Source organism: Cupriavidus sp. 01L45 (assembly GCF_056399885.1).
Genome location: NZ_JBFTSG010000049.1, coordinates 1 through 57,671 on the forward strand (window position 1 = coordinate 1; position 57,671 = coordinate 57,671).

A 57,671-nucleotide genomic window follows, 5' to 3' on the forward strand; every position below is an offset into this window, starting at 1 on the left:
AAGGCGATGCGAAAGGCGATGCGAGTTTGGGTCCCGGCCGCTCTTTTCGCCGGATCCCGAGGGGGTGTCGCCCCATCCGGCGCGCCTTCTTTGCCTACTTTCTTGGCAAGACAAGAAAGTAGGTCGCCCCCCGCAGGGGGGTGAAACCGCCTTTGACTTTAGGCCTTTGAAGTTGAAGTTGAAGTTGAAGTTGAAGTTGAAGTTGAAGTTATGCACGAGCACTCACCCCCCCGCCGATTCCCCCATCAAATCCACCCACTACCGCTCCAACACATAACCCCCAGGCGCATCCGCAAGCGCACCAGACCCCACATCCCGCGCACCAACCCGCCCGGTCGAACGCGCCGCCAGCCACGCTTGCCAGCATGGCCACCACGACCCTTCATGCCGCTCAGCCCTGGCAAGAAACCGCTCCGGACTCCCATAAGGCGCATTGGCGTCACGGGTTTCCACCCGATATCGCCGGCCAGGGTGCGAAGGTTCGGAAACAATGCCGGCATTGTGCCCCCCAGATGTAAGCAGGAAGGTCAGCGGGGCAGGGGTGAGCAGATGCAGCTTGTAGACCGAGCGCCACGGCGACACGTGGTCATGCTCGGTGCCCACCGCAAACACCGGAAACCGCAGGTCGGACAAGGCAACGGGCCGCCCGTCCACGCAGTAGCGCCCGGTGGCGAGTTCGTTGGAGAGGAACAGTTTGTGCAGGCATTCCGAATGCATGCGGTACGGCAATCGGGTGAGATCGCGGTTCCACGACACCAGGTCGCTCGGGCGCAGCCGCTTGCCGAGCAGGTACTCGCTCATCATGCGGGACCAGACCAGGTCGCGTGAGTGCAGCATCTGGAAGGCGGCGGCCATCTGCGGGCCATCCAGGTAGCCCTGCTGGTGCATCATCGCGTCCAGCGTGGACAAGGCGCTGCTGTCGATGAACAGGCCGAGTTCTCCCGGCTCGGTGAAGTCCGTCTCGCTGGCGAGCAAGGTCAGGGTTTGCAGCGGCGCGCCATTGTCGTCGCGGCTCAGCGCCGCGGCGCAGACGGCCAGCAGGGTGCCGCCCAGGCAATAGCCGGCGGCGTGGATGCGCGCGTCGGGGCAGCGTTCGCCGACCACGCGCAAGGCGGCCCGTATCCCCAGTTGCAGGTAGTCGTCGAGGCCCATGCCGGCCGCTTCGGCATCCGGGTTCTTCCACGAGATCATGAAGACCGTGTGGCCTTGCCCGACCAGGTAGCGCACCAGCGAATCCCGCGGCTGGAGATCCAGGATGTAGTACTTCATGATCCAGGACGGTACGATCAGCACCGGCTCCCGCCATACCTCGGCACCGGCCGGCGAGTACTGGATCAGTTCCATCAGCGCATTGCGGTACACCACCTTGCCGGGTGTGACCGCGACGTCCCGCCCGACCTTGAAGGTGGGCGGGCGGCGCAGGCTGGGATCGCGCGACAGGTCGGCCACCACGTCCTGCATATCGTGCAGCCAGTGCCGGGCGCCGTGCAGGAGGTTGGTGCCGCCGCTGGCGGCCGTGGCCTGCAGCACCACGGGGTTGAGCCACCAGGCATTGCCGGGTGAGCAGATATCGATCATCTGCCGCGCGCAGAACGATACGATCCGCTCATGGTGGGGAGACACGCCACGCAGCCCGTGCGTCAGCGACTCCCATAGCGCTTCGTTGTTGTGAAAGACGTCGCGCCAGAAATGGTAGGGCCACTGCGACCAGGCAGGGTCGGCGAAGCGCAGGTCGGACGGCCGCGCCGGCATGCCGGGCGTTGGCTGCGCGCTCGACGGCCCCGGCCACATGCCGGCGGCAGTGGCAATCGTTGCGCTCATCCACTCTCCCACGGCGGCGTCGACCTTGCCGGGGGAGATCGCCAGGTGCAATGCCCAGTCCAGCCCGGCCAGCCAGAACGAGGCCAGCGACATGCCTTGCGTGGCGCTGGCCAGGGTGGAGCGTACCTGCTCGTCGAGCTGGTGCCGTTCGGCTTCCATGGGGCCGCAGCCGCATTCCGCCTCGGGCGCTGCGGCGATTTCACTGGTCGGAGCGGGTGCGTTCATTGCATGTGCTGTCCGCCATTGATGGCGATATTGGCGCCGGTGACAAACGCCGCGTCATCGGAGCACAGGTAGGTAATCAGCGCGGCGACTTCTTCCGGCCGCCCGAGTCTGCCAACCGGGATCTGCGGCAGGATCCTGGCCTGGAGGATGTCGGCAGGCATGTCGGTGACCATGTGCGTGGCCAGGTAGCCGGGCGAGACTGTGTTGACGGTCACGCCGCCGGCTGCCACTTCCAGCGCCAGCGCCTTGGTGAACCCGTGTATCCCGGCCTTGGCGGCGCAATAGTTGGTCTGGCCGAAGGCGCCCTTGGAGCCATTCACCGAGGCGATGTTGATGATGCGGCCCCAGCCGCGGCTGACCATGCCGTCGCACAAGGGCTTGGTCATGTTGAAGATGGAGTCCAGGTCCGTCCTGAGTACGATGTCCCAGTCGGCTTTGGTCATGCGCCTGAAGGTCATGTCGCGGGTGACGCCCGCGTTGTTGACCAGAATATCGACCTGGCCCATTTCGGCAAGGACCTGCGCGGCGCAGTACTGGCATGCTTCGAAATCGGCCACGTCGGTGGCAAAGGCGCTGAACTCGCGTCCCGCTGCCCGCTGGCGCGTTAGCCAGGCTTCGACATGGTCATTGCCCATCGAATGGGTGACGGCCACGCGATGGCCGGCGTCGTGCAGGCGCATCGCGATGGCTTCACCCAGTCCGCCCAGGCCGCCCGTCACCAGTGCGATCCGGCCTGAAGGCGGATTGGCGGGCATGCCGGCGGGGCGGTCAGCTGGCATGGATGACCTTCTTGCGCGTCGCGGCCAGGGCGCCGTCTGCCGGCTCCGCGCCTGTGCCGTTCAACGCGGGTTTCAACGCCGCGGCCTGGCTGAATTTCTCGAACAAAGCCTGCACCGGCGCCATCATCGAGGCGGTATTCCCCGCCTGCTGCAAGCCTGTCGCCTGGCAGCGCTGCCAGGATTCGCCGGCTTCGCGCATCTGTTCCACCATGGCGGTCTGGTTGTGGATGGCGAGACGCATCCACGCCTGCATCAGCTGCGCGCAGTGTTCGGCTTCATTACGCAGGATGGTGACGGGCAGCGTGGCGAAGGCGGCGAAGTTGCTGGCATTGGCAAGCTGCTCGCCGACTTCGCGCGTGGTCTCGATGTCCCGGCGGATGGCGTCGAGCTGGATCTCAAGGAAACGCTCGCGGCTCTCTTGCATCAATGTCAGCGCGCGCAGGCCTGCTTCGCAATTGGCGCTGAAGAACGCGAAGGGGGCGTCGGTCTGGTCTGTCATGTGAGTCTCCGTATTGGGATTGGTGGCCACGTCAGTTGGGCTTTCCGCACGCGGACGGACAGGTCCTGACGCCGAGCATGCTGTAGAGCGGGCAGATGCGAACGAGTCCGGTCAGGACGGGAATCACGCCGATCCATCCCCACGCGCCGATCGTGCCGGTGACGGCAAGGCCGATCAAGGCCAGGCCGGCGACAATCCTGAGGGTCCGGTCAACGGTTCCGATATTGGCTTGCACGGTGAACTCCTTTCGATAGCCCGGCAGGGTAGATGTGATTCGCCGAGGCGGCTGCGCGATCCGGCGAGTGCACGATTCCAATATAGCCAGATGGCTGGCGCCGGCTTTGATCTGCGGCAACCGCCGCGCGCAATCGACGCAAGGAGCGCACACCGCGATGCTGCCGGTCTCATCGCAGGCTGGGCCGCGGACACCGCGACTCGCAATAGACCCAGTCATCTTCCATTTCATTGATGCGCAGGCGGAAGGTGTAGCTGACCGCATTCCGTCCGGCCGTGAACCGGCGCGCCTGGCTGTCGGCCTGATATTGGGCACGCACGGTATAGGCACCCGCCGGTACCTGCATATAAAGCAGGGGGCCGCTGGAAACGACCCGCAGGAGCCGCTTGCCGTCGCCATCCACGAGCGATACCGTGACGTCGGACAATGCCTCGCCGCCCTTCGCGTTGTAGAAGCCAAGCCGCACATTGAAGCGGCCGGCCACCGCGCGCATGGCCTTTGCCTCGTCCTCGCCGACACCGCCGGACACATAGGCGATCCCATTGATCTGCAGTACCTGGGGCAGGGCTTCAGGATTCGGCTGCGCCGCATGCACGGGCAGTGCGGTACCGATGAGCCCAGCCAGCGCCGCTGCCGCGAGCGAGCCGGGGATAAGTTTGCCAGCCATGATGGAGTCGGTCCGTGTCTGAGTCTGCCCGCCTATGTCAACCGCGGGCCGGTGTCTCCAGTATTGCCGGTGGCGCGGCTTGCCGCTTGATCCAGCGCAATGACGCGCAAGGCTGGGCGCGCCGGCGGGCAGTCCGTCAGGCGTCGCCCAGCGCGTGATACAACTCGTCCTCCTGCGCGAAATGCAGGCGCAGGATCGCATTCAGCTCATACAACAGGCGCCGGACTTCCTGCGCGCTTTCCAGGTCGATCCCGTCCGCGGGCTGGTCGGCGGCGATGCGTTCCAGCAGGCCCACCAGGCGGAAGATCTCGCGGTGCCCGCCGCTCAGCGCGGCCAGCGGGTCCCTGCCGCCAAGCCGTTGCGCCAGTTCCGGATAGAGGTCGGCGTCGTCATGCCGCTCATGCGCGAGCAATTGCTGGCGCAGTGCCTGGTTGAGATGCGCGAGTTCCAGGGCGGCGACGCCACCGGGGAGGCTGGCAACGCGATCCGCCATCGATCTCACCTGGTCGAGCACCTGCCCCAGTTCGGCGTGCTCGGTCTTCAGTTTCGCGGTTTCGGCCCGGGAGAGCTGCGCGGGCAGCCAGTCCGGTCCCGCCTTGCGGGCCCGCAGTGCGTTCAGAATCACGGCGACGTCGATCGCCTCCTGCAGCAGCGCCCCCGCAAGCGGCGGCAGGTAGCCGAAGGCGGCTGCGATCATGGCCGCCAGGGAAAGCGCCATGCCTGCCACTACGCTCTGCACGGCGATACGGCGCGCGCGCCTGGCGATCTGGATGGCTTCAGCCAGGCGGTCCAGGCGGTCGACCAGCAGGACGATGTCAGCCGCCTGCGCCGACGCGGCGGCGCCCGCGGCGCCCATTGCCACGCCGACGTCGGCGGCAGCCAGCGCGGGGGCGTCGTTGACGCCGTCGCCGATCATGATGACCGTGTCGTGGCGCTGCGCCTCGCGGATCGCCTCGAGCTTTTGCGCCGGCGTTTGCTGGGCGCGCACTTCCGTCACGCCCAGCATCGCGCCGGTCATCTGCGCAACGTCGTCGCGATCGCCGGTCAGCATCACCATGCGCCGGATGCCGGCCTGCCTGAGCAGCCTGAGCGCGCGGGGCGTGTCGAGCCGGATCTGGTCCGCGAGTTGCAGCGCGCCGCGCATGGCGCCATCGACGCCAAGGAAGACGGCCGACGCACCTTCATGGCTCAGGCGCCGCAGCAAGGCCGTGCTCCACGGCTTGGGCACGGTTGCCCTGGCCACATGTGCCAGCGAGCCCAGGGTGACGGCGTGGCCGTCGACGATGCCGCTCAGTCCGGCGCCGGGTTCCTCGCCGACCTTGGCCGGCAGCGCCAGTGCCAGCCCGCGTTCGCGGGCTGCGGCGACCAGTGCGCGCGAACTCACATGCACCGATGCCTGTGCCAGCGAGGCAGCCAGGCGAAGTACTTCATCGGGCGCGTCTCCCGGCGCTGCCTCAATGGCCGAGACGCGGGCCTGGCCGGCGGTCAGCGTGCCCGTCTTGTCGAAGAACAATACGCGGCCCTGCGCCAGCCTTTCGAGCGCGGCGCCGCTCTTGACCAGGATGCCGCGGCTGGCGCTGCGCGACATGCCGCAGACGATGGCCACCGGCACTGCCAGGATCAGCGGGCAGGGCGTCGCCACCACCAGCACCGCGAGGGCCCGGCGCGCATCGCCGGTCAAGAACCAGGCGGCGCCCGCCACGGCCAGCGCCAGCGGCACCAGCAGCAGGGCATAGCGGTCGGCCATGCGCGTCGACGGGCTGCGGCTTTGCCGGGCCTCCATGACAAGGCGGACGATGCCCGAATAGGTGCTTTGCGCCGCCGTGGCGCCCGCGAGCATCTCGAACGGCGCGCCGGCGTTGACCACGCCGCTGCGCAGGGGCTCGCCCGGCGCGCGGCGCTGCGGCATGGCCTCGCCGGTGAGGGTGGATTCGTCCAGGTCGGCGGACTGGATCAGCGTCCCGTCGGCAGGCGCCACTTCGCCGGCGCGTACCAGCAAGCGGTCGCCCGGACGCACGAGGTCCAGCGGCACCGGCCGCCATTCCCCGTTTTCGTAACGGCTGGCCTCGCGCGGGGCGTGGCGCAGCAGCGCGCTCATCTCGCTTGCGGCGCGCGTTTCCGCGTAGCTCTCCAGCGCGCGCCCRCTGGCCAGCATCAGGCTGATCACAGCCGCGGCAAAGTRCTCGCCGAGCCACCATGCGAAGCCGATCGCCAGCAGCGCAAGGATGTCCACGCCGGCCTGGCGGCGCCATGCCGCCAGGATGGTGCTGGCTGCCAGCGAGATCAGCACCGGCACGACGCCTGTCAGCCACACGGCGCGCGCGTGCGCGACCGATTCGAACCAGTACAGCAGCGAACCCGCGCTCAGCGTGACTGCGGAGAGCGAGAGGAGCCCGATATCGAGCCAGCGGTGATGGCGGGGCTCCAAAAGCGCCATGCTGCGATCAGCCCCGGCGATCCGTGCTCAGTTCCGGCGGGCGAGCGCCAGGGCGAACAGCGCCCCGCAGGCGGCGGCAACGGCCGCGGTGGCGCCAAGGGTGCGCCATGGGTGCGCATGCACGTACTCCTCGCCGGCGTCGGCCCAGTCGCGGACCTGGTCGCGGCCTTGCGCCTGCAGATCCCGCAGGCGTAGCTGAAGCGCCTCCAGCTGTGCCTTGAACTGCTCACGGGCCTGGCCGGCTTGCTCGCCGGTCAGGGCGGCGGTGTCGCGTAGCAATGCCTGCACATCGGCCAGCAAGACGTTGATGTCGTGCTGTAGCGTGGCACGGTGCGCGGACAGGGCGGATCTGAGGTCGTTCACGGCATTCTCCTGGCTGGTTCGGTCGAAGTGGATACGGGGGGCATGAAGCGTGACGTATCCGCAATGGCGGATAGCGCAAAGGCACTTCCCACTATAGGCAGCGGGCCCGCGCGCCGGTTGATCCTTATCAATGCCTGGCGCCGTGGCGGGGAGCGATCCCGCCTTCCAGGCGCGGCAAAAGCCGGCAAGCGGGTTGATTTGCATCAATGGCGGCCGCGCGCCCGGCGCTAGACTGAGTTCAGGTCCGGCGCGCCTTGCAAGCCACTGTGCATCGCCGATGTACCGCACGCGAAGCTTGATGGGCGCGTGTAGGCCGGCTACGCCACGCCACGCCAGGAGAATCATGATGAGGATCGAAGAGATTTGCTCGCTGTCCGCCGTTCATATCCCGCATACGTGCACGCTGCGCGACGCCGCCGTGCAGATGCGCGACCGCCACGTCGGCGCGCTGGTGGTCACCGAGCCCTTCGGCGGGGGCCAGCGCGCGATCGGCATCGTGACGGACCGGGACATCGTGCTGGAGAGCACCGCCGCGGGCATCGCGCCCGGGCAGGCGACCGTGGCCGACGTGATGACGCGCGGCGTGGTTGCGATCGGCAAGGATGCCGGCATGGACGACGCGCTGCAAGCGATGCTGGCGCACGGCGTGCGCCGGCTCGCGGTAACGGATGCCGAGACGGTGGTTGGCGTGCTGTCCCTGGATGATCTGGTGGACGCCCTCGGCTCCCAATGGAACATGCTCGCCAGCGTGCTGCACAACGAGCGTGAGCGCGAGCGCTCAGGCAGCGTGCAGTCGCCGCTGCACACCTGAACGGCGGGAACGCGAGGTTTGCTGCGCGGCTCGCCCCCTACCCCAGATGCCCTCCCGGATCCCGCCCGGAGTGGGCGATGGTGGTCGCTGGCGGTAGGTAGCTGTAGGTGGCGCGGCCAATGCGGCCAATGCGGCACGCTGACAAGAAAGAAAAAGTATGGTGCCCGGCATTCTCAAGCTCGCCTACAAGCTGCTGGTCAACGACCGGGCCAAGTTCACCGGCCTGCTGGTCGGGATCACGTTCGCGGTGTTCCTGATGATCGAGATGACGTCGCTGTTCGCCGGCGTGCTCAACCGCTCGTCGTCGACCGTGTACAACATCGGCGCGAGCATCTGGGTCATGGACCCGGCGGTCAATACCGTGGCCAATACCATCGGCATGCCGGACTACATGCTCAATGCCGTGCGCAGCATCGAGGGCGTCAAATTCGCGGTGCCGCTTTACTCGGGCGGCGCGCTGGTGCGTCTGAAGAGCGGCACCTACCAGCCCGTGACGGTGGTCGGCATCGACGATGCCAGCCTGTTCGGGCGGCCGGATGTGCTCCAGGGCAGGGTAGAGGACATCTATGCCGAGAATGCTTTCCTGGTCGTCAAGGATGCCGAATTCCGCAAGCTGGAAAACCCCGTGGTCGGCACGGATTTCGAGATCAACGACCATCGCGGCGTGGTGGTCGGCATTGCGCAGGTCTCCACCAGCGGGCTGTTCGGCGTGCCGACGCTCTATACGACCTACCAGCGCGCCATCCAGTATCTGCCGACCGCGCGCTATACGATCTCCTACATCCTGGTCGAACCGAAGTCCGCGGCCGATGTGACGCGGATTCAGCGAGAGGTGCAGAAGCTGGGCTACCGCGCGCTGACCAAGGACCAGTTCATCCAGCGCATCTCCGACTTCTACAAGTACCAGACCGGGCTCGGCACCAATATCCTGCTGATGACCGTGATCAGCTTTATCGTCGGGCTGTCGATCTCGGGGCAGACTTTCTACACCTTTATCCTGGAAAACCTGGAAAAGTTCGGCGCGCTCAAGGCGATCGGCGCCAAGGGGCACGAACTGGTGGCGATGATCGTGTTCCAGGCAACCTTCACGGCGCTGACGGGATACGGCCTGGGCATTGGCCTGTGCGCCATCCTGATCAGCCTGGCGCGGCTGCGCCTTCCCAACTACGCCGCCATGATCACCTTCCACAACCTGGGCCTGGCGCTGGTCATGGTGATCGTGATCGCCGGGGTGTCGGGTTATATCGGCGTGCGCAAGGTGCTGCGCATCGAGCCCTTCGATATTTTCCGGGGGTGAGCATGCCGCGCGTTGCCATTGCCGCGAAGGCGCTGGACAAATGGTTCGGCGAAGGCGAGGCCCGGACCAATGCGCTGCGGCAGGTCAGCTTCGAGGCGTACTTCGGCGAGATCCTGTTTATCGTGGGCCCGTCTGGCAGCGGCAAGACCACGCTGCTGAGCGTCATCTCCGGCATCCTGCGCCCGGACGGCGGCGAGGTGATGATCGACGGCACCAGCATCTGGACGCTCGATAACGATGCGCTGGCCGCATTCCGGCTCGCCAGGATCGGCTTCGTGTTCCAGGACTTCCACCTGTTTCCGCGCCTGACCACGCTGGAGAACGTGGCGATCCCGCTGATCCTCAATGGCCGCGACTGGAACGATGCGTTGAACGAGGCCAAGCGTTACCTGGAAATCGTAGGCCTGGCCAACCGCGCCCAGCTGCCGCCGATCAAGCTCAGCGGCGGCGAGCAGCAGCGCGTGGCCATCGCGCGGGCCATCGTCAGCCAGCCGGATATCCTGATCCTTGACGAGCCCACGGCCTCGCTGGACGGCGATACCGGCCACGCCATCATGGCCTTCGTCAAGACGCATATCCTCAACGACCGTCGCTGCATCGTCATCGTCACCCACGACGCCCGCATCTTCGACATGGCCACGCGCATCCTCGACATGGAAGATGGCAAGCTCAAATGCATCGAGCGGGGAGTGGCCGGATGAAGATCAGGTGGTTGTTCATCCTCTCCGTGGCAGGAGCCGCCACCGGCGTGGTGGCCGCCATCTTCTACGCCCAGCAAAGACCGCCGCTGCCGCCGGCATTCGAGCCGGCCGCCAATCCCTACAAGACTGGCATCTACGCCAACGGCATCATCGAGAGCTACCAGGAGAACGGCGCCAACATCAACCTCTATCCCGAAGTCGCGGGCACGGTGGTGCGCATCCCCGTGCGCGAGGGACAGGAGGTACGGCGGGGCGAGGAACTGCTGGTGATCGAAGATTCGGTCCAGCGCGCGCTGGCGGCGCAGCAACAGGCGCAGGCGGAGGCCGCCGAGGCCGTACTGGCGCAACTGAAGGCGCTGCCGCGCAAGGAGACGCTGGATGTGGCGCGCGCGCAGGTGGAGGCGAGTGCGGCGGGCCTGAGGACAGTTCAGGATCAGTTTGACAAACTGCAGCGATCGTATGCGCTCAACGCTCGCTCCGTCAGCCAGGACGCCATGGACAACGCAGCCAACGCGGTGCGCGTGGCGCGCGGCAACGTCGACGTTGCGCGCCGCCAGCTGGAACTGACGCGCGCTGGCGCCTGGGTCTACGATATCCGTAACCAGGAACGGCAGGTGGACGCCTTGCGCAAGGCCGCTGCCGCCTCGGCGGCATTGCTCGGCAAGTTCGTGATCCGCGCGCCGGTGGACGGCGTGGTGATGTCGGTCAATACGGCGGTGGGCGCCTTCGTGTCCTCGCTGGGCACTTATGGCACCTACACGCAGGGCTACACGCCCGTGATCGTCATGGGCAGCGTGCCGGGCACGCTGGCGGTGCGCGTGTATGTCGACGAGATCCTGCTGCAGCGCTTGCCCGGCGCCAAGGCGGGCAAGGGCATCCAGGCGAGGATGTTCGTGCGTGGCACCAACACCAGCATCCCGCTCGAGTTCTTGCGCATGCAGCCTTACGTCACGCCCAAGATCCAGCTTTCCGACCAGCGCACCGAGCGCGTGGACGTGCGCGTGCTGCCCTTGCTGTTCAAGTTCAGCCCGCCGCCCGACGTCAATGTCTATCCGGGCCAGCTGGTCGATGTCTACGTGAGCGGCGCATCGTGATGCGCCATGCGCTGCCCTGGATCGCGGCGGTCCTTGCCTTGCTGGGCGGTTGCGCCGTGGGGCCGGATTTCGTGCGCCCCGACCCGGCTGTGCCGGCCAGCTTCACGCGTGGGGGAGACGCGGCGCGGACGCCGGCTGGCGATGGCGTTTCGCAGCGCTTCACCGACGCGTCCGCGCTGCCAGCGGACTGGTGGCGCATGTTCGGCAGCACCGCGCTGGACAGCGCCATGGACGCGGCACTGGCTGGCAACCCCACGCTGCAGGTAGCGCAGGCCAACCTGCGGCAGAGCGAGGCCGCCATGCGCGCCGGTGCCGGCGTGTTCTATCCACAGTTGGACGCCACCGCCGGGGCGACGCGGCAGGCGGCCACGCCGGTCCGCTTTGGCCAGTCCGTTCCGTCCAGCGTCTTCAACCTGTTCTCGCTGACCGCCACCGTCAGCTACACGCTCGACCTGTTCGGCCTGAACCGGCGCGCGGTCGAGGCGCTGTCCGCGCAGGTCGACCTGCAGCGGCAGACGCTGGGCGCCACCTACCTGGCGCTGACCGGCAACCTGGTCAACACCGTGGTCGCGCAGGCCGGCTATGCCGCCCAGATCCAGGCCACCACCGAGCTGGCGGCACTGGTGCGCGAGCAGGTGGAGATCACGCGCGCGCAAGTGCGGGCCGGGACGGCCGCGCACGTCAGCGAGCTAAGCCTGGCGGTGCAGCTTGCCTCGCTGGAGGCGACGCTGCCGCCGCTGCGGCAGCGGCTGGAGCAGGCGGATCACCTGGCGGCGACCCTGTCGGGCCGTTACCCGGCCGAGGGCGAGCCCGTTGCCGTGACGCTGGAGACCTTGCGCTTGCCGGCTGACATTCCGCGGGTGCTGCCGGCGGAACTGGTCCGGCGCCGTCCGGATGTGCTGCTGGCCGAAGCGCAGCTTCACGCTGCCAGTGCCGAAGTGGGGGTGGCCACCGCCGCCATGTTCCCTGCCATTACCCTGAGCGCAGGCTACGGCCGCGACAGCTTGCAGATCGGTTCCCTGTTCGGTGGCAATAGCGCGGTCTGGAGCCTCGGGGCGGGCATCACGGCTCCGCTGTTCCACGGTGGCGGACTGTATTACCGGCGGCAAGCCGCCGTGGCCCAGTGGGATGCCGCGCAGGCCGGTTACCGGCAGGTTGTGCTGGCTGCCTTCGGGCAGGTAGCCGATGCGCTGCGTGCCCTGGAGCACGATGGCGAACTGGTCGCCGCCACGCGCCAGGCACGGGACGTCGCCTACGAGGCCCTGCAGGAGTTGCAGGCCAACTTCCAGGCCGGCACCGCCGGCTACCTGCAGGTGCTGGTGGCAAACGCGCAGTACCACCAGGCCGATATCGGCTACCTGCAGGCCAGGACCCAGCGGTTGCAGGACACCGTGGCATTGTTCCTGGCGCTGGGCGGGGGCTGGGACGCCGGTGCCGCGCAAGCGCAGGCAAGGCGGCCGTGATGATCGTCCGGGCCATCCGGTGGCTTGGCGAGAGGGTGAGCCGGATGCACCGCCGGCATCCCGCATCGTCCGGCGGTCCGGCCGGCCCGGAGCCCGCGTCCTGCGGCATGCCGGAGGCGTTGCTGCGGGCTGCCAACACGCCGCTGGCGGCCTTGCTCAAGCAACTGGACGCCAGCCCGGACGGCCTGACCCATGCCGAGGCCGAACTGCGGCTGCGAAGCCATGGCCCCAACCTGGTGGCGCACGAGCGCCCGCGTCCGGCGGTGATCGACCTGCTGCGCCGCCTGCTCAATCCGCTCAATGTGCTGCTGCTGACGCTGGCGGCGGTATCGGCGGCCATCCGCGATTACGACGCCGCGGCTGTGATCGCGGTGATGGTGATGCTCAGCGTTGGCGTGGCCACGGTGCAGGAGCGCCGCTCCGGACGCGCGGCGGCAGCGCTGCGCGCCATGGTCCATACCACCGCCGCCACGCAGCGCAGGGCCGGGCCGGGGACATCGCCCGCCATCAGCGAACTGCCGATCGGCGCGCTGGTGCCGGGCGACATCGTCCACCTGGCGGCGGGCGATCTTGTCCCCGCGGATGCCAGGCTGCTGGCGTCGAAGGATCTGTTTGTCAACCAGTCGGCCCTCACCGGGGAATCGCTGCCTGTGGAGAAATTCGCGCGCGAGAGCGCCAGCGGCGACGAACCCGGCACGCTGGAGAACATCGTGCTGATGGGCACGGCCGTGGTCAGCGGCAGCGCGACCGTGGTGGTGGTGCTGACCGGGCCGCGCGCCATGTTCGGCGGCATCGCCCGCTCGCTGTCGGAGGAGACGTCCGGCACGGTATTCGAGCAAGGCCTGCAGCGCTTCGCCCGGTTGATGATCGGCCTGATCGTGATCCTTGCGCCGCTGGTGTTCCTGATCAACGGACTGACCAAGGGCGACTGGCTGGAGGCGTTGCTGTTTGCGGTGGCCGTCGCCGTGGGGCTGACCCCCGAGATGTTGCCGATGCTGGTGACCGTGAACCTGGCGAAGGGCGCGCTTGCCATGTCGCGCCGCAAGGTGATCGTGAAACATCTCAGCGCCATCCAGAACCTGGGGGCGATGGATGTGCTGTGCACCGACAAGACCGGCACGCTGACGCAGGACCGCATCATCCTGAAAAAGCATGTGGACCTGGCTGGCCGGGAGACCGCGCGCGTGCTGGAGTTCGCCTACCTGAACAGCTACCACCAGTCGGGTTTGCACAACCTGCTGGACAAGGCGGTGCTCTTCCATGACGAGGTGGGCGAAATGCTGCGGCAACAGGGCGGCTATCGCAAGATCGACGAGGTGCCGTTCGATTTCGAGCGGCGCCGCATGTCGGTGGTGGTGGATGGGCCGCAGGGCAGGCTGCTGGTCTGCAAGGGCGCGGTGGAGGAGGTCTACGCAGTCTGCGCCAGCGCCGAACTTGGGGGGCAGGCCATTGCGCTGGATGATTCGCATCGCCACGCCCTGATGACGGTCTGCAATGCGCTCAACGAAGATGGCTTCCGGGTGATCGCGATCGCCTACAAGCCCTTGCCGCCGGCGCCCGATACGCAGCCCTACTCGGTGGCGGACGAATCCGGGCTGATCCTGCTCGGCTATATCGCTTTCATCGACCCGCCCAAGGATAGCGCGGCGCCGGCGCTGGCGGCACTGCGCGGCAGCGGCATCGAGGTCAAGGTGCTGACCGGCGACAGCCCGGTGATCGCGCGCAAGATCTGCCGGGAAGTCGGCATCGACGTGGACCGCGCGGTTCTCGGCCACGAACTCGACGGGCTCTCGCCGCAAGCCCTGGGGGAACTGGCCGAACGCACGCAGCTCTTCGCCAAGCTGGCGCCGGCGCACAAGGCGGCCATCGTCAAGGCCCTGCGGGCGCGCGGACGGGTGGTGGGCGTGCTGGGCGACGGCATCAACGACGGACCGGCGCTCAAGGCGGCCGACGTGGGCATCTCGGTGGACAGTGGCGCCGATATCGCGAAGGAATCGGCCAGCATCATCCTGCTGGAAAAGAGCCTGCTGGTGCTGCACGACGGCGTGATCGAAGGCCGCAAGGTCTTTGCCAACCTGCTCAAGTACCTGCGCATGGGCGCCAGCTCGAATTTCGGCAATATGTTCAGCGTGCTCGGCGCGAGCGCCTGGCTGCCGTTCCTGCCGATGGCGCCGATCCAGGTGCTGACGAACAACCTGCTCTACGATTTCTCGCAGACCGCGCTGCCGACGGACAACGTCGACGAAGATGCCATCAGCCGTCCGCGCCGCTGGGAGATCGGCAAGATCGGCCGCTACATCCTGTGCATCGGTCCGATCAGTTCGCTGTTCGACTATGTCACCTTTGCCACGCTTTATTGGCTGCTGGGTGCGAGTACGCCTGCGCAGCAGCACCTGTTCCAGACCGGCTGGTTCCTGGAGTCGCTGCTGTCGCAGACCCTGATCGTCCATGTGATTCGCACCCGCAAGATCCCGTTCATACAAAGCCGTGGCAGTACCGCGCTGATCACCACCGGCGTAGCGATCTGCCTGACCGGCATCTGGCTGCCATACTCGCCGCTGGCGGCGCCGTTGGGGCTGGTGGCGCCGCCCGGCGTGTTCTGGGTGCTGCTGTTGCCGATCCTCGTTGGCTATTGCTGCCTGACCTATGTGCTGCGGGGCTGGCTGGTGCGGCGTTTTGCCATCGACTGAACGCGTATCCACGCACAGGCACGGCCGGGCAAACGGGTGCCTTCGTTGCAACCGGGAGGCCTCGCAGGTAGCATCATCAGGTCATCTGCAGTCCACATCGGAGGCCGCTGCACCATGAGGTCCTTATCCCGCCACAGTGAACGTCACCGGGTTGATCGCACAGGCTGGCTGCGCGCCGCGGTGCTCGGTGCCAATGATGGCATTGTCTCCACCGCCAGCCTGGTGCTGGGCGTCGCCGCCGCCAGCGCGAGCCAGGCGAACATCCTGATGACCGGCATCGCGGGCCTGGTGGCCGGAGCCATGTCGATGGCCGCGGGGGAATATATCTCGGTCCATTCGCAGGCGGACACCGAGAAGGCCGACCTGAGGCGGGAGCGTGGAGAGCTGGATGCCGATCCCGCCGCCGAGCAGCACGAACTCGCGACGATTTATGTGGAGCGGGGGCTTGAGCCGGGTCTTGCCAGGGAGGTAGCGGCGCAACTCATGGCACACGACAGCCTGGCGGCCCATGCACGCGATGAGCTCGGCATTTCGCAGGCGCTGAGCGCACAACCCATCCAGGCTGCCATGGCATCGGCCGCCAGCTTTGCCGTCGGCGCGCTCCTTCCGCTGGTGGTGGCCTGGCTGGCGCCTGGCCGCGGGCTGATGCCATGGGTATCGGGAATGTCGCTCATCTTTCTCGCCGCGCTAGGCGCCGTCGCTGCGCAGGTCGGCGGTGCCAGCAGAATCTCGGGCGCGGGACGCGTCACCTTCTGGGGCGCGCTCGCCATGGCGATCACCGCCGGCGTCGGTGTACTGTCTGGCGCCGTCCTTTAGGGCATCGGCTTGCGTCATGGACGCGATGTCCTGATCGGGATGCTCCGCGCAAGACAGGGCCAGCGCTGCTATCGCACGCCACCCGTCCCGCCCGCGCGCGGCTTGATACACGACAACTGCCAGGCTTCATTACCGCATATAGTGACCTGACAAGCAGCGGCTGGAAGTCAAGGAGGACGCGAAATGCTGGGGACTATTCTGTTAATTCTCCTGATACTGGTTCTGATCGGCGCAATGCCAGCCTGGCCGCACAGCCGGAGCTGGGGTTACGCGCCCAGCGGCTTGTTGGGACTGGTATTGCTGATCGTCATCGTATTGCTGGTAATGGGCCGAATCTAGCGTTCCCGGCGCCAGACGCACCACCGGTGAACTGGCAGTGCCTGATATGGAACACGCTCTGGTATCCGGGGGGGCACGTGAGTAGGGTGCGCTTCACGTTGAGACCGGCTGTTGCCAATCCTTGACATAGCGCAAGTGGTATCGCCGCTGGGGGTCTATTCTGGGCGCTAGCCGCGCCGCGCTGCCGTGGCACACAGCAGAGGAGCAGATCGTGAATCCGCTAGTTGCCCGCTTTGAGAGCCGCGAGGACGCCGCGGCGCAGCTAGCCGAAGCGCTGCGCGCCTATCGTGGCCAGCATCCCCTGATCCTTGCCGTTCCGAAGGGCGGAGTAGCTGTCGGGCGCGGACTTGCCGACGCCCTGGAGGGCGATCTCGATGTGATGCTGGTCAGCAAGCTTGCCGGCCCGGACAACGCCGTCGCCGCGATTGGCGCCGTGACGGAGAACGGCTGGACCTACGCCGTCGAGTGCCCGGCGGGGGGACAGCCCGATCCCGTCCATTTTGCGCAGGAGCGGCTGGCAAAGCTCGATCTGCTGCGGCAACAATGCGCGATCTACACGTCGCATCGCGCGCGGCTGGACCCGCGTGGCCGTGTTGTGATCCTGGTGGACGACGGTATCTGCACTGGCGCCACCATGATGGCGGCGATCCATACCGTGCGCAGGCAGCAGCCGGCCAGGCTGGTTTGCGCCGTTCCCATCGGCGCACCAAAAGGCCTGGCGGTGGTCCGCGCCTGCGCCGACGAGGTCGTGTGCCTGCGGGCAGCCGGGACGGATCCCGATATCCACCACGCCTACCAGCGCTTTCCGCTGGTGGACGACGCGGAGGTCCGTGCGCTGTTGTGGCGCGACATCGAATCGCGCAACGCCGGGGCCATCGGAGCAAGAGCCCTGGCCGATGGCTTGCCGGTTGGCATCGCGTGCGACGGCACCAGGCTTCACGGCGTGCTCGACGCCCCCGGCAATCCGGTCGGGCTGGTGCTGATGGTCCATGCCAACGGGGGCGGCGACCACGCTGTGCGAAACCAGTATGTCGCGAGGAAACTGAACGCCAGGGGACTGGCTACGCTGCTGGTGGACCTGATCGGGCCCAGGGAGCCCATGCGGGCGGAAAAGCGCCAGGATATTGCCATGCTGGCCGGACGGCTGCGAGCGGTGATGCAAGCGGTGCCGGGCTACGTTCGCACGCGGCTGCGCTTGCCGGCGCTGCCCGTCGGCTGCTTTGGCACCGGCACCGCCGCCGCCGCCGCGTTGAAGCTGGCGGGAGACGCGGGCGCGGATTTGCGCACGCTCGTGCTCGCCGCGGGGCGAGTGGACCTGGCCGACGCCGATACCCTGGGCAAGGTGGCCGTACCCACGCTTCTTGTGGTGGGTGCCGGCGATCCGGAAGGCATCCGGATCAATGACTTGGCGTTCGCCAGCCTTCGCTGTCCGCGGCAACTGCGGCTGGTGGCGGGCGAGGGCCGGGTATTCGAGGAGCCCGCCGCGATCGAGGACCTGGCCACGCTGGCAGGCGGCTGGTTCTCGCAATTGCTTGCCGACGGGCGGATGGCCGTCATGTAGGCGTGCCTGCCGGGTGTTCACAGAATGCCAACATCCGTTGCGCGCATCGCGAAGGCATCGAAGCGCGGCTCGCACTGCCGCGGATTCCCATGTACAGCGTTGCCCGATGGCCCCGGCCCGGCCATATTGACCTGGCGCAACGACCGGACAGTCCGCGCTTGCGCTGCGCGGCGCAGGCGCTACAGTGCATTCTGACCCGATCACGAGCCCGGCCGACGGGCGGGAGCCTCCTTATGTCCTACGCCACCATCATGGTGATTCTCGATCCCAGCCGGCGGTCATACCATCGCATCGAAATCGCCGCGCAGCTTGCCGCCAGGCACAATGCCACGCTGGTCGGCATGTTCGCCTGCCATCGACCCGAACCCGCGTGGGTGTACCGGCTGCCCGACGGCGCCGGTTACCTCGATGCCCTTCAGGCACGTTACGAGGAGGATGGCGAGATCGTGCGGCGCAGCTTCGAGGGCGCGACGGAAGAGCTGCCGATCACTGCGCAATGGCAGGCTTTCGACGGGCTTCCCCTGGCCATCGGCCAGCGCGAAGCGCGCCTGGCGGACTTGCTGGTGGTCGGCCAGGCCGACCCGGCGGATCCGACGGCCTTCGTGGCCGAGGGGTTTGTCGAATCCATCGTGCTTGCCAGTGGCCGGCCGGTACTGGCGATTCCCAGGGCGGGCCGGTTCAACACCGTTGGCAGCCGCGTGCTGATCGCCTGGGACGGCGGGCGCGAGGCGGCACGCGCTATCCACGATGCGCTGCCATTTCTGCGCCAGGCCGAGGCCGTGACCATTGTCACTTGCACGGTGGCGGGCAAGGCCGACGACCCCTGGAACACGCCTGCGCAGTACGCCGCGACCTGGCTGGCGGCGCATGGCGTGACGGCGGCGGTATGCAATCTCCCCGTGACCGACCTGGCCGACGCGGGCGAGCGGCTGCTGTCGGAAGCCGCCGACCTGGATGCCGATCTCATCGTGGCCGGCGCCTATGGGCACAACAGGTTCCGTGAGGTGATGCTGGGTGGCGTGACCCGGACGTTGCTGGAAACCATGACGATTCCCGTGCTGTTCTCGCACTGAGTCCGATATCCAAACCGGGTAGCCCAGCGGCCATCGCCCGGCGTCCCGGCAGCGCGGCCTTGCCTGGTGTATCGTTGACGTCTTCCGCAAACAAGGTGTTTTCACTGGGGACGCATGGAATGCTGACGATCTGGGGCAGGGCGAATTCGGTCAATGTGCAGAAGGTGCTTTGGTGTTGCGACGAACTCGGCCTGCCGTTCGAGCGCATCGACGCCGGCATGCAATTCGGCGGCAACGACCGGCCCGAGTATCTTGCGATGAATCCGAACGGGCGCGTCCCTACGCTCATCGATGACGGCTTTGTGTTGTGGGAGTCGAATTCGATCCTGCGCTACCTTGCCATGCAGTACGGGAAGGGCACCACGCTGTACCCGGCCGAGCCGAAGGTGCGCGCAAGCGTGGACCGCTGGCTGGACTGGTCCCTTTCGACCTTGCAGCCGGCGGAAAGGCCGGTATTCTGGGGTTATGTGCGAACGTCGGCCGCAGAGCGCGACGTGGCGCGCCTGAATGCCGACGCCGCCACCGTGGCGGGCCTGTGGCGGATGATCGACCGGCAGTTGCAAGGCCGCGATTTTCTCGAGTGCGGCACGTTCACGCTGGCTGACCTGGTGCTGGGTGCGTACGCGCGCCGCTGGTACGGCCTCGACGCCCAGATCGACCGCCCCGCAACGCCGGACCTGGACCGCTGGTACCAGGGCATCGGCGGGCGTGCCGGCTTCCGGCAGCATGTTGGCGTGCCGCTGAGCTGATCCAGGCGCAAGCCAGGGTGCCGTCCCTCATCACCTACCAATTCCCATGACCATCATCCTGCACACATGGAACACGCCGAACGGACGCAAGATCAGCGTCGCGCTCGAGGAAATGGCCTTGCCGTACACCGTCAAGACGGTGAACATCACCAAGGGCGAGCAGCACCAGGCGGACTTCCTGCGCATCAGCCCCAACAACCGGATTCCGGCCATCGTCGATCCCGATGGTCCCGGCGRCCAGCCGATCAGCGTGTTCGAATCCGGCGCGATCCTGCTCTACCTCGGCGAGAAAACCGGCAAATTCCTGCCAGCATCCCTGCGCGAACGGGTACCGGTGCTGGAGTGGCTGATGTGGCAGATGGGCGGCTTCGGGCCCATGCCGGGACAAGTCCATCACTTCCGCACTGTGGAGTCGGAGGCCGACCGGCACTATGGGCTCAAGCGCTATTCAGAGGAAACCAACCGTCTTTACGGCGTGCTTGACCGGCGGCTGGCGGAAGTGGAATTCGTCGCGGGCGAGCTATCCGTGGCGGATTTCGCGATCCTCGGGTGGGCATGGCGGCATGAGCGCCATCAGGTTTCGCTCGATCGTTTTCCCAACATCCGGCGCTGGTATGACGCCTTGTTTGCCCGGCCAGGGGTACAGCGCGGCTTTGCGGTCAAGCTGGACGATGCGGCGTAGGCCATCTCCGGTCGATGGCCGCGCCCACGGAAATCGTGCCTGCAGAGGGGGTTCTCCGGCACGTGCGGTCCGTTTGACATGGGTCAAGTGCCGCAACGGTCAGTCCGGATAAGATGGTTTCCGTCATGGAGATGCGGGGGCGCTCTTCATGACTTGTCTACCCGTTTCCAGAATACGGAAACTTGGCCCGCGCCACGCAAGTGGGGCGGGCTTTTTTATTGTGGCGAGCCTCATGCTGGATGCGCGGGATCGACCGTGCGCTGCATCGCGGCGGAGACAAACGACAAACGTGCCCCGATGCAGCGACAGCGATATCAGGGCGCGGGCGTCGCGAGCGGCTTGCCCTTTTCGACCACATACACGCCGACCAGGCTGACCGGCGCGGTGCCGGGATTGTGCGCGTCATGCACGACCCCGGCCGGAACCACGAACGACTCGCCCGCCTTGACGACCCGCGGCGGTTGCCCGTCGATCAGGAGTTCGGCCTGGCCTGCCAATATGTAGCTGACCTCGTCGCCCGGATGCGTATGCCGTCCCGCATAGGCGCCGGGCGCCACCTCCACCCGTGCCACCACAGCCTCCCGCCCCGGCACGGAAACGTCCTCCTTGCCGACAAGGGTACGCGTAAGGCCGCTGCCCTGCGCCAGCACGGCGCCAGAGGCGAGCCATAGCCCGGCGCCCGCAAGCATGCTCAGTGTCCTGGTGTTCATGGTCTGTCTTCTCCCGAATTGGTCTTGTTTTGCTGCGTTTCACTTCAAAAGGCATGTCGCCCGGAAAGCGTGGCATTCAGGTGACTGCTGGAACCAGTTGCAGGTGGGACGGGTGGCCGGCCGGAACGGGCCGGCGAGACGATGGCAGATGCTAGCAAATGCGCCAGTGTGTTTGGAATATGGCGCAGCCCTATATCGGCAAGCGTCATGCTTGGACTACTTGGTGACGCTCCGCGAGCAACTCAGGAATGACCTGCCCGACTTCAATGGCAACACAAGCCGGACGCTGCCGATGCCCACGCGCTATGTGATCGCGCCAGGACGGGATGTTGGTGGACATGGCGTCGCCGTCTAGGTTCATGGCTCCTTCCAGTTGCAGTATCTCAGTTTCGGCAAGTGACCTTATGTCCATTCCCTTATGCGGAAGTCATGGTTCTTCCCGCAGTGCCTGAATAGCGGGTGCGCCGTCCATGGTTCGCTGCATGCCGATCCAGATTGTCTTGGCGCCAGGTTCACCATCGCTCTTGCGCCCAGGAAACCCACCCAGGGAAGCGCATGTGCGATAGCTGCAGCGCTTCGACCCCAGGACATGATGGGGTTYGCCAGGCCAGCAGATCCTGTGACACGGAATCACCCCATGCGGTGCTGACGCGGAGCCGCAGGCGCGGTCTGCAGCCGTGCGAAAGAACCGCGCAAGGTTGGGAAGAATCTCCCCAATTTCAAGAAATTTCCTAAGCACGCCGCACTTCGCAGCGCGAACACTCTAGGTTTGGTTGCAAGTCACTCTCAGTCGCGTGAGCGGACAAGTGCAACTTCTCTGGCCTGCCATAGGCGGTACTGGATGCCCGCCAGCAGGGGGCATGGGCCAATACAGGGAAGAACAAACATGGAGCAACGGAGGTACTGGTCATCGGTAATGCGCTCGTGGTGCCTGGCTTGCGGCCTGCTGGTGTTTCCGATCGCCTCGCAGGGGCAGGCACCCGGAAGCCCGGCGCAGGAATTACTGCGCCAGCAGGAGCGCGAACGCGTCTTGCGCGAGCAGCAGGAAACCACGCCGGATGTGCGCATGCAGATGCCGGCCCTGGCGGCGCCCGATCAGTTGCCGAGGGAAGAAAGTCCCTGCTTCACGATCCACGAGATCCAGCTGACTGGCGAGGATGCCGGCAAATTCCTGTGGGCGCTGAAGGCGGCTGACCCTGCCACCGATCCCGCTACCGGCCGTTGCCTGGGCACCGCAGGCATCAACGTGGTGATGAAGCGCATCCAGAATGCCATCGTCGCGCGTGGCTTTGTGACCACGCGTGTGCTGGCGGCCCCGCAGGACCTGAGCAGCGGCGTCCTGACGCTCTCGGTGGTCCCGGGGCGGGTACGGGCGGTCCGCTTCGCCGCGGATACCTCCTCGCGTGCCACCGCCTGGAACGCCGTACCGATCCGCCGTGGCGATCTGCTCAACCTGCGCGATATCGAACAGGCGCTGGAGAACTTCAAGCGCGTCCCCACCGTGGAGGCCGACATCCAGATCGTGCCGGCGGAAGGTGAGGACGCACGGCCTGGCGAAAGCGACCTGGTCATCGCCTGGTCGCAGCGCCGGCCCATGCGGCTGAACGTCGCGCTGGACGATTCCGGCAGCCGGGCGACGGGCAAGTACCAGGCGAGCGCCACGCTCTCGCTGGACGATACCTTGATGCTGAACGATCTCTTCTACGCCAACGTCAACCACGACGTGTTCAGCCCCGGCGGCAAGGGCACGCAGGGCTACACCATCCATTACAGCGTCCCGCTTGGCTACTGGCAGCTGGGCGCCACCGCCGGTGGCTACAAATACCGCCAGACCGTGGCCGGCTACTCGCAGAACTATGTCTACCGCGGCACCAGCGAAAACGCCGAAGTCCGCTTGTCGCGCCTGTTGTATCGCGATGCGACGCGCAAGACCGGCGCCTACGTCCGCGGCTGGCTGCGCCAATCCGGCAACTACATCGACGACACCGAGATCGAAGTGCAGCGCCGCCGCACCGGCGGCTGGGAGCTGGGGCTGACGCATCGGGAGTACCTGGGCACGTCCACCCTCGATGCCACGCTTGCCTACCGGCGCGGCACTGGCGCCTTCGGGGCGATGGCGGCGCCGGAGGAAGACTTCGGTGAAGGCACCTCGCGCATGCAGGTCATCACCGCCGACGCCCAGTTCGCCGTGCCATTCCGGATCGCCAACCAATCCCTGCGCTACACCGCCAACTGGCGGGCGCAATGGAACCGCACGCCGCTGGTGCCGCAGGACCGTTTCGCCATCGGCGGGCGCTATACCGTGCGCGGCTTCGACGGCGAACTCACGCTCATGGGCGAGCGCGGATGGCTATGGCGCAACGACCTGGGGCTGGCCCTGGGCGCCGGGCAGGAAGTGTACGTCGCCGTCGATGTGGGGCGTGTCGGCGGTCCCGCCACCCGCTGGCAACCGGGCCGCACCCTCGCGGGTTCGGCCATCGGCTTGCGCGGCGGCATGCATGGCGGCTACTGGGACGTCTTCTTAGGCACGCCGCTGTACAAGCCCCAAGGGTTCCGGACCGACTCTGTCATCGCCGGCTTCAGCATGGGCTGGTCTTACTGATCTCCTTGGGGCGAGTGCGCCCGCATTCGTATCTGCATAAATGGGAATGGCCGCATGAACAAGAACCTCTACCGCATCATTTTCAACCGTGCCCGCGGCATGCTCCAGGTCGTCGCCGAAATCGCCCGAGGCCACAGCAGCGGTGGCGGGGGGCGGGGCATAGCGGCCAGCAGACCTTGCGTCGTGATGGTGCGGCCATTGAATTTCGCCGTGTGGGTCATCATGGGGCACGTCGTCCTGGGCGGCACGGCGCTTGCGCAGGTGGTGGCCGATCCCAGCGCGCCGGGCAACCAGCGTCCGACCGTGCTGCTAGCACCGAATGGCACTCCCTTGGTCAACATCCAGACCCCAAGTGCAGCCGGTGTTTCGCGTAACACCTACCAGCAATTTGACGTGGGCCAGCAGGGGGCGATCCTCAACAACTCCCGCGGGAACACACAAACGCAGTTGGGCGGCTGGGTGCAGGGCAACCCATGGCTGGGCAAGGGGACGGCCAAGGTCATTCTCAACGAAGTCAATTCCAGCAACCCCAGCCGGCTTAACGGCTACGTCGAAATCGCCGGTAGCCGGGCGCAACTGGTCATCGCCAACCCGGCCGGGATTTCCTGCGACGGCTGCGGCTTCATCAATGCCAACCGGCTGACCCTGACCACCGGTACGCCGGTCGTCAACGGCGGCTCTCTGGAGGGCTATCGTGTCGAAGGCGGCGCCCTCCGGGTCCAGGGCAAGGGCCTGGACGCCAGCGGTGCCGATTACACCGACGTGATCGCTCGCTCGATGGAGGTCAACGCCGGCATCTGGGCCAGCCAACTGCAAGTCACGACGGGCGTCAACGATGTCAGCGCCGATCACACCCGGGTGGCGGCCAAGGCCGCTGGCGGCAAGGCTCCGGCCTTCGCCGTGGACGTGAGCAGCCTGGGCGGCATGTATAGCCAGAAGATCGTTTTATTGGGCACGGAACATGGCGTCGGGGTTCGCAACGCCGGGAACCTGGGCACCCAGGCGGGCGAACTGGTCGTGACCGCCGATGGCCGCCTGGAGAATAGCGGTGCCATGCAGGCGCGGACCGATACCCGGGTGAACGCAAGCGGCGGCGTCGCCAATGCCGGCACCCTCAGCGCCGGGCGCGAGTTGGTGGTGAACACCCCGCAGGATGTGGACAACCGTGGCGGCACCCTCAACGGCCGGCGCGTAGAGGTCAATGCGCAATCGCTCGCCAATCGTGACGGCGCGATCGAGCAGACCGGCGTACAGAACCTGGCCTTGCGCGTAACGGTCGCCTCCAACCGCCATGGCGGGCGCATTGGCCTGGTCGAAGCCAGCAGCGGTGGTGGCCCAGGCAGCTCGGGTAACGGAGGCGTCCCGGGAAGCGGTAGCGAAGGCGGCAGCACAAGCACCGGAGGCATTGTGGAGGTCGATGCTGGCACCGCGCCCGCGCCGCACCCTCCGGCCCGCCTGGCCGACGGTGCGCTCAATATTGCCAAGACCCTCGACAACGACGGCGGCCGCATCTTCGCCGGCGGCGCGATCGACCTTGCCGCCAGTGGCGGCCTGAACAACGACGGCGGCCATCTGGGCGTGCGCCAGCTCAGCGTCAGCGGGGGAGACCTGGCCAACCGCAGCGGCGAACTGCATGTCTCGGACGCCGCCAGCATCCGCGCTGGCCAGGTGAGCAACGACGATGGCCGCCTGCAACTGGGCGGCGCGCTGACCTTCACGGCCGACAACCTCTCCAACCGCGCGGGGGCTTTCCTGCACGGCGGCACGGATGCCACCCATCTGCAGGTGGCCGATACGCTCGACAACAGCGATGGCACCCTGGTGAGCAATGCGTCGCAATTGAGTCTGTCGTCCCGCCAGCTCATCAACCAGAGTGGCAAGCTCAACCACGCCGGCGATGCTGCCCTGAAGATGCAGGTTGACACGCTCAACGGCAAAGACGGCCAGATCGCCACGGCGGGCGCGGCGGCCTTCAAGCTCGGCAGCGCTGACCACCGCAACGCCAGCCTGAGCGCGGCCCGGATCGACCTCACTGCCGAGTCGTTCGACAACCGCGGCGGCAAGATCGTCGCCAGTGGCGAGCACGGCAACCGGCTCCACGTGGCCGGCTCGCTCGACAACAGCCAAGGCACGATTGCAACCAATGGCGACCTGAGCATCCGCGCCAGCACGTTCGGCAACGCGGACGGTACCGTGCAACACGCCGGCAACGGTCGCCTGGATATCGCTGCCGGCACACTCAACGGTGCCGGCGGAACGCTCGCCAGCAATGGCGCCCTCACCCTTACCGGCGAGACCACTGACCTGTTCGGCGGCACCATCCTGGCCCGCAAGATCGAAATTGACACCGGCAAGCTGACCAGCGCCGCGGGCAGCCTGAGCGCCAGCGGCACCGACGCACTCGACGTGAAGGTGCGCGGGGCGCTGGACAATCATGGCGGCACCATCGCCGGTAACGGCGCCCTCGACCTGAATGCGAAATCCCTGGGCAACCGCGACGGCAATATCCAGGCAGCCGGCGCTGCCGATACCCGCCTTGCCGTGGCCGAAACGCTGGATAACACGGGCGGCACCCTGGCAGCGGCGGGGGACACCGCCATCCAGGCTGGAACGCTGCACAACCAGGGGGGCACGCTGCAAGCGGCCGGAGAAGCCGGACTGGACGTCCGGGTCGACGGCCGGCTCGACAACCGCGACGGCGGCGTCATTGTCAGCGGCGGCGCGGGCCAGGTCACGGCAGGTTCCCTCGACAATCGCGGTGGTACCCTCAACGCCCGTGGCACCCTGACCGTCAGTGCCAGCGAAGGGCTGGACAACCGCGCCGGCAAGCTCGTCAGCCATGGCGACCTGGGCCTGACCACCGGCAGCCTGGACAACCGCGATGGCGGCCTCGTCGCCTCCACCAAAGGCGGGGTGACCGTGGACTCCCGTGGCCGTACCGATAACGCCGGTGGCACGCTTCAGGCCGCCGGTGGCCTGGCGCTGGACAGCACCGGGCTCGGCAACGCTGCCGGCACCGTCCTTGGCGCCAATTTGCGCATCGACACCCGCCAGGCGGCGCTGGACAACGCCCACGGCACCCTCGCCAGCACGGCGGGCAGGCTCGACATCCGCAGCGGCGCATTCGACAACACCGCAGGCCTGCTGCAATCGGCCGGCGCCCTCGGCTTGAGCGGCGGCGACCTGGACAATCGTGCCGGCGTGCTCCACAGCCAGGGAGATCTGGCCGCACAAGTCGGTACCCTCGACAACCGCAACGGTGGCCAGTTCAGCGGCAACGCTGGCGTGTGCCTGGACGGCAGCGCGCTGCAGAACCAGGGCGGCAAGGTCCAGGCCAGCAAAAAACTGACCGTGACGCTGACCGGTACCGCCGACAACCACAACGGCCTGATGGCGGCCGGCGACGATCTGGGCGTGAACGCCGACACCATCCTCAATCGCGACACCCAAAGCGCCGATCCCCAAGCGCCGCTGGGTTTGCAGGGCGGCACCGTGGCCCTGGCCGGCAACCGCATCGACAACACCGCCGGCACCATCGCCGCCGACCGTCACATCGGCATTACCGGCGCCGGCGTGGGTAACACCCTGGACAACACCGGCGGCAGCGTCTCTTCGGCGGGCAGCATCGCCGTGACCGCCAACCGCATCGTCAACAGTGCCGGCACGCTGCTGTCCGGCACCCGCCAGTCCATCGAGGCCGGGGGGATGGCCGGCGATGGCAGGGTGCTTTCCAAGGGCGACCTGACCGTTGCCTTGCAGCAGGCCTTCGACAATAGCGGCGAAATCACCGCCAACGGTCGCGCGCTCATCAGTACCGCTGGCCGCCTGACCAACCGCAGCACCTTGCAGGCCGGCGACCTGGAAGTCCGCGGCAGCCATGTGGACAACACCGCCAGCGGCCAGATCAGCGGCGGGCGCACCCTGGTGGCGGCCGGCGGCACACTGGGCAACCGCGGCCTGATCGACGGCGGCCGGACCCGCATCGAAGCCGGCACCCTCGATAACGTCGGCACCGGGCGCATCTACGGCGACCATGTCGGCATCCAGGCGGGGAGCGTGCTAAACCGCGAGGAGCACGCCAACGGCCAGACCAAGGCCGCCGCCATCGCCGCGCGCCAGCGCCTCGACATCGGCGCCGGCGTTGTCAACAACCGCGAACAGGCGCTGATCTTCAGCGCCGGTGGTGGCAGCGACGCCATGAATATCGGCGGGGCGCTCGATGCCGAAGGGCATGCCACCGGCCGCGCTGGCCTGCTGCTCAACGACAGCGCCACCATCGAATCCCTCGGCGGCCTCACCATCGACGCCAGCCGCCTGCGCAACGGCAACCTGCACTTCGGCGCCGAGGTGGTGCAGGTTGGCGGGCCGACCAAGGGCATGTACCTGCAGCCCAACGGTGACCCGAACAAACACGATATTGGCGATTTCGCCTGGGAGCGTTGGAGCAAAGCGGGCCTCTACCGCAACAAGCAGACCGGCGCCGAAGTGAAGGCCTGGACCCAGTACGACATCACCCGCACCGAGTACGAAACCCAGGTCACCCAAAGCGCGCCGGCGCTGATGCGCTCCGGCGGCAACATGACGCTGCGCGGCGACGAACTGACCAATGATAGAAGCCACATCTTCGCCGGCGGCGCCTTGCAGGGCGACTTGCACAACCTGAAGAACGAACAGGTGTTCGGCGAGCACATCCAGCGCGAGCAAGGCACCAGCCAGTACACCTACAGCCGCTGGCGCGGCGGCTTCAAGTGGTATCACGAGCGCAAGTGGGACGGCAGGATCGCCTACACCCCCGCCGACACGATCCAGACCATCCCCCTGAACGTGTCCAAGGCCCAGCAACACACCGCCAGCAACGGCAGTGGCTACAGCGTCGGCGGGCGCAACACCGGCGGCGTGGGTGGCACCATCGCCGGTGGCAGCGGTACCTCCGGCGGCGCCAGCTCGCGCGAGATCATCGAAGTGGCGGCCGCGGTGGGAAGCGTCAGCGGCCCTGGCACCCTCCAGGGACAAGACGCGGCATCCGCGGACGGCCCGGGCGCCAGCACGAGCAGCAGCGTCGGTGCCGCCAGTGGCAACGACCCCGCCGTGATCCGTACCGTGGGCGTCGACACCCAGGTCCCCACCAACAGCCTGTTCCGCGTCCAGCCGGACAGCGGCAGCTACCTGATCGAAACCGACCCGCGCTTTGCCAACTACCGCAACTGGCTCAGCTCCGACTACCTGCTGTCGCAGTTGGGCTACGACCCGGCCGCCATGCACAAGCGCCTGGGCGACGGCTTCTACGAACAGGGCCTGGTGCGCGACCAGATCGGCCAGCTCACCGGCCGGCGCTTCCTCCAGGGCTACGGCAGCGACGAAGCGCAGTACCGCGCGCTGCTGGAAGCCGGCGGCACCTATGCCAAGGCCTGGAGCCTGCGCCCCGGCGTGGCGCTGAGCGCCGAGCAGATGGCCCAGCTCACCAGCGACATGGTCTGGCTGGTGGAGCAAGATGTCACCCTGGCCGACGGCACGCGCAGCCGTGCCCTGGTGCCGCAGGTCTACGTGCGCGTCAAGCCCGGCGACCTCAACGGCAATGGCACGCTGATCGCCGCCGACAGCATTGACCTCGAGTTGAAGGGCGACCTGGTCAACTCCGGCACCATCGCCGGGCGCACCGCCGTCAAGCTCACCGGCGAGAACCTGCGCAACCTCGGTGGCCGCATCACAGGCGACGCGGTGGCCCTGAAGGCCCGCAACGATCTGGACAATATCGGCGGTACGCTGGATGCGGGCAAGGCGCTGTCCGCGACAGCCGGACGCGACCTCAATGTGGTCACCACCATCCACAGCGACGCCAAGCGGGCGGGCCTGAGCGACTTCAGCCGCACCCACATCGACCGCGCCGCCGGCCTGTACGTCAGCAACCCCGGCGGCACCCTGGTGGCCATGGCCGGGCGCGACGCCAACCTGATGGCCGCGCAAATCATCAATGCCGGCAAGGACGGCAAGACCGCCATCGTCGCCGGGCGCGACCTCAACCTCGGCACCGTCCAGGTCGCCGAGCAGGAAAACAACGTCCGCAACACCAGCAACTACCTCAAACAGGGCCATGGGCAGGATGTTGGCACCACCGTGCGAACCGAAGGCGACGTTCGCCTGCAGGCCGTCGGCGATCTCAACGCCCGCGCCGCCAACGTCACCAGCGACAAAGGCGCTTTGGTGGCCGTGGCACAAGGCGACGTCAACATCGTCGCCGGCGAGGCCGGAAGCACCTGGAGCGAAGGCCGCAAGCACAAGAGCAGCGGCCTGTTCGGCTCCACCACCAAAACCAGCCGTAACAGCGTGGAGGAAACCAACGCCGTAGCCAGCACCTTCAGCGGCAACACCGTGGCGGTGCAGGGGCAGAACGTCACGGTCACTGGCAGCAATGTGGTGTCCGATGCGCGCACCGTCATCGTGGCGAAGAACGACCTCAGGGTAGAAGCCGCAACCAACACCCGCAGCGAAAGCCACTTCAAGCGCACCGACAAGACCGGCTTCCTCTACAACGGCGGGGTCGCAATCACCCTCGGCAGTCAGATGCAGAGCGTAGGCAAGAAGGATATGAGCACCAGCGCCGCGGCCTCCACCGTGGGCGCCACCGGCGGTAGCGTTACCCTGGTCGCGGGCAACCACTACCAGCAGACCGGCAGCCACGTACTGGCGCCCAAAGGGGATATCGATATCCACGCCAGGAAGGTGGATATCGTCGAGACTCGCGAAAGCGGGCGCAGCACGGAGGAGAGTAAATTCCGCCAGTCCGGCCTGACCGTGGCGGTGACCGCACCGGTGATCTCGGCCTTGCAGGCTGCCGAGCAGATGAAGAGTGCGGCTGGCAAGACTGAGGATCCACGGATGAAGGCACTGGCCGCCGCAACCACCGTGCTGACGGCCAAGAATACGCTCGACACCATCAAGGCCGACCCCAAGGCGGCCGGTGGCCTCAATATCTCAATCACCGTGGGCGGCAGCAAGAGCGACAGCAAGTTCACCAGCACCCGCGACACCGCCGTCGGCTCCACCGTGGCTGCCGGCGGCGACGTGCGTATCAGTGCCACTGGCGCCGGCCAGGATTCCGACCTCACTGTCCAGGGCAGCCGCATCCGCGCCGGTGGCAACGCTCACCTCAAGGCCGACGGCGACCTCACCCTGCTGGCCGCTCAAAACACCAACGAAACCGACCGCAAGAGCAGCAGCGCCAGTGGTGGCGTCGGCGTGGCCATCTCGGTTGGTTCCAATGGCGTCGGCTTCGGTGTCACAGCCAATGCCAGCGGCTCCAAAGGCAAGGGCGAAGGCAAGGACGTCACCTGGAGCAACGCCCATGTCAACGCGGGCGAACGCCTGACCCTGGAATCGGGCGGCGACACCACCCTGCGCGGCGCGGTGGCCAGTGGTAAACAGGTGGTGGCCGATGTCGGCGGCAACCTCAATATCGAGAGCCTGCAAGACACCAGTACCTTTAAAAGCAAGGATCAAAGCCTTGGTGGGAGCGTCACCGTAGGTGTTGGTTTTGCCGCCAGCGCCAGCTATTCCAACAGCAAGGTCGACGGCGATTTCGCCAGCGTCCGGGGGCAAAGCGGCATCCAGGCCGGCGACGGCGGTTTCGATGTCAAGGTCAAGGGCAACACCGACCTCAAGGGGGCCGCCATCGCCAGTACAGACCAGGCCGTGAAGGATGGTCTCAACCGCGTGAGCACCGGCACCTTGACCGTTAGCGATATCGAAAATCGCAGCAAGCACAAGGCCACTGGTGTGAGCCTATCGGGTGGCTTCAGCGTGAGCGGCGATGACAAGAAGGCGGATGGAAAAGAGACCGACAAGCAATCGGAAAGCTCCAAAGCCACTAATGTCGCAGGCAAGGGCAGCGACTGGTCGCTGCAGAACTTCGGCAACAGCGTCGGTGCCGGGGCCCCCGGGTACAGCAGGATCAGTGGCAGCGACAGCAGCGTCACTCGTAGTGGTATCAGTGGTGGTGCTATCGAGGCTCGAAACGAGACTGAGCATAAGGCAATGACAGGCAAGACCGTCGAAGAAACGGTTGCCAGTATTAATCGAGACATCCTCATTGGCGATAGCGCGAATGGTCTTGTCAAGGACTGGGATGCCGGCAAGCTGGTCGCGCAAGTGCAGGCCCAGGCGGAGATCGCGGCAGCATTTTCGCAGCAAGCATACACGGCAGTGGATAGCTACGTGAAAACCGAACGTGCCGAACTGCAAGCACGCTTGAAGCAAGTGAAGACTACGGAGGAGAAGGCGGTTGTCGAAGCTGAACTGAAGGATCTTAAGTTGCAAGAGCGCGTGATGAACGTACTAATTGGCGCTGTCACTGGCTCTGGCACATCGGCGGTTACCAAGGAAACTCTGTCAGCTGCCGCCAGTAAAATGCGTGAATTGATGATTGAAGATTCTGCGAAGTTTGCGGGAGTAACAGATGGTCAAACTACTATCAATAATATATCTGGCGAAAGTGTGGGGTCCAATGGGGACGGTGTAAAACTTGGTGGCACACGAATTGATTTGGAAAAGCTATGCGGAAAAACTAATGAGCGGTGTCTAAAGAAAACCGATGGAAGTCTGGATCTTGATGACAAAAAACAGGTTCAGTTTGATAACGGGGCTGTCGGGATGAGTTTGGCTGAATTTTTGGGGACAGAGAAAGGTAAAGAAATGGGCGGCCTTACCGGTGGGATACAGGGTGTAAGAGGCACTTTATTCGGTGTGCCTTACGGGACTGGTAGTTGGCAAGATAGATTGATCGAATCCTTTGCCGGCACTCATGACATGATTGGTGGAAAGTTGGGGGGGCTCTACGACGAGGAAGGCAATGCGAAGCGAGAGCGCTCACTTGCGGTAAAAGTCGGGCATGAGGCATGGAGTATCGCGGCAATTCCTATTTCCGGGCCTTTCGCAATGGCCGAGGCATTGCCCCCCGAAGTCTGGCAGGCTATTTCTCTTCTTCTAAAGTCGGGAATTTAAGAGCTGCCAGATTAACTTTACCTCCTTAAATAAAATATTTTTATCCATTTTGTATGTTTTGATGGTTTTTGATGAAGATTAAATTTTTTATAGTTGTTTTTCTCCCTCTCTTATTATTTGGGTGTGGGATAGGAGGGTTTTGGATGAATGGAAATCCATCTGCGGGAATGAATATCACGCCTCTCAGTGATTATTGGGAAAAAAAGGTTGGAGGTGTGGAAGACAGAAATCTGGACTGGGTGGAATGTGGGGGGATGCGGGATGGAGGATACAGTAGCCCAAAGTCTGGAGTTGACGCTCAAGAGATGCGAGATGCAGCTGGTGCGAAATATATGGAGATACAGCAATGTATGCTTAAAAAAGGCTATCGCTATACCGGTTCTTGTGAAGGCTCGATACGGCACACATATCCAGCCTGCAAGGTTCAATAGCGCCGAGCTTGAGAATAATACCCAGCGCGGACTAACGGCGGGGGGAAACTGTTCTGCAACATATGGAACTCGGTCGTTCTGGTGCCCACACACCGTTTGCGTTGTCTGAGGCCCTGCCGCCACAAGTCTGGAAGGCAATTTCCATTTTCTTGAAGGCGTCAAGATGAAGTGCGGCGATCTCAATGCCCGCGCCGCCACCGTCACCAGCGAGCAAGGCGCGCTGATGGCCGTGGCCCAGGGCGATGTCAATATTGTTGCCGGTGAAGCCGGCAGCAACTGGAGCGAAGGGCGCAAGCACATATCCCGCGGCCTGCTCGGCTCCAGCACCAGGACCAGCCGCGACAGCCTGGAAGAAACCAACGCGGTGGCCATCACCTTCAGCGGCAATAGCGTGGCGGTGCAGGGGCAAAACGTCACGGTCACTGGCAGCAATGTGGTGTCCGATGCGCGCACCGTCATCGTGGCGAAGAACGACCTCAGGGTAGAAGCCGCAACCAACACCCGCAGCGAAAGCCACTTCAAGCGCACCGACAAGACCGGCTTCCCTTCCTCTACAACGGCGGGGTCGCGTGGATGGCAGCCACGGCATTCCGCCATGCCAAGGCCTTCCCGCGGAAAGCTCCTTGGTTGCCATACCGTGGGGTGATCTGTCTTCACGCCAACGGATGATTCTCAAATACGAATTGTACTCATTTGCATTTCTGCAGCCAACCTTCGGCACAACCTGTAGCACGCGGGCATCCCCGCAGCCTCTCGTTGTCGAAGACTGACGGTTTCGACGGTACTCCCTGCGGCATGTCCATATTTCCGCCGAATCTTATGCGGAAAACGTGCAAGGATCGGCGAAACCATTCGTTCCTTTCACATAGCCCCCTCGGTAGTCTTCTTCCCTGACACCAGCCTTCCCACACAAGGAGGGCCTTGAAACGAGGCGCGCAGCCGCCAATTCACGACGACAAGACGGGAGCAAGACAGATGATTCGCAAGCTGGCCATCGGATTGGCGGCACTGGCCGTGATCGGTTCCACCCAGACCGCCTGGGCCAACACCAACCTGTTGAATGTTTCGTACGACCCGACGCGGGAGTTGTACGTGGATGTGAATGCCGCCTTCGCCAAGGCCTGGAAGGCCAAGGGTGGCGACGCGCTGACCATCCGCCAGTCGCACGGCGGCTCGGGCAAGCAGGCGCGTTCGGTGATCGACGGGCTGGACGCGGATGTGGTCACGCTGGCGCTGGGCTATGACATCGACGCCATTGCCGAGAAGGGTCTGCTCAAGGCGGACTGGCAGAAGCGCCTGCCGCACAATGCCTCGCCCTATACCTCGACCATCGTGTTCCTGGTGCGCAAGGGCAACCCCAAGGGCATCAAGGACTGGAACGACCTGGTCAAGCCGGGTGTGCAGGTGATCACGCCGAACCCGAAGACCTCGGGTGGCGCGCGCTGGAACTACCTGGCTGCCTGGGGCTACGCGCTGCGCCAGCCGGGCGGCAACGAGCAGAAGGCCAGGGAGTTTGTTGGCCAGTTGCTGAAGAACGTGCCGGTGCTGGACTCCGGCGCCCGCGGCGCCACCACGACCTTTGTCGAGCGCGGCCTGGGCGACGTGCTGATTGCCTGGGAGAACGAGGCGATCCTGGCAATCAAGGAACTGGGTCCGGACAAGTTCGACATCGTCGCGCCGTCGATCTCGATCCTGGYCGAGCCGCCGGTGGCGGTGGTCGACAAGGTGGTGGACAAGAAGGGCACGCGCAAGGTGGCCGAGGCCTACCTGCAGTTCCTGTACACCGACGAGGGCCAGGAAATCGCGGCGAAGAATTACTACCGACCGATTTCGGAAAAGATTGCGGCCAAGTACGCGGCCAATTTCCCGAAGGTCAAGCTGTTCACCATCGACGAGGCCTTCGGCGGCTGGCAGAAGGCGCAGAAAGCGCACTTCGCCGATGGTGGTTCGTTCGACCAGGTCTACCAGCCCGGCAAGAAGTAATCAGCGGCATGGGCGGGCGCGAACTGCGTCCGCCGCGCCATTCAGTTGAGAAGGAAGCCCGATGTCCATCCTGACCCTGTCCGGCAGTCCGTCCGCCCCGTCGCGTTCCGGGCACCTGCTGGCGCATCTGCGCAGCGGGCTCGAAGTCGCCGGCGAACGCACCAGTCACCTGGCGCTGCGCGAGCTTCCGCCCGCGGCGCTGCTGGCGGCCAGGGTGGACGATCCCGATATCGCTGCCACCATCAGCGCGGTGGGCGAGGCCCAGGTGGTGACCCTTGCCACCCCGGTCTACAAGGCTGCCTATGGCGGCCTGCTCAAGACGCCCCTGGACCTGCTGCCGCCGGACGTACTGCCTGGCACCTTCGGTCGTGCCGCGCAGCGCCCTGTGCCGGCCGAGCGATGTTCCGCCTGAGTTGATGCGGGGGCGCGAGCGCCGCCCGGGGAGAACCAGCCTTATCCGTGATTGCTGCGCCGTCTGCCTTGCAGGCCGGCGGGGGAGCGTGCACCCGCACGCTGCCGGCGTGATCGCGTTTGCATCTTGCACAGGGACATCGATATGAACTCGGCAGTTTTCAAGCATCCCGACGAACGCGATATTCAGGGAACGCCAGCCGGCAACGGCGCGCGACGCCAGCGCGTTGCGGGCACCGGCAACCTGAAGCGCCGCCTGGTCCTGGCAGCGCTGGTTGCAGCCACGGGTCTGGCCTATGCGCTGCTGCCCGGCCGCGCGCAGGCGGAGGAGCCGGTCGATGCGGCGGATGCCGCCTGGCAGGCACAGCGTTGAACGCGGCTGGCAAGCAGGGCCACGCCGTGCGCCGCGCTCGACTGCGCCACGTGCTGATCGCGGCCTTGCTCACTGGCGGATTGGGCGCCGCCTTGCTCGCGCTCGGCCTGGGCACGGCGAAGTGGGGCAGGGCGGCGGCCATGCACGCCGCGACGGCTGGCACCGTGCCTGCGCGGAACCCCGCGATGCCGTCATACCGAATGGACGAAATCAACAAGACAAGCTGAAGAGGCAAAGGCATGCAAGTTTTCTGGTTTATCCCAACGCACGGCGACAGCCGCTACCTCGGCACCTCGGAAGGGGCGCGAGAGGTCAATCTCGATTACCTGAAGCAGATCGCCACCGCCGCCGATACGCTGGGCTACGAAGGTGTGCTGATTCCCACCGGGCGCTCCTGCGAGGACCCCTGGGTGGTGGCCTCCACGCTGGCCGCGGTCACCCGCCGCCTGCGCTTCCTGGTGGCTGTGCGCCCCGGCCTGATGGCGCCCACGCTGGCCGCGCGCATGGCGGCGACCTTCGACCGTCTCTCGGGTGGCCGCTTGCTGGTGAACCTGGTGACCGGTGGCGACGCGTCGGAACTGGAGGGCGACGGCCTGTTCCTGAACCACGCCGAACGCTACGAAGCCTCGGCCGAGTTCATCCGCATCTGGCGCGAGGTGCTGGCCGCCAGCCATGAAAGCGCCGAACTCGACTACGAAGGCAGGCACCTCAGGGTCAAGGGCGCCAAAGTCCTGTTCCCGCCGCTGCAACGGCCGCATCCACCGGTGTATTTCGGCGGCTCCTCGGATGCCGCGCATGAGCTGGCCGGCGAGCAGGTGGACACCTACCTGACGTGGGGTGAACCGCCCGCCGAGGTGGCGAAGAAAATCGCCGACGTGCGCCAGCGCGCCGCGCGCCATGGGCGCTCGGTCAGGTTCGGCATCCGCCTGCACGTGATCGTGCGCGAGACCGACGACGAAGCCTGGGCCGCCGCCGGCAAGCTGATCAGCAAGCTCGACGACGATACCGTGGCGCGCGCGCAGGCCGTGTTCGCCAGGATGGATTCCGAAGGCCAGCGCCGCATGGCCGCGCTGCATGCCGGCGGTGGCGAGCGCAGCCGCGCGGAGCTGGAGATCAGCCCGAACCTGTGGGCCGGCGTGGGCCTGGTGCGAAGCGGCGCGGGCACCGCGCTGGTGGGAGATCCGCACACCGTGGCGGCGCGCATGCAGGAGTATGCGGAGTTGGGCATCGATACGTTCGTGCTGTCCGGCTACCCGCACCTGGAGGAAGCCTACCGCTTCGCCGAACTGGTGTTCCCGCTGCTGCCGCGTTCCGTGCGCGACAAGCTGCCGGGCAAGGTGTTGTCGGGGCCCTTCGGGGAAGTCATGGCGACCGGCATCGTGCCGCGCGCGGCGCAGCGCTGAAGGAGGCCGACATGTCCGCTCCCCTCACGCTCCCGCCGCGCCGCGCCGACTGGCTGAACAAGGTGCTTGGCCCGGCCGCGCCCTGGGCTGTGCCAGTGCTGCTGATCGTGGTGTGGCAGCTGGCTTCACAGTACGGCTGGCTGTCCAATCGCATCCTGCCCGCGCCCTTCGATGTGGTGAAGGCTGCCTGGGGCCTGGCCATCACGGGCGAGCTGTGGCGCCATGTGTGGGTCAGCAGCTGGCGCGCCGTGCTTGGTTTCACCATCGGTGGCGGCTTCGGGCTGTTGCTGGGGCTGCTCACCGGCACGTTCCGGCCGGCCGCGACGCTGCTCGACAGCACCTTGCAGATGGTGCGCAACATTCCCACGCTGGCCCTGATTCCACTGGTGATCCTGTGGTTCGGCATCGACGAGACAGCCAAGCTGTTCCTGGTCGCGCTGGGCGTGTTCTTCCCGATCTACCTGAACACCTACCACGGCATCCGTTCGGTCGACCCGGGCCTGATCGAGATGGCGAAGAGCTACGGCCTGTCGGGCTGGCGCCTTTACCGCGAGGTGATCCTGCCGGGGGCCTTGCCCAACATCCTGGTCGGCGTGCGTTTCTCGCTCGGCCTGATGTGGGTGATCCTGATCGTCGCCGAGACCATATCGGCCCAGTCGGGCATCGGCTACATGACCATGAATGCGCGCGAGTTCCTGCAGACCGATGTGGTGCTGGTGGGCATCCTGCTCTACGCGCTGCTGGGCAAGCTGGCTGACTTGCTGTCGCGCGGGCTGGAACGTTTCTGGCTGCGCTGGCACCCCGGCTACCAGGCGCACTGAGCCCGCGGCCCAAGGAGAACACGAAATGCAAAGCAACCCGATCGAACAGGCTGCGCTGGCGGACGTGCCAGCGAGCAAAGCCGGCAACGGACTGTCGCTGCGCGTGCAGCAGGTAGTGAAGCGCTACGGCGGGCGCGAGGTGCTGCACGGCATCGACCTGCAGGCCGCCCCCGGCGAGTTCCTCGCCATCGTGGGCCGCAGCGGCTGCGGCAAGAGCACCTTGCTGCGGCTGGTGGCGGGCCTGGAAGACAGCGACGGCGGCGCCGTGACGCTTGACGATGGCCCGGGCCGCAAGCAGCGCGAGGCGGTCCGTGTGATGTTCCAGGACGCACGCTTGCTGCCGTGGAAGAAGGTGCTGGACAACGTGGCGCTGGGCCTGCCTCGCTCAAGGCTGGCCGATGCCGCCAGGGTGCTGGGCCAGGTCGGCCTGGCCGAGCGCGCGGGCGAATGGCCGGCGCGCCTGTCGGGCGGGCAGCGCCAGCGCGTCGCTCTGGCGCGCGCGCTGGTGCATCACCCGCGGCTGTTGTTGCTGGACGAACCGCTGGGCGCGCTCGACGCGCTGACGCGCATCGAGATGCAGGGGCTGATCGAGTCGCTGTGGCAACGCCTGGGCTTTACGGCGCTGCTGGTTACGCACGATGTTTCCGAGGCGGTAGCGCTGGCCGACCGCGTGGTGCTGATCGAAGACGGGCGCATTGCGCTGGACCAGCGCGTGGCGTTGCCACGACCGCGCCAGCGAGGCTCGGCCGCTTTCGCGCAACTGGAGGATGCGGTGCTGCGGCGGGTCATGCAACGCGACGAGGCAGTGGCGGCCGACGCCGTCGGGTATGGCCAGGCACTGGCGCCCGCGGTGGACTGGTCGGTTGCGCGCACGGCCGATTCGGTGCGCTGGGCGATCTAGCCAGTGGCCGGATCAGCGAGTGCAGGCAGGCGGATCACGCAGAAGGCAAGACTGCAAACCAGGTTGCAAACAAGTTTGAGGCAACAGTCATGCCGGCGCAATTGCATGAACCCGGTGCAACCCGCGGCGTAGCCGCGGCAAGTTTGAGCGTGCAACGTCACTCATCGCGGTTCACCACGCAAGGCGCTGAATCAAAGTTTTACGCAATCTTCATTTTCACTCACGCAAAGGAACTTCTATCATGAGCATTCAGGCGATCAACGTACGCAACCAGTTCCGCGGCAAGGTAGCCGCCATCATCGAAGGCCCGGTGGTCTCGGAGGTCGACGTCGAGACGCCGGCCGGCATCGTCACCTCGGTCATCACCACCCGCTCGGTCAAGGATCTCGGTCTCACCATCGGCAGCGAAGTCGTTGCCCTGGTGAAGGCTACCGAGGTGTCCCTGGCCAAGCTTTGAAGCCTCGCCCGAGGCGCAAGCGCAACGCAAAGGAAATGGCAATGGCAAGCGCGAACGAAACAGGCGCGGGACTGGCGGCACTCACCCATTACCTGGAAGGGCTGCCTCGCCGGCCCGAGAGCGATCGTCAGCTTTGGCGAGACGAGCGTGGGCAGGTGCAGGGCCAGTTCTACAACTGTTCGCTGACCAGTGCCTTCGAGCCGCTCATTACCTTGTCCAGCCACGACGTGGTGGCGCACGAGGGCACGCTGCGCACCTATGCCGGCGACGGTGTCGGCCTGGCGGCGTGGAAGCTGTTCGCGATGGCGGCGGACGATGCCTCGCTGGTGTCGCTGGACCGCCTCTCGCGGCTGGTGCACGCCATCAATTATTTCGCCGCCGATGGCGAGCGCAAGCTGGTGCTCAATGTGCATAACCGGCTGCTGGCGGCGGTGGCCGACGATCATGGCTCGGCCTTCCGGCGCGCGCTGCAATCGCTGGGACTGCCGCTCGAACGGTTCGTGATCCAGGTACCGGCCAGCGCCAACGACGATCTGCCGCTGCTGCTGCATGTGGTGGGCAACTATCGCCGCAACGGCTTTGCCGTCAGCCTGCAGGCATCTGACCCCGCCGAGGCGGGTGCGCTGATGGCGCATGCCTTGCCCGAATGGCTCAAGCTGGACATGCGCCGCAACTGGACCGACCGGCAGCTTGCCGGGTTGCAGGCCAGCGCGGACAGCGCCGGCGTGACCCTGATCGGGCGCCGGCTGGAGAATGCCGAGAACGCCGAGCGGCTGCAGGCGGCCGGCATCGTGCTGGGGCAGGGCAGTTTCACCGGCGCGGCCGTGAGCGCGCGCGACCTGCGCGTGCCGCAAGCGGGGCCTGGCGGCGGTGACGCGGGCAATGAGGAATTCGAGGGCGGGGCGGCCCGGAACGGATCCGGCCGCGTCCCGATGGCGTTCAGCAAGGAGCCGATATGACGCAGACGAAGAGGCCTGCCGCGCCGCACCAGCGCGGCGGGCAGGCGGGCGCCGGCGGGCGCGCCGCCGACGTGCGGCTGAAGGTGCCCAAGGGATTGCAGATCCTGACGGTGCCGGGCTTGCACGGCAGCGGGCCGGGCCACTGGCAGAGCCGCTGGGAACAGCGCTTTCCGGACTGGCAGCGCGTGGAGCAGCACGACTGGTCGCGCCCCAGCCTGCCGCTGTGGGCCGAGCGCGTCTCGGAAAGCGTGATGCGGGCGCAGCGCGTGGCATCGCGCGGGGCCATCCTGGTGGCGCACAGCTTCGGCTGCCTGGCCACCTTGCGCCAGGCGGCGCTGGACGCCGAGGGCATTGCGGGCGCCCTCCTGGTGGCGCCGGCCGACCCCGACAAGTTCGGCGTGGCGGCATTGCTGCCGGCCCGCCGGCTGCCGTTTCCCACCATCCTCATCGCCAGCCGCAACGATCCCTGGATGCAGCAGCGCACTGCCTTCAGCTGGGGCACGCTTTGGGGGAGCGAACTGCACGACGCGGGCCTGGCAGGCCACATCAATGCCGATTCCGGGCTGGACCAGTGGCCCGAAGGGCTGGGCTTGCTTGCCACATTGATACAGCGCATTGAAGCAGACGGCAGCGCCGGACCGTCTGACGACCGCTCGGAGCCTTGGGAAACGGGTGTCGAGGTGTCGTCGACGTTCCCTTATATCTAAAACGCCTAAGAACATACGTAAAGATTCGTTCTGTTTATAAGGCGGGATCTGCAGAATTTGTCTCGTAGGCCGGTGCGTTATGCGCCGGCGTCATAAAGAAGCCCCCCCGTTTTCCCGGATTCCTGGCCCGAGCCTTCGCCTGAATCCTTCTCCGGGTGGTGAATGCGACACTGACGGCACAGACGAGACAACATGCCACCCTCGATTTCCCTGGCGGACACTCCGCCCCCGGCGAGGCCGGATGCCCCGCAGGCGCGCAAGCGCGCGCCCGCCAGGCCAAGCAAGCAGCGCTTTACCGTGCTGCCGGGCTTTGGCCTCTCGCTGGGGTTCACGCTGTTCTACCTGACGCTGATCGTTCTGATCCCGCTGTCGGCCACCTTCCTCAAGACCTTTACGATGAGCTGGGAGGCCTTCTGGAGCGCAATCAGCGCGCCGCGGGTCGTCGCTTCCCTGCAGCTCAGCTTTGGCGCCTCGCTGATCGCCGCCATCGTGAATACCGTGTTCGGACTGGTGGTGGCCTGGGTGCTGGTGCGCTACCGCTTTCCCGGCAAGCGCCTGGTTGACGCACTGGTGGACCTGCCGTTCGCCTTGCCCACCGCGGTGGCCGGTATCGCGCTGACCGCGCTGTATGCCGGCAATGGCTGGCTCGGCCGCTACCTGGAGCCGCTGGGCGTCAAGGTCGCCTTCACGCCGCTGGGCGTGGTGGTGGCGTTGACATTCATCGGGCTGCCCTTTGTGGTGCGCACGGTGCAGCCGGTGCTGGAGGATGCCKAGCAGGAGCTGGAGGAGGCCGCCGCCAGCCTGGGCGCCACCCGTCTGCAGACGTTTCTCCGCGTGATCCTGCCGACCATCCTGCCGGCGCTGCTGACCGGGTTTGCGCTGTCGTTCGCACGGGCCACAGGCGAGTACGGTTCGGTGGTGTTTATCTCCGGCAACATGCCGATGATCTCCGAGATCGCGCCGCTGATGATTTATTCCAAGCTGGAACAATACGACTACGCGGGCGCCACCGCGGTGGCGGTGGTGATGCTGGTGATCTCCTTTGCCCTGTTGCTGCTGATCAACCTGCTGCAAGCGTGGACGCGCCGCCACCATCAGGCCGTGCGCGCCTCCGTGGCGCCGGGCAAGGAGAACTGAAATGGCCGGCGTTGTTACCCAGGGCCTGGGCGGCCGTTCCGCCCCCGCCGCGCGTTTTCGGGATGCCACGGGCGAAGCGCCGTGGGTGCGTTACACCTTGATTACCGTTGCGGTGCTGTTCCTCGCGCTGTTCCTGTTTATTCCGCTGGCTTCGGTCTTTTACGAAGCGCTGCGCAAGGGCGTGCAGACTTATTTCGATTCGCTGGTCGAGCCCGATGCCGTGGCCGCGATCCAGCTCACGCTGCTGGTGGCGGCCATCGCAGTGCCGCTCAACGTGGTGTTCGGCGTGGCGGCGGCGTGGGCCATCGCCAAGTTCGATTTCCGCGGCAAGAACCTGCTGATCACGCTGATCGACCTGCCGTTCTCGGTGTCGCCGGTGATCTCCGGCCTGGTCTATGTGCTGCTGTTCGGCGCGCAGGGCTGGCTGGGTCCGTGGCTGGAGGCACACGATATCAAGATCATGTTCGCGGTGCCGGGCATCGTGCTGGCCACCATCTTCGTCACCTTTCCCTTTGTCGCACGCGAGCTGATTCCGCTGATGCAGGCGCAGGGCAGCGAGGAAGAAGAGGCCGCCATCGTGCTGGGCGCCTCCGGCTGGCAGACTTTCCGCCGCATCACGCTGCCCAATATCCGCTGGGGCCTGCTGTATGGCGTGATCCTGTGCAATGCGCGGGCCATGGGCGAGTTCGGCGCGGTCTCGGTGGTATCGGGCCATATCCGCGGGCTTACCAACACCATGCCGCTGCACGTGGAGATCCTCTACAACGAGTACAACTTCGCGGCAGCCTTCGCGGTGGCGTCGCTGCTGACGCTGCTGGCCCTGGTCACGCTCGGTATCAAGACGCTGGTGGAATACCGGGCGCGCGGCGAGCACAGGGAAGACGACAATTTTGCGCCCGAGAATCCGGTCGCTGGCAAATTGCAAGGACAGGCATCATGAGCATCCAGGTCAAGAATGTGCAGAAGCGCTTCGGTAATTTCGTCGCGCTGGACGATGTCACGCTCGATTTCGACGAAGGCCAGCTGACGGCGCTGCTGGGGCCCTCTGGCTGCGGCAAGACTACCTTGCTGCGCATCATCGCAGGTCTTGAACGGGCGGACGATGGCCAGATCCTGCTGGAAGGGCGCGATGCCTCGCACCAGCATGTGCGCCAGCGCCAGGTCGGCTTTGTGTTCCAGCACTACGCACTGTTCAAGCATATGACGGTGTTCGAGAACGTGGCCTTCGGCCTGCGCGTGAAGCCGCGCGCCGAACGGCCGAGCGAGGCGCAGATCCGGGAGAAGGTGCGCTCGCTGCTGGAGCTGGTGCAGCTCGACTGGCTGGCCGACCGCTATCCGCCGCAGTTGTCCGGCGGGCAGCGCCAGCGCATCGCGCTGGCCCGCGCGCTGGCCGTGGAACCGCGCGTGCTGCTGCTCGACGAGCCTTTCGGTGCGCTCGACGCCAAGGTGCGCAAGGAACTGCGCCGCTGGCTGCGGCGCCTGCATGACGAACTGCACGTGACCAGCGTATTCGTCACCCACGACCAGGAAGAGGCGCTGGAAGTCGCCGACCAGGTCGTGCTGATGAATCGCGGCCACGTCGAGCAGGCGGGCACGCCGGAGGCGGTCTACAACCATCCGGCCACGCCCTTCGTGTTCGGCTTCCTCGGCAACGTCAACCTGTTCCACGGCCGGCTGGAAGTGGGCGAGCGGGGCGGCTTGCTGCACACCGGCGATTCGATCCTGCCTGTCATCGGCAGCGGCCATGAAACCGCCGGCGATGCCGTGGCCTATGTCCGCCCGCACGATCTCGACCTGGAACGCTACGCGCCCGGCGCCGACGGCATCGCCGTGACGCTGCGCCGCGCGCTGACGCTGGGCCCCGTGGCCCAGCTCGAACTGGAGCGCGAAGACACCCAGGAAGTGATTGAAGTGGCGCTGCCTCTCGAACGCTTCCGCCACCAGGGCTTCCGCGAAGGCGAGCTGCTGGCGGTGCGGCCGCGCCAGTTGCGTGTCTTCGTCCAGCCTCAACCCGCAGCACAGGCAAATACACCAACACAATCACAAGCCAGGGCCAATGCTGCCCCGGCGGGAGCCGCACTATGAATTTCCAGCAACTGCGTTCGATCCGCGAGGCGGTTCGCCGCCAGTTCAACCTGACCGAGGTTGCCAATGCCCTCTACACCTCGCAGCCCGGCGTGTCGCGCCAGATCCGCGAGCTGGAGGAAGAACTCGGGGTCGAGATCTTCGAGCGCTATGGCAAGCGCCTGACCGGCCTGACCGAGCCCGGCCGCGAAATCGTGCGCATCGTCGAGCGGCTGCTGCTCGAGGCGGAGAACCTGCGCCAGGCCGGGGACGAATTCGCCGGCCGGCATACCGGCCGCCTGACGGTGGCCACGACCCACACCCAGGCCCGCTACGCCTTGCCCAAGGTGGTGCAGAGCTTCCGCCGCGCCTATCCGCATGTGACGCTGGCGTTGCAGGAAGCCTCGCCGGCGCACATTGTCGAATTGCTGCTGACCGGCCAGGCCGATATCGGCATCGCCACCGAGGCGGTGGCCAGCGAGGCGGGCCTGACTTCCTTCGAGGCTTATACCTGGCGGCATGTCCTGGTGGTATCGCCGGACCACCCGCTGACGCACCTGCCGGAGCCGACGCTGGAGGATATCGCCGGCTTCCCGATCATTACCTATGACGCCGGCTTCACCGGGCGCCGCAAGATCGACGGCGCCTTTGCGGCCGCCGGCCTGCAGCCGGAGATCGTGCTCACCGCCATGGACGCGGACGTGATCAAGACCTACGCGGAACTGGACCTGGGCGTGGGCATCGTTGCCTCGATGGCCTACGACGAGCGCAAGGACGCCGGCCTGGTGCGGATTGCGGCCGACCACCTGTTCGAGCCGAATACCACCAGCGTGGCGGTGCGGCGCGGGGCCTACCTGCGTGGCTACGCCCATGCCTTTATCAACATGTTCGCGCCGCATCTGTCGCGCGACACCCTCACCAGCGCCCTGTCCGAACCCGCGGGCGTGCAGGTGGTCGAGGCCTGAAGACCTCGGGGACACGGGGCCCCGCGGTGCCGGTGGCGCCGCATCCCCGCGTTTCGCGCCGTCCGCTCTCCATTCGTCGCACGCCACTTCCGTCGCGTACTTTGTCGGCGTAAAGTCGCTACAGTCCGTGGCGGAATACACATGCCGTCACATGGCGATGATGCACCGCACTATCGACGGTGCGCGAGTCCCGCACGAGGAGAGGGCAATGAAACGAGGCCGTAGCGGCAGGGGGCTGATTGTCCCGATCATCCTGATTGCGCTGGGCGCGATCTTTCTGGCGCAGAACAGCGGCATCCTGCCCGCCCATATCGTGCGCGAAGGATGGCCGGTGCTGTTGATCGCCATAGGTGCGATCCTGCTCGTGCGCCGTTTCGCCTGGCGCCGTGTCGACCGGCGCGGGCCGGAGCAATGAGCGCGCGCCCGGAAGGGCTGCTGCGCTGGCAGTGGCGCGGCTACGCCCGCAATCACAATCACCCGCGCAGCTTGCTGCTGCACATCGTCGCCGTGCCGATGTTCATGGCCGGCAATGTGCTGTTCGTCTACGGCGCGCTGGCGCTTTCCGTCCCGGCGGTGGCGCTTGGCGTGCTGTGCATGGCCTTGTCCATGATGCTGCAAGGCCGCGCCCACCGGCTTGAGGCTGTCAGGCCCGAACCGTTCGCCGGCCCGCTCGATATCGCGTTGCGCATCCTGGCCGAGCAGTGGATCACGTTTCCGCGCTTTGTCCTGTCGGGCCAATGGTGGGCCGCGTTGCATGGCCGTGCGGCCGGCGATGACGGTAGCGAAGCCGGCGGCAAGGTGGCCCAGCGTACATGCGGGCCGGGCAAAGGGTGCCAGAGCTTATGAGCGGCTATTACAATAGCGATCAGTCATCCCCGACTTGTCCTGCGGCTGCGGTAGCGCCGGCAGGACCGGCGCCATTTTCCCCGTCGCGCAGGGAGGCCTTGCCCACATGAAATCGCTGGATCGGCTAGATCGCTGCCCCGCCGCCATTCCTTCCCGGATCTCGATCCTCGCACGCGACCTGTTGTTCGTGCTGTGCATCAACACCTTGATCGCCGTCAGCCTCAACTATGGCTTCCGTACCGGTGGCTCGTTGTGGCACAACTTCGTCTATAGCCACCTGATCGGCCTGTCGATCTGGCTGCTGATCGATGTCGCCCGCGTGCTGATCTGGTGGAACGAGCGGCCCAGGCGCTGGCCCTTCCTGTGCCTGACCGCCATTGCCGTGCCGCTTGGCGTGATCATGGGCAGCTGGGCGACGCGCATCCTCCTTAACGAGCCGGCGAAGTCCTTCGAGGAAGCCGCCGACACGCTGCGCATGTGCCTGGTGGTCGGCATGCTCGCTTCGGCCAGCATGATCTATTTCTACTGGTCCCGGGAGAAGCTCGCCCACCTGGAACGGCAGGCCGCGCTCGACGCCCTGCAGCGCGAGGAGGCGGAAAAGCAACTGGTGCGCGCGCAGCTCATGGCCTTGCAGGCACAGATCGAGCCGCACTTCCTGTTCAACTCCCTGGCCAACCTGGATTGCCTGATCGCCACCGACCAGCAGGCCGCCCGGCGGCTGCTGCAGCGGCTGATCGGCTTCCTGCGCATGTCGCTGTCGCATACGCGCGCCGAGCAATGCACGCTGCGCCAGGAGTTCGAGTTGCTGCGCAGCTATCTCGACATCCAGGCCCTGCGTTTCGGCACGCGCCTGAGCTATCAGATCGAACTGCCGCCCGAGCTGGCGGAAGTGGAGATCCCGCCCATGCTGATCCAGCCGCTGGTGGAGAACGCGGTCACCCACGGCATCGAGCCATGCATGCGTGGCGGCAGCATCGTGCTGTCGGCGCGCGCGCAGGGCGAGAACGCGGTACAGGTGGTGATCCAGGATACCGGGGTGGGGTTCGGGCATGCCGTGACCAAGGGCTCCGGCCTGGGCCTGACCCATGTGCGCGAGCGGCTGGCGCGTATTTTCGGGGCGTCGGCCAGCATGCAGATGGAAGAAAACACGCCGCGCGGCGTGATCGTCCGGCTGACCTTGCCCGTCGTGCGGCTGGCGGCGCCAGTGCCCGTGCCGGCGCCAGCGCCGGCGCCGGCCAGCGCCCCTGCCGGACTCGGGATGGCCCCCGTTACCCGTGCCGCGCATGGCGTTTCTCATCCCTGAGGCGGCTGACTGCCACAGCCGCCCCGGTCTCAACCGCCGTTCCGAACGATCCGCTTCATTACTGCCGCTTCCATGTCCCCGACCTTGTTGATCGCTGACGACGAGCCGCTGCTCGCGCGCGCCTTGCATGCCGAATTGTCCAGTCTCTGGCCCGAGGCGCAGATCGTCTCCGTGGTGCACGACGGCGTATCCGCGCTGGAGGCGGCCCGGCAGCACGCGCCCCAGGTTGCGTTTCTCGATATCCGCATGCCGGGCATGAGCGGCATGGACGTGGCGCGCGAGCTGATGGCGTTCGATCCGCCGCCCCTGGTGGTGTTCGTCACGGCGTACGACCAGTTCGCGCTGGAAGCATTCGAGCGCGAGGCGGTCGACTACGTGCTCAAGCCCGTGCAGCCCGACCGGCTGGAGGCCACTGTGCACCGCCTCAAGGCAAGGCTGGCGGCCCATGCGCAGGCGAGCGAGGAGGGCGGCTCCGCGCTCGACACCGATCGCCTGGCGCAGTTGCTGGCCCGCCTCGAGACCCTGGAGCCCGGTGGCGCGCCAGCGCAGCAGGCCCCGGCGGGTTCGCCCCAGCATGGCTACCTGCGGTTCATCAAGGCGCTGGTCGGGCAGGAAATCCGCATCATCCCGGTGGATGAAGTGATCTACCTAGAGGCGACCGACAAGTACGTCAACGTCGTGTCCGCCAGCGGGGAAGCGCTGATCCGCACCAGCCTGCGCGAACTGTCGCAGCAACTCGATCCGGAACGCTTCTGGCAGATCCATCGCGGCACGGTGGTGAATATCGACTGCGTGGCCAGTGCCGTGAACCAGTCGCTCGGCCGGCTCGCGCTCAAGCTGCGCAATCGCGCGGAGACCTTGCCGGTGGCGCGCCAGTACGCCTACCTGTTCAAGCAGATGTAGCGGGCAGGGCACCCCTGCCGAGGGCGGTTTTACTCTATGATGCGATATTCGCAGCGCGCCCCTGGTCCGTGACCGGGCCAGGCAGCAGTGGCCGGCGCGCCAGGTTCAGCACGATACGCCCGATGACTGCCGCCGCTCTCGATCCCATTCGCAATCCGTTGCGCCACGATGCCCAGGTCATTGGCCTGGTCGGGCTGGCCCACGGCGTTTCCCACTTTTTCCACCTGCTGCTGGCGCCCCTGTTCCCATGGATCAAGGCCGAGTTTGGCCTGAGCTATGCCGAACTGGGTTTGCTGATGACGGTGTTCTTCGCCGTCTCGGCCGTGGTGCAGACTGCGTCTGGCTTCGTGGTCGACCGCTTCGGTGCCAAGCCGGTGCTGTTCGGCGGCCTTGGGCTGCTGGGCACGGCGGCCCTGCTGCTGTCGGTCAGCCCCAGCTACGCGATGCTGCTGCTTGGCGCCGGCGTGGCGGGGATCGGCAATGGCGTGTTCCATCCCGCCGATTTCACCTTGCTCAATAAACATGTGTCGCAGCCGCGGCTGGGCCATGCGTTCTCGGTGCACGGCATCTCGGGCAACCTTGGCTGGGCCGCCGCGCCGATCTTCCTGGTGACCATTGCCGAGTTCAGCACCTGGCGCACCGCGCTCGCCTGCGCTTCGGCCGTGGCCTTCGGCGTGCTGGCGGTGCTGCTGGCCTTCCGGCACGTGCTCGACCCGCGCGGCACCGCCGGCGCGGCGCCCAGGCCGGCCGCGGCCAAGGCGGGCGGCAGCATGCTGGCGTTTCTCAAGTTGCCGCAGGTGTGGATCTGCTGGGCCTTCTTCCTGGTCACTACCTTTTCGTTCTCCGGCATCCAGAGTTTCGCGCCGACCGCACTGACCCAGCTCTACGGCATGCCGCTGACGCTGGCCACGGCGTCCTACACCGTCTACATGCTGTGCAGCGCCGGCGGCATGATCGTGGGCGGCTTCGCCGCGGGACGCACCAGCAACCACGACCGCCTGATTGCGATGAGCTTCACGCTGTCGGGCCTTGTCGCCATCGTGGTGGGGCTGGGCGTGCTGCCGGCCGTGATGGTGCCGGTGCTGATGGGCGTGATCGGCTTCGGCGCCGGTACGGCCGGGCCTTCGCGCGATCTGCTGGTGCGCGCCGCCGCGCCGGCCGGGGCCACCGGGCGAGTCTATGGCGTGGTCTACTCCGGGCTGGATATCGGGCTGGCCAGCGGACCGCTGTTCTTCGGCATGCTGATGGATGCGCACTGGCCGAGCTGGGTCTTCTTCATGATCGGCGCTTTCCAGATGCTGGCGATCTTCACCGCCGTCACGGTAGGCAATGGCAACCGCTCGCGCCGTGATGCGGGGGGCAACCGCGCGGCCGCCAGCTGACACGCTGCCGGCCCGGACTGCCCACGCCCTGTGCTGATACCAAATTCCTGATCCACGGTTCCGCACGGAACCATCAACTTGTCCACTGCCCATGGTCAATCCTGCCGCCACGCCGTCCCATGCCGCCCCCGACGGGGCACCGCCGCTCCAGCCGGGCGGCCATATCCTGGTCGATGCGCTGCTGGCGCACGGCGCCGAACTGGCCTTCGGCGTTCCCGGCGAGAGCTATCTGGCGGTGCTCGATGGCTTCCACGCGCGGCGCGACCGCCTGCGCTTCGTGATCTGCCGGCAGGAAGGGGGCGCGGCGGTCATGGCCGAAGCCTACGGCAAGCTGACCGGGCAGCCCGGCCTGGCGTTCTGCACGCGCGGCCCCGGCGCCACCAATGCCAGCATCGGCGTCCATACGGCGTACCAGGATTCCACGCCGATGATTCTCTTCATCGGCCAGGTCGGCAGCGATTTTGCCGATCGCGAGGCCTTCCAGGAGATCGACTACCGCCGCATGTTCGGCCAGATGGCCAAGTGGGTGGCGCAGATCGAGCGGGCCGAGCGGATTCCCGAATACATCGCCCGCGCCTACCAGACCGCTACCTCGGGCAGGCCCGGCCCCGTGGTCCTGGCGCTGCCGGAGGACATGCTGACCCAGCAGGTTGCCGTAACGCAGCTGGCGCACTACCAGCGCGTCATGAGTTGGCCGGGCGAGGGCGATCTGGCCCGCCTTGCCAGTATGCTGGGCAGCGCCGAGCGGCCTTTCGTGATTGCCGGCGGCAGCGGCTGGACGCCCGAGGCCTGCCAGGACCTGCAGCATTTTGCCGGACGCTTCCAGTTGCCGGTGGGCTGCGCCTTTCGCTTCCAGGACCTGTTCGACAGCCGCCACGCCAGCTATGCGGGCGATGTCGGTATCGGCATCAACCCGCAACTGGCCGAACGCATCCGCGCTGCCGACCTGGTGCTTGCCATCGGCCCGAGGCTGGGCGAGATGACCACCGGGGGCTATGCGCTGCTGGCCGCGCCGCGGCCGGCGCAGGCCCTGATCCATGTCCATGCGGGCGCCGAGGAACTGGGCAGCGTCTACCAGGCCGACCTGATGGTGCAGGCCTCGATGCCGGCCATCGCGAAACGGCTGGCCCAGCTCGATGCCCCCGCCACGCCGCGCTGGCAGGCATGGACCGCCGCAGCGCACGCCGGTTACGAAGCCTACCTGGCACCGCCGACCTATACCGGGCAGGGCGTGGACATGGCCGCCATCGTGCGCACGCTGGATACCGTGCTGCCGGCCGATGCCGTTGTGACCAACGGCGCGGGCAACTACGCTAGCTGGCTGCACCGCTATTTCCGCTATCGCCCTTTTGCCGGCGGCGGCCGCGGCCAGCTTGCGCCGACCAGCGGCGCCATGGGCTACGGGGTGCCCGCGGCAGTGGGCGCCAAGATCGCCTTTCCAGGGCGCACGGTGGTGGCGCTGGCCGGGGATGGCTGCTTCCTGATGAATGGCCAGGAACTTGCCACCGCGATGCAGTACGGGGCGGCCGTGATCATCATCGTCGTCAACAATGGCATGTACGGCACCATCCGCATGCACCAGGAGCGTGAGTATCCCGGCCATGTGAGCGGCACCGAACTGCACAACCCGGATTTCGCCGCGCTGGCGCGGGCATATGGCGCGCGTGGCGCCGTCGTGACCCGCAACGAAGCGTTCGAGCCGGCATTGCGCGAGGCGCTGGCCGCACCGGTTGCCAGCCTGATCGAGATCCGCATCGATCCGGAACAGATCACGCCGCGCACCACGCTGCAGGCCATTCGCGACCAGGCGCTGGCCGCGCGGGGCGCGTCCTGAGGCAGGCCGCCATCGCCTCGTCTAACGTGTTCTTTCCACCTTTCTGATTTGGGAGTTCTTCATGAGCTTTGCTACCACCGATCTCTGCGACGCCAATGAGGCACGGCTGGCCGACGGTTCGCTGCGCGTGCTGGCGCCGGTATTCCACCATTTCGGCAAACGCGCCGCGTTTTCCGGCCCGGCTGCCACGCTGAAGCTGTTCGAGGACAATTCGCTGGTGCGCGAAGCGGTCGAGTCGCCCGGCAACGGCCGCGTGCTGGTGGTGGATGGCGGCGGCTCGCTGCGCTGCGCGCTGGTGGGCGGCAACCTTGGCGTGCTGGCCGAGAAAAACGGTTGGGCCGGCATCATCGTCAATGGCTGCGTGCGCGATAGCGCTGAGCTTGCGGTCTGCGATATCGGCGTGCGCGCCCTGGCACTGCATCCGCAGAAAAGCCAGAAGCGCAATGTGGGCGAGCGCGAGGTCACGGTGCAGATGCCCGGCGCCGTGGTGCGGCCCGGCAACTGGATCTATGCCGACGCCGATGGCGTGCTGGTGGCGGACAGCAAGCTGGAGGGCTGAGCATGCCGGTGGTATTTGTCTACGGCACCCTGCGCGCGGGCGAAGTCAACGACCTCAACGCGGCCGCGCGCAAGCACGGCATTGCCGCGCCGCGCCTGCTCGGCTGCGCCACCGTGCCGGGCCGGCTCTATGACTTCGGCACCTATCCCGGCCTGGTGCTGGATGCCGGCGCCCCCGGCGTGGCTGGCGATTTGTACGAGGTGGATGCCGCCCTGGTGCCGGTGCTCGATGAAATCGAAGAGGTTTATCCGGGCCAGGCCACGCTGTTCGTTCGCGAGGAGCAGGTGGTGACGGCTGGCGACCAGGCCGTACGCTGCCTGCTGTACCCGGTGGGGGAGGACGCGGTGGCGGGTTTGCCGCGCATTGCCTCCGGTGACTGGGTGGCCTACCGGCGTGAGCGCGAGGCAAATCCGCCTGCGTAGGACCGCACGGGGGGTGCTGGATGCGTTCCTCCTTGAGCAGCATCGCGGCCGGCACTGCCGGCCGTTTGTTTTTCACAATGCGGAAAGATGTTTTGCGCGGCAAAAAATGTAGATGCGAAGCACAACTGCCGTTTCTCATGATGGAGAACCGTTTGCCGTATCGTGAAATATGTTTCGTAAGTTATTGATTTAAAACAGTAAAAAAACTCAGCAGCGACTGCATTCCGTGCTGTTGCGACGCGGGACGTTTCCCTACACTCTTATATAAGACACATGACCTGAGGCGTGAAAAACAGGGGTGGCGAGGCAGCAGGACCTGGCCTCCAAACCGTCCCCCCAAGCGCACCGGTCGGCAAGCTCGGCACCGTGGTCCGGCAAGCCTGTCGCAAGTTGCTTATGCCATACCCGTCATCATCACTAGGAGAGTGAAATGTCCCGCGAAACCGAAGCAAAGAACCTGCAAACAGAATGGGATACCAACCCCCGCTGGAAGGGCGTCGCGCGTCACTACACCGCCGATGACGTTGTGCGCCTGCGCGGCTCCGTGCAGATCGAGCATACCCTGGCCCGCCGCGGTGCCGAAAAGCTGTGGCACCTGCTTAACACCGAACCGTTCGTCAATACGCTGGGCGCGCTGACGGGCAACCAGGCCATGCAACAGGTCAAGGCTGGCCTCAAGGCCATCTACCTGTCGGGCTGGCAAGTCGCTGGCGACGCCAACCTGGCCGGCGAAATGTATCCCGACCAGTCGCTGTACCCGGCCAACTCGGTGCCGCAAGTGGTCCGCCGCATCAACAACACCTTCCAGCGCGCCGACCAGATCCAGTGGAGCGAAGGCAAGGGCGACACCGACTACTTCGCGCCCATCGTGGCCGATGCCGAAGCCGGTTTCGGCGGCGTGCTGAACGCCTTCGAACTGATGAAGTCCATGATCGACGCGGGCGCAGCCGGCGTTCACTTCGAAGACCAGCTGGCTTCGGTCAAGAAGTGCGGCCACATGGGTGGCAAGGTGCTGGTGCCGACGCGTGAAGCKGTSGCCAAGCTGACCGCCGCSCGCCTGGCTGCCGACGTGTCCGGCGTRCCGACCCTGGTGATCGCCCGTACCGACGCTGAAGCCGCCGACCTGCTGACTTCCGACGTGGACGAGCGCGATCGCCCGTTCTGCACCGGTGAGCGCACGGTGGAAGGCTTCTACCGCACCAAGCCCGGCATCGAGCAATCGATCTCCCGCGCCCTGGCCTACGCGGAAGTGGCCGACCTGGTGTGGTGCGAAACCGGCAAGCCGGACCTGGAATTCGCCAAGAAGTTTGCCGAAGCCGTCCACGCCAAGTTCCCTGGCAAGCTGCTGGCCTACAACTGCTCGCCGTCGTTCAACTGGAAGAAGAACCTGGACGACGCCACCATCGCCAAGTTCCAGAAGGAACTGGGCGCCATGGGCTACAAGTTCCAGTTCATCACGCTGGCTGGCTTCCACTCGCTGAACTACTCGATGTTCAACCTGGCCTACGGCTATGCCCGCAACCAGATGACCGCCTTCGTCGAACTGCAGGAAAACGAGTTCAAGGCGGCCGAGAAGGGCTTCACCGCCGTCAAGCACCAGCGCGAAGTCGGCACCGGCTACTTCGACGCAGTGACCCAGACCATCGAAGGCGGCCAGTCGTCGACTACCGCGCTCAAGGGTTCGACCGAAGACGAACAGTTCTTCGACGACAAGAAAGTGGCCTGATGTTTCGGATCTTCGGATCTGCAGATCAATAGCTGGTCACCTGGAGGGCGTGCGACCATCACGCCCTTCATTTAGGCGCCGCGCCGTGTCTCTCTCAGGGACGGCGCGGTTTTTTGCTTTCTGGCGCCTGGCCGATGCCCGGACCGGCAGGGGAGTCGGGGTCGATGAGTGAGAAATGTCAAAAATTGTGACTGTAGCGATTCAGACATTTGTCGTTCACTTGGAATGATTTCAGCGATATGATTCCACCCGTGTGTCAAAAGAGGCACACAGCAGGGTTGCCGGTTAGTCACCGGCGCATATCCATAAAGATCACTGGCGGCAATCCAGCCGGTGCACATTCCAAGAAGAAAACCAAGCATGAAGCACAAACTCTCCCTGGCGGCCATCGCCGGTCTTTCCGCCATTCTGGTCGGCTGCGCCGGCACCAATGTCGACGGCATGATGGGTGCCGGCACGTCGCTGTTCAAGGCGGCCTCCCTGAGCGACGGCGACGTCAAGACCATGTCCGACAAGTCGTGCGCCGAGCTCGACAGCACCAACAAGATAGCTGCGCCCAGCAGCAACTACGCCAAGCGCCTGACCAAGATCATGGCCGGCCTGCAGTCGCCCGGCGTGCCGAACGTCAATGCCAAGGTCTACCTGACCAAGGACGTCAACGCCTGGGCCATGGCAAACGGCTGCGTGCGCGTGTACAGCGGCCTGATGGACATGATGACCGACGACGAAGTGCGCGGCGTGGTTGGCCACGAACTGGGTCACGTGGCCCTGGGCCACACCAAGAACAAGATGCAGGTGGCATACGCCGCCATGGCGGCGCGCGGCGCGCTGGCCGCCAGCGGCAATGGCGCCGTGGCTGCCTTGTCGGCATCGCAACTGGGCGAACTGGGCGAGCAGCTGATCAACGCGCAATTCTCGCAAACGCAGGAGAGCGCCGCCGACGACTACTCGTACGACCTGCTGACCAAGAATAAGGCCAATACCCGCGGCCTGGTCTCGGCGTTCCAGAAGCTGGCCAAGCTGGACGGCGGCAAGTCGGGCATGTTCTCGTCGCACCCTGGCTCGGAAGACCGCGCCAAGCATATCGAAGACCGCATCAAGTCGGCCAGCTGATCTCAACCGGCGCAGCCGGTTAGACGGAAGGACGGAAGGATGAAAAGGCTGGCTGCCCCGACGGGCAGCCAGCCTTTTTGAATTCCACCGCCTCATGCCATGGCGCGTGCCGGCGCTCAGCGATACACGATGACCGGAATGTCTGTGTGCGTGAGTACCTTCTGTGTTTCGCTGCCCAGCAACAGGCCGGAGAGACCGCGCCTGCCATGCGATGCCATGAAGATCACGTCGCAGCCATGGCGCTCGGCCGCGTCGATGATGCCCAGGTAGGGCACGGCAAAGGTGCTCATGTCGGCGTCAAAACTGATGCCGTCGGCCCTGGCTGCGGTTTCCACTTCCTTCAGGTACAGCTTGGCCTGGCTTTCGATGCGGTCCTTGAAGGCCTGGGGCGCTTCCACCACGATCTCGCTGAAGGGCGTGTAGGGATATTCCTCCAGGCAGACATAGGCGGTGACCCGCGCATTGATTGTCTTGGCCAGTTCCAGCGCGCCGTCGATGGCTTTCTTGGACAGCTCCGAACCGTCGGTGGGTAGCAGGATGTGCTTGAACATGCTGGACTCCTTAGGGACGCGGTTTAACGGGTGGTGGGGGGCAGGCCGCACGGCACCTGTCGGATTTCATTGTAGGCAGGGGTGGCTCATGCGTCATTGCCTTATATCAAATTACTGATTGACCGCCAGTTGCTGCCTGGCGGCGGAAGCTTGTTCCGCGCGCCGCCAGTACGCCGGATTCCCGTAGGTGTTCTTCAGATGGTCGATAAACAGCCGCACGCGCAGCGGCAAGTGCTTGCGCTGCGGAAAGACCGCATGAATGCCGATCGGCGGCGCCTGGAACTCATCCAGCACGGTGACCAGCCGGCCACTCGCGATCTCTTGCCCCACCTCCCACCATGATCGCCAGGCCAGCCCGTGGCCTTGCAGGCACCAGGCGTGCAGCACCGCGCCATCGGAACATTCCATGGTGCCGCCGACCTTGACGGTGAGAGGGCGTCCTTCCTGCTGGAAGGCCCAGCCGCGCTGCACATTGGCGCTGGCGCCGAAGGCCAGGCAATTGTGGCGGGTCAGGTCCTCGGGCAGGGCGGGTACGCCGTGACGCGACAGGTAATTGGGAGAGGCCACCACCACGCGCCGGTTCTCGGCCAGGCGGATCGAGACCAGGCTGGAATCGGGCAGGTCGCCCAGGCGGATGGCGCAGTCGAAGCCCTCGTTGACCAGGTCGACCACGCGGTCGGACAGGTCCAGGGTGATGGTCACATCCGGATGCGACTCGATGAACAGCGGCACCAGCGGCGCCACATGCTTGCGCCCGTAGCCAGCCGGCGCGGTCACGCGCAGGTGGCCGCTGGCCTTGACGCCGCCGGCCGAGACGCTGGCTTCGGCGTTGTGCAGGTCGTTGAGGATGCGCTGGCAGTCCTCCAGGAACGCCGAGCCCTCGAAGGTCAGGCTGATCTTGCGGGTGGTGCGCAGCAGCAGCTTGACGCCCAGGCGCTCTTCCAGCGCATCGATGCGGCGCCCGATGATGGCAGGCGCCACGCCCTCCGCCGCCGCCGCCGCCGACAGGCTGCCCCGCGCGGCCACGGAGACGAACGTCTCCAATTGCTTGAAATGATCCACGGTATTCGCCAGTTTTGTGCCTCATTCCGCCCAAAAATCGGGGGGCTTGAAGCAATGGGGTGGATTTGGTGCCTATTCTTTACAGCGTTCGCAAAGATTAGTGGGGTAAAAGTAAAAGATCAAGTGACCCGGGCCGACTTTGCCGCACCGCAACGTCTCCCTACAATGCATGCATTCATTGGTGTACAGGCCCACGCAATGCGCTGGCCTGCCGGGTTTGCCCAGGGGAACCGCTTCAGCTCATGCAAAAGATCCGCGCAGTCGTCTTCGATGCCTACGGCACGCTGTTCGACGTGTATTCCGTCACCGCGCGCGCGGAGCAATTGTTTCCGGGCAAGGGCGAAGCGCTGGCGCTGCTGTGGCGCGAGCGGCAGATCGACTACACCCGCATCCGCTCGCTGGCCGCGCCCGACGGCGCATACTACAAGCCGTTCTGGGCGATCACGGTGGACGCGCTGCGCTATGCCGCCGAGCGCCTGCAACTGGTGCTGAACCCCGCCGCGGAGGCGCAGCTGCTCAAGGAATATGCCTGCCTGTCTGCCTTCCCGGAGAATCTCGGGGCGCTCAAGCGCCTGCGGGCCGCCGGGCTGCCGCTGGGCATCCTGTCCAACGGCAATCCCGAGATGCTGGACATCTCGGTCAAGAGCGCCGGCATGCACGGGCTGTTCGACCACGTGCTGTCGGTGGATGCGGTGCGCATGTACAAGACCGCGCCCGACGCCTACGCGCTGGGCCCCAAGGCCTTCG

51 protein-coding genes and 1 pseudogene (1 of these 52 running past the window's edge) are annotated in these 57,671 nt (G+C 66.1%); 41 read left to right on the forward strand and 11 right to left on the reverse strand.

All coding sequences use genetic code 11. The features are described from left to right. Window positions 1-258: 258 nt before the first annotated feature. From AC1DT6_RS28545 to AC1DT6_RS28575, 7 genes are all read right to left on the reverse strand, one after another. A complete protein-coding gene (locus tag AC1DT6_RS28545) occupies window positions 259-2,046 on the reverse strand; it encodes a PHA/PHB synthase family protein (protein WP_441633807.1) in 1,788 nt (595 codons plus the stop codon). Beyond that, window positions 2,043-2,801, reverse strand: a complete 759-nt coding sequence (gene phbB / locus AC1DT6_RS28550; RefSeq protein WP_441633813.1) for an acetoacetyl-CoA reductase — start codon at window positions 2,799-2,801, stop codon at window positions 2,043-2,045. The genes AC1DT6_RS28545 and phbB overlap by 4 nt, the downstream gene beginning before the upstream one ends. Before the next feature lie 13 nt (window positions 2,802-2,814). Further along, complete coding sequence (locus tag AC1DT6_RS28555; protein ID WP_441633805.1) at window positions 2,815-3,324, reverse strand: hypothetical protein; 510 nt, start codon at window positions 3,322-3,324, stop codon at window positions 2,815-2,817. A gap of 31 nt (window positions 3,325-3,355) precedes the next feature. Then, window positions 3,356-3,559, reverse strand: coding sequence for a YgaP family membrane protein (locus tag AC1DT6_RS28560; protein ID WP_441633803.1), 204 nt, complete (start codon window positions 3,557-3,559; stop codon window positions 3,356-3,358). Window positions 3,560-3,728: 169 nt separating this feature from the next. After that, complete coding sequence (locus AC1DT6_RS28565) at window positions 3,729-4,226, reverse strand: hypothetical protein (RefSeq protein ID WP_441633801.1); 498 nt, start codon at window positions 4,224-4,226, stop codon at window positions 3,729-3,731. Between the two features lie 136 nt (window positions 4,227-4,362). Then, complete coding sequence (locus AC1DT6_RS28570; protein ID WP_477115139.1) at window positions 4,363-6,663, reverse strand: heavy metal translocating P-type ATPase; 2,301 nt, start codon at window positions 6,661-6,663, stop codon at window positions 4,363-4,365. Window positions 6,664-6,690: 27 nt separating this feature from the next. Next, entirely contained in the window at window positions 6,691-7,026 is a 336-nt protein-coding gene (locus AC1DT6_RS28575) for an ElaB/YgaM/YqjD family protein (RefSeq protein ID WP_045241564.1), read from the reverse strand. A 343-nt stretch (window positions 7,027-7,369) separates the two neighbouring features. Between AC1DT6_RS28575 and AC1DT6_RS28580 the strand changes: the two genes are divergently transcribed. The 12 genes from AC1DT6_RS28580 to AC1DT6_RS28635 all read left to right on the forward strand — a co-directional run bounded on the left by AC1DT6_RS28580 (window position 7,370) and on the right by AC1DT6_RS28635 (window position 20,302). Continuing rightward, complete coding sequence (locus AC1DT6_RS28580; RefSeq protein WP_441633797.1) at window positions 7,370-7,837, forward strand: CBS domain-containing protein; 468 nt, start codon at window positions 7,370-7,372, stop codon at window positions 7,835-7,837. A gap of 160 nt (window positions 7,838-7,997) precedes the next feature. Further along, window positions 7,998-9,134 (forward strand): ABC transporter permease, encoded by a 1,137-nt coding sequence (locus AC1DT6_RS28585; protein WP_441633811.1) that lies wholly within the window; start codon window positions 7,998-8,000, stop codon window positions 9,132-9,134. Window positions 9,135-9,136: 2 nt separating this feature from the next. Further along, on the forward strand, window positions 9,137-9,835 hold the full coding sequence (locus tag AC1DT6_RS28590) for an ABC transporter ATP-binding protein (RefSeq protein ID WP_441633795.1): 699 nt from the start codon (window positions 9,137-9,139) through the stop codon (window positions 9,833-9,835). Beyond that, a complete protein-coding gene (locus AC1DT6_RS28595) occupies window positions 9,832-10,929 on the forward strand; it encodes an HlyD family secretion protein (RefSeq protein WP_441633793.1) in 1,098 nt (365 codons plus the stop codon). Before AC1DT6_RS28590 ends, AC1DT6_RS28595 begins: the two co-directional genes overlap by 4 nt. Continuing rightward, window positions 10,929-12,392, forward strand: a complete 1,464-nt coding sequence (locus tag AC1DT6_RS28600; protein WP_441633791.1) for an efflux transporter outer membrane subunit — start codon at window positions 10,929-10,931, stop codon at window positions 12,390-12,392. Before AC1DT6_RS28595 ends, AC1DT6_RS28600 begins: the two co-directional genes overlap by 1 nt. Window positions 12,393-12,499: 107 nt before the next feature. Further along, entirely contained in the window at window positions 12,500-15,082 is a 2,583-nt protein-coding gene (gene mgtA / locus AC1DT6_RS28605; protein WP_441633809.1) for a magnesium-translocating P-type ATPase, read from the forward strand. Window positions 15,083-15,196: 114 nt separating this feature from the next. Then, window positions 15,197-15,898, forward strand: coding sequence for a VIT1/CCC1 transporter family protein (locus tag AC1DT6_RS28610; RefSeq protein WP_441633789.1), 702 nt, complete (start codon window positions 15,197-15,199; stop codon window positions 15,896-15,898). Between the two features lie 183 nt (window positions 15,899-16,081). Beyond that, window positions 16,082-16,237 (forward strand): DUF3309 family protein, encoded by a 156-nt coding sequence (locus AC1DT6_RS28615; protein WP_441633787.1) that lies wholly within the window; start codon window positions 16,082-16,084, stop codon window positions 16,235-16,237. Between the two features lie 211 nt (window positions 16,238-16,448). Then, on the forward strand, window positions 16,449-17,798 hold the full coding sequence (locus AC1DT6_RS28620; protein ID WP_477111777.1) for a phosphoribosyltransferase family protein: 1,350 nt from the start codon (window positions 16,449-16,451) through the stop codon (window positions 17,796-17,798). Window positions 17,799-18,031: 233 nt separating this feature from the next. After that, entirely contained in the window at window positions 18,032-18,871 is an 840-nt protein-coding gene (locus AC1DT6_RS28625) for a universal stress protein (RefSeq protein WP_441633784.1), read from the forward strand. 119 nt (window positions 18,872-18,990) lie between these two features. After that, window positions 18,991-19,620, forward strand: coding sequence for a glutathione S-transferase family protein (locus AC1DT6_RS28630; RefSeq protein WP_441633783.1), 630 nt, complete (start codon window positions 18,991-18,993; stop codon window positions 19,618-19,620). 46 nt (window positions 19,621-19,666) lie between these two features. Then, window positions 19,667-20,302 carry a glutathione S-transferase family protein gene (locus tag AC1DT6_RS28635; protein ID WP_477115140.1) on the forward strand — a complete coding sequence of 212 codons (636 nt, stop codon included), beginning with the start codon at window positions 19,667-19,669 and terminating at the stop codon, window positions 20,300-20,302. Window positions 20,303-20,616: 314 nt separating this feature from the next. On the opposite strand, the gene AC1DT6_RS28640 is transcribed toward AC1DT6_RS28635, so the two are convergent. Together AC1DT6_RS28640 and AC1DT6_RS28645 are read right to left on the reverse strand one after the other, a co-directional pair. Then, window positions 20,617-21,012: a cupin domain-containing protein gene (locus tag AC1DT6_RS28640; protein WP_428180459.1), complete on the reverse strand. Its 396-nt coding sequence runs from the start codon at window positions 21,010-21,012 to the stop codon at window positions 20,617-20,619. A gap of 427 nt (window positions 21,013-21,439) precedes the next feature. Then, the gene (locus AC1DT6_RS28645; RefSeq protein WP_477115141.1) at window positions 21,440-21,751 is read right to left on the reverse strand and encodes an IS4 family transposase; all 312 of its coding nucleotides are present in this window, start codon (window positions 21,749-21,751) and stop codon (window positions 21,440-21,442) included. A 147-nt stretch (window positions 21,752-21,898) separates the two neighbouring features. Between AC1DT6_RS28645 and AC1DT6_RS28650 the strand changes: the two genes are divergently transcribed. From AC1DT6_RS28650 to loiP, 28 genes and pseudogenes are all read left to right on the forward strand, one after another. Further along, window positions 21,899-23,614, forward strand: a complete 1,716-nt coding sequence (locus AC1DT6_RS28650; protein WP_441633780.1) for a ShlB/FhaC/HecB family hemolysin secretion/activation protein — start codon at window positions 21,899-21,901, stop codon at window positions 23,612-23,614. A gap of 54 nt (window positions 23,615-23,668) precedes the next feature. After that, window positions 23,669-32,611 (forward strand): hemagglutinin repeat-containing protein, encoded by an 8,943-nt coding sequence (locus tag AC1DT6_RS28655; protein ID WP_441633778.1) that lies wholly within the window; start codon window positions 23,669-23,671, stop codon window positions 32,609-32,611. Between the two features lie 143 nt (window positions 32,612-32,754). After that, window positions 32,755-33,042: a hypothetical protein gene (locus AC1DT6_RS28660; protein ID WP_441633776.1), complete on the forward strand. Its 288-nt coding sequence runs from the start codon at window positions 32,755-32,757 to the stop codon at window positions 33,040-33,042. A gap of 163 nt (window positions 33,043-33,205) precedes the next feature. Continuing rightward, window positions 33,206-33,688 carry a hypothetical protein gene (locus AC1DT6_RS28665; RefSeq protein ID WP_441633774.1) on the forward strand — a complete coding sequence of 161 codons (483 nt, stop codon included), beginning with the start codon at window positions 33,206-33,208 and terminating at the stop codon, window positions 33,686-33,688. Window positions 33,689-34,017: 329 nt separating this feature from the next. Continuing rightward, the gene (locus tag AC1DT6_RS28670; RefSeq protein WP_477115142.1) at window positions 34,018-35,025 is read left to right on the forward strand and encodes a sulfate ABC transporter substrate-binding protein; all 1,008 of its coding nucleotides are present in this window, start codon (window positions 34,018-34,020) and stop codon (window positions 35,023-35,025) included. Between the two features lie 61 nt (window positions 35,026-35,086). Further along, window positions 35,087-35,365: pseudogene (locus AC1DT6_RS28675) on the forward strand (NAD(P)H-dependent oxidoreductase); the annotation flags it as partial. Between the two features lie 216 nt (window positions 35,366-35,581). Then, window positions 35,582-35,809, forward strand: coding sequence for a hypothetical protein (locus AC1DT6_RS28680; RefSeq protein ID WP_441633770.1), 228 nt, complete (start codon window positions 35,582-35,584; stop codon window positions 35,807-35,809). A gap of 26 nt (window positions 35,810-35,835) precedes the next feature. After that, window positions 35,836-36,036: a hypothetical protein gene (locus tag AC1DT6_RS28685; RefSeq protein ID WP_441633769.1), complete on the forward strand. Its 201-nt coding sequence runs from the start codon at window positions 35,836-35,838 to the stop codon at window positions 36,034-36,036. A 12-nt stretch (window positions 36,037-36,048) separates the two neighbouring features. Next, window positions 36,049-37,212 carry an FMNH2-dependent alkanesulfonate monooxygenase gene (gene ssuD, locus AC1DT6_RS28690; RefSeq protein ID WP_441633767.1) on the forward strand — a complete coding sequence of 388 codons (1,164 nt, stop codon included), beginning with the start codon at window positions 36,049-36,051 and terminating at the stop codon, window positions 37,210-37,212. An 11-nt stretch (window positions 37,213-37,223) separates the two neighbouring features. Next, a complete protein-coding gene (ssuC, locus tag AC1DT6_RS28695; protein ID WP_276290180.1) occupies window positions 37,224-38,033 on the forward strand; it encodes an aliphatic sulfonate ABC transporter permease SsuC in 810 nt (269 codons plus the stop codon). 25 nt (window positions 38,034-38,058) lie between these two features. After that, complete coding sequence (locus AC1DT6_RS28700) at window positions 38,059-38,934, forward strand: ATP-binding cassette domain-containing protein (RefSeq protein WP_477102490.1); 876 nt, start codon at window positions 38,059-38,061, stop codon at window positions 38,932-38,934. Between the two features lie 241 nt (window positions 38,935-39,175). Continuing rightward, a complete protein-coding gene (locus AC1DT6_RS28705) occupies window positions 39,176-39,391 on the forward strand; it encodes a TOBE domain-containing protein (RefSeq protein WP_006161487.1) in 216 nt (71 codons plus the stop codon). A 41-nt stretch (window positions 39,392-39,432) separates the two neighbouring features. Beyond that, window positions 39,433-40,350, forward strand: a complete 918-nt coding sequence (locus AC1DT6_RS28710) for an EAL domain-containing protein (RefSeq protein WP_441634631.1) — start codon at window positions 39,433-39,435, stop codon at window positions 40,348-40,350. After that, window positions 40,347-41,057: an RBBP9/YdeN family alpha/beta hydrolase gene (locus tag AC1DT6_RS28715; protein ID WP_441634633.1), complete on the forward strand. Its 711-nt coding sequence runs from the start codon at window positions 40,347-40,349 to the stop codon at window positions 41,055-41,057. Before AC1DT6_RS28710 ends, AC1DT6_RS28715 begins: the two co-directional genes overlap by 4 nt. A gap of 192 nt (window positions 41,058-41,249) precedes the next feature. Then, on the forward strand, window positions 41,250-42,194 hold the full coding sequence (gene cysT, locus AC1DT6_RS28720) for a sulfate ABC transporter permease subunit CysT (RefSeq protein ID WP_477115143.1): 945 nt from the start codon (window positions 41,250-41,252) through the stop codon (window positions 42,192-42,194). A gap of 1 nt (window position 42,195) precedes the next feature. Beyond that, on the forward strand, window positions 42,196-43,134 hold the full coding sequence (gene cysW / locus AC1DT6_RS28725; RefSeq protein WP_477102491.1) for a sulfate ABC transporter permease subunit CysW: 939 nt from the start codon (window positions 42,196-42,198) through the stop codon (window positions 43,132-43,134). Next, complete coding sequence (locus AC1DT6_RS28730) at window positions 43,131-44,279, forward strand: sulfate/molybdate ABC transporter ATP-binding protein (protein WP_477102492.1); 1,149 nt, start codon at window positions 43,131-43,133, stop codon at window positions 44,277-44,279. The genes cysW and AC1DT6_RS28730 overlap by 4 nt, the downstream gene beginning before the upstream one ends. Continuing rightward, complete coding sequence (locus tag AC1DT6_RS28735; RefSeq protein ID WP_477102493.1) at window positions 44,276-45,223, forward strand: CysB family HTH-type transcriptional regulator; 948 nt, start codon at window positions 44,276-44,278, stop codon at window positions 45,221-45,223. The genes AC1DT6_RS28730 and AC1DT6_RS28735 overlap by 4 nt, the downstream gene beginning before the upstream one ends. Window positions 45,224-45,431: 208 nt before the next feature. Continuing rightward, window positions 45,432-45,638 carry a LiaI-LiaF-like domain-containing protein gene (locus tag AC1DT6_RS28740; protein WP_441634641.1) on the forward strand — a complete coding sequence of 69 codons (207 nt, stop codon included), beginning with the start codon at window positions 45,432-45,434 and terminating at the stop codon, window positions 45,636-45,638. After that, entirely contained in the window at window positions 45,635-46,069 is a 435-nt protein-coding gene (locus AC1DT6_RS28745) for a terminase (RefSeq protein WP_441634642.1), read from the forward strand. The genes AC1DT6_RS28740 and AC1DT6_RS28745 overlap by 4 nt, the downstream gene beginning before the upstream one ends. Window positions 46,070-46,184: 115 nt before the next feature. Continuing rightward, entirely contained in the window at window positions 46,185-47,372 is a 1,188-nt protein-coding gene (locus tag AC1DT6_RS28750) for a sensor histidine kinase (RefSeq protein ID WP_441634683.1), read from the forward strand. Between the two features lie 72 nt (window positions 47,373-47,444). Next, on the forward strand, window positions 47,445-48,275 hold the full coding sequence (locus AC1DT6_RS28755) for a LytR/AlgR family response regulator transcription factor (protein WP_441634644.1): 831 nt from the start codon (window positions 47,445-47,447) through the stop codon (window positions 48,273-48,275). Between the two features lie 122 nt (window positions 48,276-48,397). Then, a complete protein-coding gene (locus AC1DT6_RS28760) occupies window positions 48,398-49,657 on the forward strand; it encodes an MFS transporter (RefSeq protein WP_441634646.1) in 1,260 nt (419 codons plus the stop codon). Window positions 49,658-49,748: 91 nt separating this feature from the next. Beyond that, entirely contained in the window at window positions 49,749-51,491 is a 1,743-nt protein-coding gene (locus AC1DT6_RS28765; RefSeq protein WP_441634648.1) for a thiamine pyrophosphate-binding protein, read from the forward strand. Window positions 51,492-51,552: 61 nt separating this feature from the next. Continuing rightward, window positions 51,553-52,050: a ribonuclease E activity regulator RraA gene (gene rraA / locus AC1DT6_RS28770; protein WP_477102495.1), complete on the forward strand. Its 498-nt coding sequence runs from the start codon at window positions 51,553-51,555 to the stop codon at window positions 52,048-52,050. A 2-nt stretch (window positions 52,051-52,052) separates the two neighbouring features. Next, a complete protein-coding gene (locus AC1DT6_RS28775) occupies window positions 52,053-52,472 on the forward strand; it encodes a gamma-glutamylcyclotransferase family protein (RefSeq protein ID WP_441634652.1) in 420 nt (139 codons plus the stop codon). Window positions 52,473-52,902: 430 nt separating this feature from the next. After that, window positions 52,903-54,198, forward strand: coding sequence for an isocitrate lyase (gene aceA, locus AC1DT6_RS28780; protein WP_441634654.1), 1,296 nt, complete (start codon window positions 52,903-52,905; stop codon window positions 54,196-54,198). A gap of 360 nt (window positions 54,199-54,558) precedes the next feature. Continuing rightward, complete coding sequence (gene loiP / locus AC1DT6_RS28785) at window positions 54,559-55,311, forward strand: metalloprotease LoiP (protein ID WP_441634656.1); 753 nt, start codon at window positions 54,559-54,561, stop codon at window positions 55,309-55,311. Window positions 55,312-55,427: 116 nt separating this feature from the next. On the opposite strand, the gene AC1DT6_RS28790 is transcribed toward loiP, so the two are convergent. Next, complete coding sequence (locus AC1DT6_RS28790; RefSeq protein WP_035864994.1) at window positions 55,428-55,862, reverse strand: universal stress protein; 435 nt, start codon at window positions 55,860-55,862, stop codon at window positions 55,428-55,430. Between the two features lie 111 nt (window positions 55,863-55,973). Continuing rightward, a complete protein-coding gene (locus AC1DT6_RS28795) occupies window positions 55,974-56,924 on the reverse strand; it encodes a LysR family transcriptional regulator (RefSeq protein ID WP_441634659.1) in 951 nt (316 codons plus the stop codon). Between the two features lie 242 nt (window positions 56,925-57,166). On the opposite strand from AC1DT6_RS28795, the gene AC1DT6_RS28800 reads away from it, so the two are divergent. Further along, window positions 57,167-57,671 carry the 5' portion of a haloacid dehalogenase type II gene (locus AC1DT6_RS28800; protein ID WP_045241533.1) on the forward strand. 197 nt of this gene lie beyond the right edge of the window, so the window shows 505 of its 702 coding nt (coding positions 1-505); it begins with the start codon at window positions 57,167-57,169; its stop codon lies off the right edge, out of view.

Excerpts from the sequence above, each read along its gene's own strand:
- AC1DT6_RS28545 (WP_441633807.1), bottom strand. The coding sequence starts at position 2,046 with ATGAACGCACCCGCTCCGACCAGTGAAATCGCCGCAGCGCCCGAGGCG.
- phbB (WP_441633813.1), bottom strand. The coding sequence starts at position 2,801 with ATGCCCGCCAATCCGCCTTCAGGCCGGATCGCACTGGTGACGGGCGGC.
- AC1DT6_RS28555 (WP_441633805.1), bottom strand. The coding sequence starts at position 3,324 with ATGACAGACCAGACCGACGCCCCCTTCGCGTTCTTCAGCGCCAATTGC.
- AC1DT6_RS28565 (WP_441633801.1), bottom strand. The coding sequence starts at position 4,226 with ATGGCTGGCAAACTTATCCCCGGCTCGCTCGCGGCAGCGGCGCTGGCT.
- AC1DT6_RS28580 (WP_441633797.1), top strand. The coding sequence starts at position 7,370 with ATGATGAGGATCGAAGAGATTTGCTCGCTGTCCGCCGTTCATATCCCG.
- AC1DT6_RS28590 (WP_441633795.1), top strand. The coding sequence starts at position 9,137 with ATGCCGCGCGTTGCCATTGCCGCGAAGGCGCTGGACAAATGGTTCGGC.
- AC1DT6_RS28595 (WP_441633793.1), top strand. The coding sequence starts at position 9,832 with ATGAAGATCAGGTGGTTGTTCATCCTCTCCGTGGCAGGAGCCGCCACC.
- AC1DT6_RS28600 (WP_441633791.1), top strand. The coding sequence starts at position 10,929 with ATGCGCCATGCGCTGCCCTGGATCGCGGCGGTCCTTGCCTTGCTGGGC.
- mgtA (WP_441633809.1), top strand. The coding sequence starts at position 12,500 with ATGCCGGAGGCGTTGCTGCGGGCTGCCAACACGCCGCTGGCGGCCTTG.
- AC1DT6_RS28610 (WP_441633789.1), top strand. The coding sequence starts at position 15,197 with ATGAGGTCCTTATCCCGCCACAGTGAACGTCACCGGGTTGATCGCACA.
- AC1DT6_RS28615 (WP_441633787.1), top strand. The coding sequence starts at position 16,082 with ATGCTGGGGACTATTCTGTTAATTCTCCTGATACTGGTTCTGATCGGC.
- AC1DT6_RS28625 (WP_441633784.1), top strand. The coding sequence starts at position 18,032 with ATGTCCTACGCCACCATCATGGTGATTCTCGATCCCAGCCGGCGGTCA.
- AC1DT6_RS28630 (WP_441633783.1), top strand. The coding sequence starts at position 18,991 with ATGCTGACGATCTGGGGCAGGGCGAATTCGGTCAATGTGCAGAAGGTG.
- AC1DT6_RS28640 (WP_428180459.1), bottom strand. The coding sequence starts at position 21,012 with ATGAACACCAGGACACTGAGCATGCTTGCGGGCGCCGGGCTATGGCTC.
- AC1DT6_RS28650 (WP_441633780.1), top strand. The coding sequence starts at position 21,899 with ATGGAGCAACGGAGGTACTGGTCATCGGTAATGCGCTCGTGGTGCCTG.
- AC1DT6_RS28655 (WP_441633778.1), top strand. The coding sequence starts at position 23,669 with ATGAACAAGAACCTCTACCGCATCATTTTCAACCGTGCCCGCGGCATG.
- AC1DT6_RS28660 (WP_441633776.1), top strand. The coding sequence starts at position 32,755 with ATGAATGGAAATCCATCTGCGGGAATGAATATCACGCCTCTCAGTGAT.
- AC1DT6_RS28665 (WP_441633774.1), top strand. The coding sequence starts at position 33,206 with ATGAAGTGCGGCGATCTCAATGCCCGCGCCGCCACCGTCACCAGCGAG.
- AC1DT6_RS28680 (WP_441633770.1), top strand. The coding sequence starts at position 35,582 with ATGAACTCGGCAGTTTTCAAGCATCCCGACGAACGCGATATTCAGGGA.
- ssuD (WP_441633767.1), top strand. The coding sequence starts at position 36,049 with ATGCAAGTTTTCTGGTTTATCCCAACGCACGGCGACAGCCGCTACCTC.
- ssuC (WP_276290180.1), top strand. The coding sequence starts at position 37,224 with ATGTCCGCTCCCCTCACGCTCCCGCCGCGCCGCGCCGACTGGCTGAAC.
- AC1DT6_RS28700 (WP_477102490.1), top strand. The coding sequence starts at position 38,059 with ATGCAAAGCAACCCGATCGAACAGGCTGCGCTGGCGGACGTGCCAGCG.
- AC1DT6_RS28705 (WP_006161487.1), top strand. The coding sequence starts at position 39,176 with ATGAGCATTCAGGCGATCAACGTACGCAACCAGTTCCGCGGCAAGGTA.
- AC1DT6_RS28710 (WP_441634631.1), top strand. The coding sequence starts at position 39,433 with ATGGCAAGCGCGAACGAAACAGGCGCGGGACTGGCGGCACTCACCCAT.
- AC1DT6_RS28715 (WP_441634633.1), top strand. The coding sequence starts at position 40,347 with ATGACGCAGACGAAGAGGCCTGCCGCGCCGCACCAGCGCGGCGGGCAG.
- cysW (WP_477102491.1), top strand. The coding sequence starts at position 42,196 with ATGGCCGGCGTTGTTACCCAGGGCCTGGGCGGCCGTTCCGCCCCCGCC.
- AC1DT6_RS28730 (WP_477102492.1), top strand. The coding sequence starts at position 43,131 with ATGAGCATCCAGGTCAAGAATGTGCAGAAGCGCTTCGGTAATTTCGTC.
- AC1DT6_RS28735 (WP_477102493.1), top strand. The coding sequence starts at position 44,276 with ATGAATTTCCAGCAACTGCGTTCGATCCGCGAGGCGGTTCGCCGCCAG.
- AC1DT6_RS28740 (WP_441634641.1), top strand. The coding sequence starts at position 45,432 with ATGAAACGAGGCCGTAGCGGCAGGGGGCTGATTGTCCCGATCATCCTG.
- AC1DT6_RS28745 (WP_441634642.1), top strand. The coding sequence starts at position 45,635 with ATGAGCGCGCGCCCGGAAGGGCTGCTGCGCTGGCAGTGGCGCGGCTAC.
- AC1DT6_RS28755 (WP_441634644.1), top strand. The coding sequence starts at position 47,445 with ATGTCCCCGACCTTGTTGATCGCTGACGACGAGCCGCTGCTCGCGCGC.
- AC1DT6_RS28760 (WP_441634646.1), top strand. The coding sequence starts at position 48,398 with ATGACTGCCGCCGCTCTCGATCCCATTCGCAATCCGTTGCGCCACGAT.
- AC1DT6_RS28765 (WP_441634648.1), top strand. The coding sequence starts at position 49,749 with ATGGTCAATCCTGCCGCCACGCCGTCCCATGCCGCCCCCGACGGGGCA.
- rraA (WP_477102495.1), top strand. The coding sequence starts at position 51,553 with ATGAGCTTTGCTACCACCGATCTCTGCGACGCCAATGAGGCACGGCTG.
- AC1DT6_RS28775 (WP_441634652.1), top strand. The coding sequence starts at position 52,053 with ATGCCGGTGGTATTTGTCTACGGCACCCTGCGCGCGGGCGAAGTCAAC.
- loiP (WP_441634656.1), top strand. The coding sequence starts at position 54,559 with ATGAAGCACAAACTCTCCCTGGCGGCCATCGCCGGTCTTTCCGCCATT.
- AC1DT6_RS28790 (WP_035864994.1), bottom strand. The coding sequence starts at position 55,862 with ATGTTCAAGCACATCCTGCTACCCACCGACGGTTCGGAGCTGTCCAAG.